The organism is Pseudomonas sp. GW821-FHT01E10, from assembly GCF_059422365.1.
In genome coordinates, this window is the sequence record NZ_JBWKWT010000005.1 from 339,104 (window position 1) to 396,362 (window position 57,259).

The window sequence follows — 57,259 nt, forward strand, 5'->3', positions numbered from 1 at the left end:
GCCGATGCTTTCGACGGCATCGAGCACGAGGTCTGGGGTGAGGGTTTCAAACGGGTGGGCCATGCTGACTCCTGCGCGCGGCAGGCTGCCGCGTCCGGCCAAGCATGGTAGCGCAGACGGGGCCTCTTTAGGGGGTGGGCTTGAGGTAAGTGTGGTTTGGGCTGACGCTTTCGCGGGCAAGCCTTGCTCCTGCAGTAGGCGCGAGACTTGCCGCGAAGAGGCCCTGTCAGGCGCCGACGATTCCGCCATCCTCGCGGGTAATCGCCATCACCGAAGACCGCGGCTTGCCATTGGGCAGGTGTTCAGGGAATGTCGACCCGCCGTTTTCCCCCGGATGCTGAATCCCGACAAACAAGGTCTTCTGATCCGGCGAGAAGCTGATCCCCGTCACCTCACAGCCCACCGGCCCGACCATGAAACGGCGGATCTCACCGGTTGCCGGGTCGGCGCACAGCATCTGGTTATTGCCCATGCCCGCGAAGTCGCCCGCATTGCTCGTGTCGCCGTCGGTCAGAATCCACAAGCGTCCGGCCTTGTCGAAGCCCAGGCCGTCCGGGCTGTTGAACATGTTCTGCGGGGTGATGTTTGACGAGCCGGCCTTCGGCGTGCCGGCGTGGACGCCCGGGTTGCCGGCGACCACAAACAGGTCCCAGGCAAAGCTATTCGAACCGTGATCGTCGCGGTCGGTGCGCCAGCGCAGGATCTGCCCGTAGACGTTCTTCTCGCGTGGGTTCGGGCCGCCCACCGGTTGGCCTTCTTCGCCGCGCTTGGCGTTGTTGGTCAGGGTGCAATAGACCTGGCCGTCCTTGGGGCTGACGACGATCCATTCCGGGCGGTCCATGCGCGTGGCGGTTACCACACTGGCTGCGAGACGTGCATGAATCAGCACTTCGGCCTGATCGGCAAAGCCGCTGCTGGCGTCGATGCCGTTTTTGCCGTGGGTCAGTTCGATCCACTGGCCCTGGCCTTTCGGATGATCGGCGCTGCCGTCGCCCGCATCGAAACGCGCCACGTACAAGGTGCCGTGGTCCAGCAGATCGCGGTTGGCTTTGGGGTTTTTGTGGTTGATCTTGTCGCGGCTGACGAATTTATAGATGAACTCGCCACGTTCGTCGTCGCCCATGTACACCACGGCGCGACCGTCGTTGGTTTCGGCCAGGGCAGCGTTTTCATGTTTGAAGCGGCCCAGCGCGGTGCGTTTGACCGGCGTCGATTGCGGATCGAACGGGTCGATTTCCACCACCCAGCCGTGGCGGTTGAGTTCGTTGGGATTTTTCGCCAGGTCGAAGCGTGGATCGTGTTGATGCCAGTTGATGTCTTTGCTGGTTGCCACTGCGCCGTAGCGTTTCTGCGCGGCGTCGAATTTTTGCTCGGCATTGCTGCTGCCGAAGCAGTCGGTGAAGTTCTCTTCGCAGGTCAGATAAGTGCCCCACGGCGTTTTGCCGTTGGCGCAGTTCTGGAAGGTGCCGAGGACTTTCTTGCCGTGTTTGTCGGCACTGGTTTTCAGCAGATCGTGACCCGCTGCGGGGCCGCTCAGTTTGATGGGCGCATTACCGTGAATGCGCCGGTTGTAGCGCGAGCCCTGGACGAACTGCCACTGGCCGTTCTTGCGCTGCACTTCGATCACTGACACGCCTTCGCAGGCCAGGGCCTTGCGCACATCTTCCGCCGATTGCGGCATGCCGCCGTGGGGGTAGAGGTAGCGGTAATTGGTGTATTCGTTGTTGATCGCCATCAGCGCCCGGTCTTTGTCACCGGGGAATTCGAACAGGCTCATGCCGTCGTTGTTGTCGCCGAACTGGACTTCCTGCGCCTGGGCCGTGCCGTTACCGCTAGGATCGAATGCCGGGCCATTCTTTTGCAGCGGCTGGCCCCAGCTAATCAAAACCGAGGACTTGTAGCCCGGCGGCAGGGTGATGGTATCGGTCGTGGCGACGGCAATGCTGTCGAAGCCCAACAGTTTGCTGGAACCGGCGCTGACGCTGGCGGCCAGCACGCTGCGACTCAACAGGTTGCCACCGAGAAACATCGCCGCACCGCAGAGGGCGCCGGCGCTGATGAAACCACGACGGCTGAGGCCGACCATTTTTTCGAGGTCGGTGGGTTGGTTGTCTTCTAATAGGCTCACATCAGGCTCCCTGCGGGTTTTTGCAGCCACCTTAAGGGCGGTTGATGAAGCTTTTGTTGCAGCGCCTGCAGGCTAGAGCGGTGTACCCAGCAGGATGTTCGATGGCGCGAACTGCACCTGCACCGGTTTACCGGCGGCAAGCCCGAGGTTTTTCAGGTGCAGCGGCTCGGCCAGGGCGCAAAGTGTCTGGCCATTGGGCAGGCCGATGCGCACTTCGCTGGGGCTGTCTTCAGCGTCGAGGATTTCTTCGATCGTGCCCTTCAGGCAATTGTTGCCATGTGTTGCAGCTTGATCGATGCCAAGCAGTTCCAGCCAACCGGCCTTGATCAGTGCGACCACTTCGGTACCCGTTTCCAGCTCCAGGCGCAGGGTGCTGTCGTGAGTGATCTGCGCGTCAATGAGCAAGCCTTCGGCCAGTTCAAGGCGGATCCGGTCGTTGCGCCCCTGTGCATCGATCGCCACGACCTTGCCGTGCAATTGATTGCGCGCGCTGGTTCTGAGCATCAGCCGACCGAGCAAGTCCAGGTCGCTGGCCTCTTCGGCGGCTTCCAGAACCTGAGCCTGCAACGCTTGCAGCTTTTGATACAGGCGCAACACGCGCTCGCCTTCGCTGGACAATTTGGCGCCACCGCCGCCCTTGCCACCAACGCTGCGCTCCACCAGTGGTTTCTGCGCGAGGTTGTTCAGCTCGTCGATGGCGTCCCACGCGGCCTTGTAACTCAGGCCGGCGCTTTTTGCGGCGCGGGTGATCGAGCCCTGTTCGGCGATGTGTTGCAGCAACGCGATGCGCTGCGGACGACGGACAATGTGCTGGGACAACAACGTAGGCAAGGACATGGCAAGGCGCTTTGGGCTGTGGCGATGGATGGGACGTTGGCGACTTGGCGTGCGGGAGTCAAGTCAGGCCCCATCGCCAGGTTTGGGGGTACGGGCCAGGCAGTAGACGTCGACCCGCGTCGCACCCGCCGCCATTAACAGCCGGGCCAGGGCCTGTGCGGTGGCGCCGGTGGTCAGCACATCGTCCACCAGTGCGAAGTGGCGACCTTTGACCGAAGCCTCGGGCGCCAGGGCGAAGGCGTGGCGCAGGTTCTTTTTACGTGCATCGGCATTAAGGTCTTGTTGCGCGCTGGTGTCCTGAGTCCTCACCAACAGCGTTTCATCACAAAGAATGTCGAGGCCGGCACTGAGCCAGCGGGCGAGCATCACCGCCTGGTTGAAACCCCGCTGTCGCAGCCGCTTGGGGGCCAGCGGTACCGGTATCAGCGCGTCGGGCCGATCCAGATCTTCATCGAAGCGATGTTGCAGGAACTGAGCAAGAAGTTCGGCGAGCAGGCGGCCAAACGGCCATTTTGCGCTGTGCTTGAAGCGGGTGATCAAACTGTCGACGGGAAAGCTGTAAGTCCAGGGCGCGGCGACTCGCTCGAAGGCTGGCGGTTGTTTCAGGCATTGGCCGCACGTCAGACCGGTGGCGGGCAAGGGCAGGGCGCAGGTGTGGCATTGGTCGTCCAGCCAGGGCAGCTCGGTTTCGCAGGCCATGCAGATCGGTATGGTGTCGTCTGCGACCTCTGAGCAGAGCAAACAGGATTGTTTGTTTTTTAACCAGATGTAAACCGGTCCTTCGTATCGTGGTTGACAGTGCATGAGTCTTCCTTAAATATGCCGAACATCCGTGTCGCGTCTGTGGGCATTCCATTCCCCAGTCGCTTGCCAAGCATAACCAAGGAATCGCCCATGAGCGCCAGCACCACTGCCACCCTGCGTCACGACTGGTCTTTGGCTGAAGTCAAAGCACTCTTCGTTCAGCCATTCAATGACCTGCTGTTCCAGGCGCAGACGGTGCACCGCGCGCATTTCGACGCCAATCGCGTCCAGGTTTCCACCCTGCTGTCGATCAAGACCGGCGCGTGCCCTGAAGATTGCAAATATTGTCCGCAGTCGGGTCACTACAACACTGGCCTGGAAAAAGAAAAGCTGATGGAAGTGCAGAAGGTCCTCGAAGAGGCTGCTCGCGCCAAGGCGATCGGTTCGACCCGTTTCTGCATGGGCGCGGCGTGGAAACACCCGTCGGCCAAAGACATGCCTTACGTGCTGGAGATGGTCAAAGGCGTGAAAGCCATGGGCCTGGAAACCTGCATGACCCTTGGTCGTCTCGATCAGGACCAGACCGTCGCCCTGGCCGAAGCCGGCCTGGACTACTACAACCACAACCTCGACACCTCGCCGGAGTTCTACGGCAGCATCATTACCACCCGCACTTACAGCGAGCGCCTGCAAACCCTGGCCTACGTGCGTGATTCGGGGATGAAGATCTGCTCCGGCGGCATTCTCGGCATGGGCGAGTCCCTCGACGACCGCGCCAACCTGCTGATCCAGCTGGCCAACCTGCCAGAGCATCCAGAGTCGGTGCCGATCAACATGTTGGTGAAAGTCGCCGGCACGCCGCTGGAAAATGCCGACGACGTCGATCCGTTCGACTTCATCCGCATGCTCGCCGTTGCACGCATCCTGATGCCGAAATCCCACGTACGCCTGTCCGCCGGTCGCGAAGCGATGAACGAGCAGATGCAGGCTCTGGCGTTCTTTGCCGGCGCCAACTCGATTTTCTACGGCGAAAAACTGCTGACCACCGCCAACCCGCAGGCAGACAAGGACATGCAACTGTTCTCGCGTCTGGGCATCCTGCCGGAAGCCCGCGAAGAGCACGCCGACGAAGTGCATCAGGCCGCCATCGAACAGGCACTGGTGGAGCAGAAGAGCAGCGAGCAGTTCTATAACGCTGCTGTTTAACCCACGCAAAACCCTGTAGGAGCCTGCTTGCTGGCGATAGCATCACCACGGTCTGTCTGATGACCGTGGTGATGCTATCGCCAGCAAGCAGGCTCCTACACTCTGATCTTCGAGGCCTGCATGTCTTTCGATCTCGCCGCACGCCTTGCTGCCCGTCGTGCCGAAAACCTTTATCGCCAGCGCCCGCTTCTTGAAAGCCCTCAAGGCCCGGAAGTGGTGGTCGATGGTCAGCCATTGCTGGCGTTCTGTAACAACGATTACCTGGGCCTGGCCAATCACCCGCAAGTGATCGAAGCCTGGCGCGCCGGCGCGTCTCGTTGGGGCGTGGGCGGTGGTGCTTCGCATCTGGTGATTGGCCACAGCGGCCCGCATCACGCGCTGGAAGAAGCCCTTGCCGAATTCACCGGCCGCCCGCGCGCACTGCTGTTCACCACCGGCTACATGGCCAACCTCGGCGCGGTCACCGCATTGGTCGGGCAAGGCGATACGGTGCTGGAAGACCGGCTCAATCACGCGTCGTTGCTGGATGCCGGTTTGCTGTCCGGTGCGCGTTTCAATCGCTATCTGCATAACGATGCGGCCAGTCTGGCCAACCGCCTTGAGAAGGCCACCGGCAATACGCTGGTGGTCACCGACGGCGTGTTCAGCATGGACGGTGACATCGCCGATCTGCCGGCGCTGGCGCGGGAAGCCAAGGCCAAAGGTGCCTGGTTGATGGTCGATGACGCTCACGGCTTTGGTCCGCTGGGCGCCAATGGCGGTGGGGCCGTCGAGCATTTCGGCCTGAGTCAGGAGGACGTGCCGGTGTTGGTTGGCACCCTCGGCAAGGCGTTCGGTACGGCCGGTGCTTTTGTGGCTGGCAGTGAGGAGTTGATCGAGAGCCTGATCCAGTTCGCTCGCCCCTACATCTACACCACCAGCCAGCCGCCGGCACTGGCCTGCGCGACGCTTAAAAGCCTGGAATTGTTGCGCAGCGAACACTGGCGACGTGAGCATTTGCAGGCGCTGATTCGCCAGTTCCGCCAAGGCGCCGAGCAGATTGGCCTGGAGTTGATGGACAGCTTCACGCCGATCCAGCCGATCATGATTGGCGATGCCGGGCGTGCGGTCCGGCTGTCGCAGATGCTGCGTGAGCGTGGCCTGATGGTGACCGCGATCCGTCCACCGACCGTGCCCGCCGGCAGCGCCCGCTTGCGCGTTACCCTGACTGCCGCTCACAGCGAGGCGCAGGTGCAGCTATTGTTAAGTGGACTGGCCGATTGTTTTCAACAACTGGGACCGGAGCCAAGCCATGCGTGATCGTCTGATTCTGCTGCCGGGCTGGGGTCTCGGGATTTCTCCGCTGGAACCCTTGGCGGCTGCCTTGCAAGGCCTGGATGAGCATCTGCGCGTCGAAATCGAACCACTGCCGGAACTGGAATCGAGCAACCTTGAAGAATGGCTCGATGAACTGGATTCGACGCTGCCCCAGGATGCCTGGCTAGGTGGTTGGTCATTGGGCGGCATGCTGGCATCCGAATTGGCGGCGAAGCGCGGTGACCGTTGCTGCGGTTTGGTGACCCTGGCGAGTAACCCTTCTTTTGTCGCCCATGAGCAGTGGTCGAGCGGGATGCCTGGCGAGACCTTCGACGCGTTTCTGGCCGGTTGCAAAGCCGATCCGGGCATGACGTTGAAACGTTTCTCGCTGCTGTGCACCCAAGGTGCCGCAGACCCGCGCGGGCTATCGCGGCTGTTGCTCGCTGGCGCACCGCTTTCGTCTCCATCGGTGCTGATGAGCGGCCTGGAGTTGCTTGCACAGCTGGATACCCGGCAAGCGTTGCAGGCGTTTCGCGGTCCGCAATTGCACTTGTTCGGTGGTCTCGACGGATTGGTCCCGGCCGAAGCGGCGGGGGATTTGCTGGCGCTGCTGCCGGATGTCGAAATCGGTCTGATTGAACAGGCCAGCCACGCGTTTCTTCTGGAAGACCCCCACGGTGTGGCGGGGGCGATTCAGGCCTTTTTGCATGAGTCCGGTGATGACTGATTTGTCCTTTCCCAACCTGCCCGGCGGCTTGCCCGATAAACGCCAGGTAGCGGCGTCCTTTTCCCGAGCGGCGGCGAGCTACGACAGCGTGGCCGAGTTGCAGCGCGACGTTGGCAATGAATTGTTGCGTCGCTTGCCGGAGGATTTTGTCCCGGGTCGATGGCTGGACATGGGTTGTGGCACCGGGTATTTCAGCCGTGCGCTCGGTGAGCGTTTTCCTGCCGGCAACGGGCTGGCCCTTGATATCGCAGAGGGGATGCTCAATCACGCCCGTCCCTTGGGCGGCGCCAACCATTTCATCGCCGGTGATGCCGAACGCTTGCCGTTGCAGGATTCGACCTGCGACCTGGTCTTCTCCAGCCTGGCGGTGCAATGGTGCGCGGATTTCGCCTCGGTGCTCAACGAAGCGTATCGGGTGCTGAAACCGGGCGGTATTTTCGCGTTTGCTAGTCTGTGTGTAGGCACGCTGTACGAATTGCGCGACAGCTGGCGTCAGGTGGATGGCATGGTGCACGTCAACCGCTTCCGCGAGTTCGGTGTTTACCAGCAGCTTTGCGCGGGCAGTGGCTTGAAGGTCATCAGCCTTGAAACACATCCACATGTGTTGCATTACCCCGATGTCCGCAGCCTGACCCATGAGCTCAAGGCACTCGGGGCGCATAACCTGAACCCCGGTCGGCCGGGCGGTTTGACCGGCAGGGCGCGAATCCTCGGCTTGATCGAGGCTTACGAGCAGTTTCGTCAGGCACAGGGACTGCCGGCGACTTATCAAGTGGTTTACGCCGTGCTGGAGAAACCCTTATGAGCGCAGCCTATTTCATCACCGGTACTGACACCGATGTCGGCAAGACCACCGTCGCCGCAGGTTTGCTGCATGCCGCGCGATTGTCAGGCTTGAGCACAGCGGCGGGTAAGCCGGTAGCCTCCGGGTGTGAGCTGACGCCCAAGGGATTACGCAACGCCGACGCACTGGCACTGCTGGCCGAATGCTCGATACCGTTGACCTACGATCAGGTCAATCCGGTCGCGTTCGAGCCGGCGATCGCACCGCATCTGGCAGCGCGGGAGGCTGGCGTGGCGCTGACCGTGCAATCGTTGCTGGCACCAATGCGGCAGGTTCTCGATCTGCAGGCGGACTTCACCTTGATCGAAGGCGCTGGCGGCTGGCGAGTGCCGTTGGCGGATCAAGACAATCTGTCAGACCTGGCCATGGCGCTGGATCTGCCGGTAATCCTGGTGGTTGGTGTGCGCCTGGGCTGCATCAACCATGCGCTGCTGACGGCTGAGGCAATTGCTCGGGATGGTTTGCAGTTGGCGGGGTGGGTGGCGAACATCATCGATCCGAAGACCTCGCGCCTGGAAGAAAACCTGGCGACGCTGGCCGAGCGCATTCCCGCGCCGTGCCTGGGGCGGGTGCCGAAACTCAAGTCGGTGACGGCCGAAGCGGTAGCCGAGCATCTACAGCTGGATCTGCTGGACTGACGTTTCTGGCGTGGGTTTTACCTATGATAAGGCACTGTGCCATTAGTGTTTTTGTCGGGCCTTTTAGCGGCGTGTCTGGTTCAATGGCCGCTGTTGATCCTTTGTAGGACGAGTTCTCCCATGGAAATCTCAGGAAACACCGCTTTCTATGCCGGTCTGAGCACTATTCAGACAGGGCAGAGCCGCGTCGATCAGGCTTCGGGACAGATCGCCAACAACACCATCGAGCGTTCGGTCACCAGTCAGTCCTCCGAGGTCCAGGTCGATCGTTTGCGCTCGGTAGACCGCAGCCAGCAATCGGATCTGGCCAGCAATGTGGTCGAGATGTCTCAGGGCAAGTTCCAGGTGGAACTTGGCGTCAAAGTCGCCAAGGCCTCCGATGAAATGCTCGGTACGTTGATCGATACCTTCGCCTGATTCCTCATTGAATTCACTACCCCAGCGCCGCGCCTGTTCGCGGCGTTTTTCTGCGTAAGTCCTTCTCCCTCAACTAATCTCTCCTACATGACGTGTTGCTCAATCAACGACGTTGCGCCACTGCGCGCCCAAGATTTTCATAGATCGAAGACGAACGGCAAAAGATCGGCGCTTGACAAGGTTTGGGCGTAAACGTATGTTTCAAACAACTGTTTTACCGTCACAACAAATCACCACGGTCGTTCATTCCCGGTTACATCAGCAGAGGTTTATCGCTATGCCTGACTACAAGGCCCCCTTGCGTGATATTCGCTTCGTTCGTGACGAACTGCTCGGCTACGAAGCGCACTATCAGAGCCTTCCGGCTTGCCAGGACGCAACTCCGGACATGGTTGACGCCATTCTCGAAGAAGGCGCCAAGTTTTGTGAGCAGGTGCTGGCTCCGCTGAACCGCGTGGGTGACACCGAAGGCTGCACCTGGAGCGAGTCGGGCGTTAAAACCCCGACCGGTTTCAAAGAAGCCTACAAGCAATTCGTCGAAGGCGGCTGGCCTAGCCTGGCCCACGATGTAGAGCACGGCGGCCAGGGCCTGCCGGAGTCTCTGGGCCTGGCTGTCAGCGAAATGGTTGGCGAGGCCAACTGGTCGTGGGGCATGTACCCAGGCCTGTCCCATGGCGCGATGAACACTATTTCCGAGCACGGCACGCCTGAGCAGCAAGAGGCTTACCTGACCAAACTGGTTTCCGGCGAATGGACCGGCACCATGTGCCTGACCGAACCGCACTGCGGCACTGACCTGGGCATGTTGCGCACCAAGGCCGAACCTCAGGCCGACGGCTCCTACAAAGTGTCCGGCACCAAGATCTTCATCTCGGCCGGTGAGCACGATATGGCCGACAACATCGTCCACATCGTTCTGGCACGTCTGCCGGACGCACCGGCCGGCACCAAAGGCATTTCCCTGTTCATCGTGCCGAAATTCCTGCCGAACGCAGACGGCTCGATCGGTGCGCGCAACGCTGTGAGCTGCGGTTCGCTGGAACACAAGATGGGCATCCACGGCAACGCCACCTGCGTGATGAACTTCGATGCGGCCACCGGTTACCTGATCGGCCCGGCGAACAAAGGCCTGAACTGCATGTTCACCTTCATGAACACCGCACGTCTGGGTACCGCGCTGCAAGGTCTGGCACACGCCGAGATCGGTTTCCAGGGCGGCCTGAAATACGCTCGCGATCGTCTGCAAATGCGCTCCCTGACTGGCCCGAAAGCGCCGGACAAAGCCGCTGACCCGATCATCGTTCACCCTGATGTACGTCGCATGCTGTTGACCATGAAGGCGTTCGCCGAAGGCAACCGTGCGATGGTTTACTTCACCGCCAAGCAAGTTGACATCGTCAAATACGGCGTCGATGAAGAAGAGAAGAAGAAAGCCGACGCATTGCTGGCCTTCATGACGCCGATCGCCAAAGCCTTCATGACTGAAGTCGGTTTCGAATCCGCCAACCACGGCGTGCAGATCTACGGTGGCCACGGCTTCATCGCCGAGTGGGGCATGGAGCAGAACGTTCGCGACAGCCGTATTTCGATGCTGTACGAAGGCACCACCGGCATCCAGGCACTCGACCTGCTGGGCCGTAAAGTGCTGATGACTCAAGGCGAAGCGCTCAAGGGCTTCACCAAGATCGTCCACAAGTTCTGCCAGAGCAACGAAGGCAATGACGCGGTCAAAGAGTTCGTCGAGCCATTGGCTGCGCTGAACAAAGAATGGGGCGAGCTGACCATGAAGGTCGGTATGGCGGCCATGAAAGATCGCGAAGAAGTCGGCGCAGCATCCGTGGACTACCTGATGTACTCCGGTTACGCCTGCCTGGCCTACTTCTGGGCTGACATGGCGCGTCTGGCGGCCGAGAAACTGGCTGCCGGCACCACTGAAGAGGCGTTCTACACCGCCAAGCTGCAGACTGCGCGCTTCTACTTCCAGCGCATCCTGCCGCGTACCCGCACTCACGTTGCAACCATGCTGTCGGGCGCCAACAACCTGATGGACATGAAAGAAGAAGACTTCGCACTGGGTTACTAAGCCCTACGCAGTCTCTTCACAAAGCCGCTGCTTCCTCGGAAGCAGCGGCTTTTTTATGCCTGACGCAAACGATCACGTCTTTAAATATTCCTGACTAAAACGCTAAGAAGAACGACTTTGCTGCCGTTAAAGAGGCTGCGATGTGACGCCTGTCACGTTGCACGTGCTTAGCTGCGCCAAATGCAGGCACAATGCCATCTTTGTTTGCCGGGTCGGAGCTTTACCCTTGCCGCGTTCTTCCGCTGTACGTTTCAGCCATTTTTTGCCATCGCTGCTGTTGTTGCTCGCGGGGCTTGCGGCTGCCTACGTCAAGGATCTCAACGTCTTCTTCACTTCGCTGTTCAACGTGCTGCCCACTCTGGTGCTGTTGCTCGGCGGTGCGTATTGCGCGGTTTATCGACGTCAGCGTGAACTGTTTCTGATGGTCACGGTGTACATCGCCTACTTCCTGCTCGACACCCAGACCGACTATTACCGCGACAACGGCAAGGTTCGTGAAGACGCCGCGGTGGTGTTCCATCTGTGCTGTCTGTTGTTGCCATTGCTGTTTGGCTTGTTCGCTGCCTGGCAAGAGCGTACTCACCTGTTCCAGGACATGGTGGCGCGTTTCGCTGTGTTACTGGCGTTCGGCAGTGTGGCGCTGGGGCTGGAGCAAAGTTACCCACAGGCGCTGCTGATGTGGCTGTCGGAGATCCGCTGGCCGGCGTTGCATGGTGCGTGGATGAGCCTGATCCAATTGTCTTATCCCGTGTTCATCGCCTCGTTCCTGTTATTGGCCTGGCAATACTGGCGCAACCCAAGACCCTTGCACGCTGCGCAATTGGTGGGGCTGTTGGGATTGTTCTGGATGTTGCCGAAAACCTTCATCCTGCCCTTCACCCTCAACATCATGTGCAGCCAGGTGATGTTGATGATTGCCGCCGCGGTTGCCCATGAGGCCTATCAGATGGCTTTCCGCGACGAACTCACCGGCCTGCCGGGGCGCCGCGCCCTGAACGAGCGCATGCAACGGCTGGGGCGCAATTACGTGCTGGCGATGAGCGACGTCGATCACTTCAAGAAATTCAACGACACCCACGGCCACGATGTCGGCGACCAAGTGTTGCGTCTGGTCGCCAGCAAGCTGTCGAAAATCAGTGGTGGCGGTAGGGCATATCGCTACGGCGGTGAGGAATTTGCCTTGGTGTTCGCAGGCAAGACCCTCGAAGAGTGCATGCCGCATCTGGAGGTCATCCGCGAATCCATTGCCACTTACAACATCCAGCTGCGCAATCAGGACAGCCGTCCCCAGGATGACCAGCAGGGGCGCCAGCGTCGCGCGGGTTCGGGTGCCTCGAGTGTTTCGGTCACCGTCAGCATCGGCGTCGCCGAACGCCTGGAACAACGCACCCCCGAAGAAGTGCTCAAATCCGCCGACCAGGCGCTCTACAGCGCCAAGGGGGCGGGGCGAAACTGTGTGATGGCCTTCGGTCAGAACCGCCGTGGCGCAGTGCGCATGGACGCCGCTGCGGGTTGAGTGATGATGGCGCATTCAGCGTCTGGACTGTGATTGTGAGGTGTGATGCACGGCAGTAGGTTTGGGCCATCTGCTGCCGGAGAAATGAACATGCCCGAGTACAAAGCTCCCCTGCGCGACATGCGCTTTCTGATCGATCACGTGTTTGATTTTCACAGCAACTACGCCGCGCTGGGGGCCACCGATGCCAGCCCGGACATGGTCAATGCGATTCTCGAAGAAGGCGCGAAATTCTGTGAGAACGTTCTCGCACCGCTGAACCGCAGCGGCGACGAAGAAGGCTGCCATTTCGACAACGGTGTAGTCACAACGCCTACAGGTTTCAAGCAAGCATTCGCACAATACGTGGAAGGCGGCTGGCATGGTCTGGCGGCGGACCCGGCTTACGGTGGCCAGGGCTTGCCAAGTTCCTTGGGGCTGGTCATCAGCGAAATGGTCGGCTCCAGTAACACGTCCTGGGGCATGTACCCCGGCCTGACCCACGGTGCGATGTCGGCCATCCATGCCCATGGCACTGAAGAACAGAAACAGACCTACCTGAGCAAGCTCACCGCAGGCCAATGGACCGGCACCATGTGCCTGACCGAAGCCCATTGCGGCACCGATCTGGGCATCATCAAGACCCGCGCCGTGCCTCAGGCCGATAGCAGTTACGCGATCTCTGGCAGCAAGATATTCATCTCCGCCGGTGAGCACGACATGAGTGACAACATCATTCATCTGGTGCTGGCCAAACTGCCGGACGCGCCAGCGGGGACCAAAGGTATTTCGCTGTTTATCGTGCCCAAATTCCTACCCAATGCCGAGGGCGAGGCAGGCGAGCGCAACGGCGTTTCCTGCGGCTCGATCGAACACAAAATGGGCATCAAGGCCTCGGCCACCTGCGTGCTGAATTTCGACGATGCCAAGGGCTTCTTGATCGGTGAGCCGAATAAGGGCCTGAACTGCATGTTCACCATGATGAACCACGCGCGGCTCGGCACCGGCATGCAAGGTTTGTGTCTGGGGGAGGCGAGCTTCCAGGGGGCGGTCAAATACGCCAACGACCGTCTGCAAATGCGCTCGCTGACCGGCCCGAAAGCCCCGGAAAAACCTGCCGACCCGATCATCGTGCATCCCGATGTGCGCAGGATGTTGTTGACCATGAAGGCCTTCAATGAAGGCAACCGGGCGCTGACTTACTTCACCGCACAGTTGCTGGACGCTGCGCACCTGAGCCCGGATGAAACGGCGCGTCAGGACGCCGAGGATTTGCTGGCGTTCCTCACACCGATCTGCAAAGCCTTCATGACCGACACCGGGCTGGAGGTGACCAACCTCGGCATGCAGGTGTTTGGCGGCCACGGTTTCATTCGTGAGTGGGGCATGGAGCAGTTGGTTCGCGACTGCCGGATCGCGCCGATCTATGAAGGCACCAACGGCATTCAGGCGCTGGATCTGCTTGGGCGCAAAGTCCTTGGCAGTCAGGGAAAACTGCTGCGCGGCTTCACTAAAATCGTCCACAAGTTCTGTGCGGCAAACGCTGAGCACCCGCAACTCGGCGGTTATGTGGCGCAACTCAACGATCTGAATCAGCAGTGGGGTGAATTGACCACCAGGATCGGCATGGCTGCGATGAAAAATCCGGATGAGGTCGGCGCCGCCTCGGTGGATTACCTGATGTACTGCGGCTATATCATCCTCGGCTACCTGTGGCTACGCATGGCGCTGGTGGCTCAGTCGCAGTTGGAGGCGGGCAGCGGTGATGCCGATTATTGCCGAGGCAAGCTGGCGACCAGCGAGTTTTACTTCAAGCGCTTACTGCCGCGTACGGCTGCTCATCGGGCGGCCATCGAGGCGGGTAGCGACTGTTTGATGAAGTTGCCGGCGGAGTTGTTTGCACTTTAATCATTCAAATCGGCCATAAAGAAGCCCGCCTTGCTGCGGGCTTCTTTATGAAGAACAGGTCGGTGACTAAAAATAACAAATCGGTCATGGGCTGACCCTATGTGTCGTAAAAGTTGTTGAGGTACACTCGGACACAGCGAAATCACTATTCCTACGAACCACCTGTTTAGATCTTGCGAGGTTTGCCATGGCTGACTACAAAGCGCCCCTGCGCGATATGCGCTTCGTCCTCAATGAAGTTTTCGAGGTCGCCAAACTCTGGGCCGAACTGCCTGCGCTCGCCGAGACCGTCGATGCCGAAACCGTCGAAGCCATTCTGGAAGAAGCCGGCAAGGTCACCAGCAAAAGCATCGCGCCCCTGAGCCGTGCGGCTGACGAAGAAGGTTGCCACTGGGCCGACGGTGCCGTCACCACCCCGGCCGGTTTCCCACAGGCGTATCAGACCTACGCTGAAGGCGGTTGGGTCGGTGTCGGTGGCGATCCAACCTACGGCGGCATGGGCATGCCCAAGGCGGTTTCGGCGCAGGTCGAAGAAATGGTCAACTCCGCCAGCCTGTCGTTCGGTCTGTATCCGATGCTGACCGCCGGCGCCTGCCTGTCGATCAACGCCCACGCCAGCGAAGAGCTGAAAGCCGCGTACCTGCCGAACATGTACGCCGGTGTCTGGGCCGGTTCCATGTGCCTGACCGAGCCGCACGCCGGTACTGATCTGGGGATTATCCGCACCAAGGCCGAACCTCAGGCTGACGGTTCCTACAAGGTCAGCGGCACCAAGATCTTCATCACCGGCGGCGAACACGACCTGACCGAGAACATCATCCACTTGGTCTTGGCCAAGCTGCCGGACGCGCCAGCAGGGCCGAAAGGTATTTCGCTGTTCCTGGTGCCGAAGTTCATGGTCAATGCCGATGGCAGCCTCGGTGCGCGCAACCCGGCGACCTGTGGTTCGATCGAACACAAGATGGGTATCCAGGCATCCGCAACCTGCGTGATGAACTTCGACGAAGCCGTGGGTTACCTGGTCGGCGAGCCGAACAAAGGCCTGGCGGCGATGTTCACCATGATGAACTACGAGCGTCTGGGTGTCGGCATCCAGGGCCTGGCCTCGGGTGAACGTTCCTACCAGAACGCCATTGAATACGCTCGCGACCGCCTGCAGAGCCGTTCGCCGACCGGCGCGCAGAACAAGGACAAAGTGGCTGACCCGATCATCGTCCACCCTGACGTGCGTCGCATGCTGCTGACCATGAAAGCCTCGAACGAAGGCGGCCGTGCATTTTCCACTTACGTGGCGATGCAACTGGACACCGCCAAGTTCAGCGAAGACGCCACCACCCGCAAGCGCGCAGAAGACCTGGTCGCACTGTTGACGCCTGTTGCCAAGGCATTCCTGACCGATTTGGGGCTTGAAACCACAGTTCATGGCCAGCAGATTTTTGGCGGCCACGGCTACATCCGTGAGTGGGGCCAGGAGCAACTGGTTCGTGACGTGCGTATCACGCAGATCTACGAAGGCACCAATGGTATTCAGGCGCTGGACCTTGTCGGGCGCAAGATCGTCGGCAGCGGCGGGGCGTTCTACAAACTGTTCGCTGACGAGATTCGTCATTTCACCGCGACGGCCAGTGCTGATTTGGCGGAGTTCACCAAACCGCTGAACGATGCAGTGGGCACCCTCGACGATCTGACCGCATGGCTGCTGGACCGGGCGAAAAACAACCCGAACGAAATCGGCGCTGCTTCGGTCGAGTATCTACAAGCATTCGGTTACACCGCCTATGCCTACATGTGGGCACTGATGGCCAAGGCAGCCTTCGGCAAAGAAGCGCAGGACGATTTCTACGCGAGCAAACTGGGTACGGCGCGGTTCTATTTCGCTCGTCTGCTGCCACGTATTCACTCGTTGAGCGCGTCGGTAAAGGCGGGAAGCGAATCGTTGTTCCTGTTGGACGCAGGACAGTTCTGACTCTGTAACGTCATGTAAGCATTCTCTTACATGACGTGCTGCTGTTTTCCCATATGCGCAGATTGGATCCAGAGCTAATCTACTTCACATGGACGTCGCGCAGGAAGCGCAAAGCAACAACACGGACACGTAGGATTCTGCCAGGACGGCGGAGTGAAATGGATGTCAGGGAAACAGTCTGCAAAGCCCCGCTTCGGCGGGGTTTTCTTTTGCCTGCAAAAAAGTTCAGCTCAACCCATCCAGGGCCGTCGGGCTACGCAAGTGTTCATCCATCACCTCTTCCAGCAATGTCCGCAACAACGCCAGCGAAGCCTGTTGCCGCTGCACATCCCGACACACCAACCCCACTTTCAGCGGCACCCGCGGCTCACTCAGTGGTTTCCACAGCAACTCTTGGTCGCCATGGGTCTTTTGCGAGCGTCCGGGCAGCACAGTCGCCAGCCGCGTGTGCGGCAGGCTGTCGAGAATCCCCGCCATGTTGTTCAGCTCGGCCTGCACCTGCGGCCGGCGCCCAAGACTGGCCAGTTGTGCCTGCCAGATCTGCCGCACCTGGAACTCTTCACCCAACAGCAACATGGGCAACTCGGCCGCCTGGCTCATGGAGACCTTCTTGAATTCGCGCAACGGATGGTCCGCCGGGATGACAAGGGTCAGCTCATCTTCGTACAACGGCACGCCGTGCAAACCCGGCTGACGGGGCGGCAGGTAACTGATCCCGATGTCCAGCGAACCATTGAGTAGTCGCCGCTCGATTTCCAGGCCGGTCAGTTCATAGATCTGCACCACCAGATGCGGCTGTGCCTTGCGCACGCGTTCGAGCATTTGCGGCACCAGGCTGGAGTGGACGGTCTGCAGTACGCCAATGGCCAAGGTTCGCAGCGCCTTGCCCTTGAAATTGCCCAAGGCTTCGCGCGCGCGTTGCAAGCCATCGAGCAAGGGCAGGGCATGGTTGTACAACGTGTGGGCCGCCAGGGTTGGCAGCAGACGTTTGCTGCTGCGTTCGAACAGGCTTACATCGAGGTTCTGTTCGAGTTGGCGGATCTGCTGGGACAACGCAGGCTGGGAGATAGAAAGCCGCTCGGCGGCCCGACCGACGTGGCCCTCTTCGTAGACCGCGACGAAATAACGCAGTTGCTTGAAATCCATAAGTAATACTTATCGAAAATGCTGAGAAATCGAAATGGCTCAGTGCCTTGCCTACGCCTAGTCTAACCGCATTCACAAGGCTTACAGGGCCATAAAGCACGATGAATACCGTTTACAGCGATGGTGTTTACATAGGCAAGGCAAAAAACCTCGGACGAGGTTTTATCCGATGAATCTGTTCAACCTGCGACGCAAGCCACCGAGCCTTGATGACCTGGCGATGGACACTTCCCTGCCGGCCAGAAGCGACAACTTTTCCAGCGAGTGCCTGATGCCCAGTGTCGAACGACCGAAACAGATTTTCGTGCGTGGCCAAGGCTCCTGGTTGTGGGACAGCGATAACCGCGCTTACCTGGATTTCTCACAGGGTGGCGGCGCCAATAGCCTCGGACATAGCCCTTCAGCACTGGTCAAAGCGATTTCGGAGCAGGCTCAGTCGCTGATCAATCCGGGTTTCGGTCTGCACAACCGCGGCATGCTCAACCTCGCCGACCGGCTCTGCGCCGGTACCGGCAGTGACCAGGCGTACCTGCTCAACAGTGGCAGCGAAGCCTGTGAAGCGGCGATCAAACTGGCGCGCAAATGGGGCCAGCAACATCGTGGCGGCGCTTCGCGGATCATTGTGGCCAGCAAAGGCTGTCATGGCCGTAGCCTGGGGACGATTTCTGCGTCGGACAGTTCGAATCTGATCAACCGATTCGAGCCACAGTTGCCGGGCTTCAGCCATGTCCCGTTCAATGACCTGCCCGCCTTGCATGCGGCCGTGGATGCCCAGACGGTCGCGATCATGCTCGAACCGATCCAGAGCGAGGCCGGGGTGATTCCCGCTACCGAGCACTACCTCAAGGGCGTCGAGCGCTTGTGTCGTGAGCTTGGCATTCTGCTGATATTTGACGAAGTGCAAACCGGCGTCGGGCGCTGCGGCACATTGCTTGCCGAACACTCCTACGGCGTGCGGGCAGATATCGTGGTGCTCGGCAAAGGGCTCGGTGGTGGCGTGCCATTGGCGGCATTGTTGGCGCGAGGCAAGGCCTGTTGTTTCGAAATCGGCGAAATGAGCGGCACTCATCATGGCAATGCGTTGATGAGTGCCGTCGGGCTTGTCGTGCTCGACAGCGTGCAGGACAAGGGCTTTATCGATCATATGCGGGAAACCGCTCAGCATCTGGGCGAAGGCCTGAGTCGTCTGGCCCATCGCTATGGTCACGGCGAATTGCGTGGGCAAGGGCTGCTCTGGGGGCTCGATCTGTCCGACGATTCGGCCGACGCCGTAGTCAAGGCTGCATTGTACGAAGGCTTGCTGCTCAATGCGCCGCAAGCCGATTGCCTGCGCTTTACTCCGGCCCTTACGGTCAGCAAGGCCAATATCGACGAAATGCTCCTGCGTCTGGCCCGCGCCTTCTCCCGCGTGCGCACCGCGCAACTGCAGTGCCGCAAAGGTATTGCGGTCTGATCAGACCCGCCCTACACGAATTTCCGAACCGTCTCGCGGTATAACGCAGCGCCCCACGTTTGATTCTTTTCGCGTGGGGCGTTTTTTTGTCTCTGCGTTTTGCCGAAGACATTTCAGTGCTTGAGTGATAGCAGGATCAATGGTTGCCCGCGAATGGGGCGCTACGATTTCAGTCCGCCAACTCCATCACCCGCCGATAAAACATCCATTCCTGCTCCAGCACATGGGCCTGGTTGCCGGCCTTGCGAAAGCCATGGCGTTCGTCGGCATAGTAATGCGCTTCGACCAGAATGCCGTTGTCCTGTAATGCCTTGACCATGTCGCGGGTCTGTTGCGGCACCACCACGGCGTCCAGTTCACCCTGAAAGAAGATCATTGGAACGCTAATGTTGTTCGCATGCAGCAGCGGCGTGCGCGCGGCGTAGCGTTCAGCGTCCTCTACCGGGTCGCCGATCAACCAGTCCAGATAATCGCTTTCGAACTTGTGCGTGACGCGGCCCAGCGCAACGGGATCGCTGACGCCATACAGGCTGGCGCCCGCACGAAAGACCTTGTGAAAGGCCAATGCGCACAATGCGGTGTACCCGCCGGCGCTGCCACCACGGATAAACGCTTTATCGCCGTCGATCAGTCCGCGCCCGGCCAGGTAGCCGACCACTGCGCAGGCATCTTTCACGTCCACCTTGCCCCAGCTCAAATGCAGCGCCTGGCGATAAGCACGGCCGTAGCCGCTGCTGCCTCGGTAGTTGAGATCGGCCACGGCGAAGCCGCGTTGTGCCCAATACTGGATTCGCGGGTCGAACATCGGGTAGCAGGCCGAAGTCGGGCCGCCGTGAATGAACACCACCAAGGGCGGTTTCGTATCGTCGTTCATTGCCGGGTAGAAGAACCCGTGGGCCTCGCCCGAACCGCTCGGATAACGCAGGGTTTGCGGGCGGCTGATCTGATCGGCCGGCAGGGGGACAACACCACCGGCGAGGGGCTTCACCTGCCGGGTCTTGCGGTCAATGGCAATCACCGACGCCGAACTGACTGGTGAAGCGGCGATGCAGTAGATGAACTGGTCATCCTGTGCGAGATGGCGGAAGCGGCTGTAGTCGCCCGTGAAATCCTCACGGGAGCCATCGCCATGACAAAGCCCCAGTCGCCCAAAACCCTCTTCGGTCCAACTCGCCAGATAAGTGTCTTCGCTCAACGGTAACCAGGTGCAACCACCCAATTGCCAGGGCGCCGGTCCATGGTCGGCAGCAGCGCTCGGGAGTGGGCTCAGACCGTCGGCCGACTCCACCCACGGCTGCCAGAAACCGCCGCGATCGGTCAGACAATACAGACGGCCGCTGTCATCGAATCTCGGTTGTTGCAGTGACTCCTGAGCACCGTCACCTGCCACGCAACGCGGTTGCGCAAAGGTGTGATCGCGCTGGCGCTCGGCAACCATCAGGCGTGTTGCGGTCCAGGGCTGATCCGGGCGATTCCACTCGATCCAGGCCAGACGCCGACCATCAGGACTCAAGGTCGGTGCCGCGTAGAAATCAGCGCCTTCGGCCAGCAGATGGCGTCGGCCATCGGCCAGATCGATCGCCACCAGGCGATGCCGATCGCGGTTTTCTTCCACCGCCAGCACTTGCCCGTTGGCGAAGTGCAGATCGCCGTACCGGCATTCACTTGAAGTCAGCACCTCAGGCGTCTCATCGCTCAGCGATTGCCGATACAGCTGCTGATCGGCCTCGTTGACGAACACCAGCCCGTCATCGGTCAGACAAAACGCGCCACCGCCATATTCGTACACCCGGCTGCGCACACTGAAGGTGGGTGGCGTCAGGCAGTGGGCCTGACCGTCGCGCCACTGCCAGACTCGGCAGGCAGCATCTTCGGGGCGGTACTCGTTCCAGAACAGGCCATGTGGCCCGACCTGCAACTCGGCGAAGTCGATGCCGGCCGCGACGGCCCTGGCGGCGCTCAAGGGTTCAGCTTTTGGCGATGAGGCGTGAGTTTCGTTCATTGCGAAAGGCCAGTTGTTCGATGGTCTGGGTCGCGTGCTCGGCTTCTTCGCGGGCCTTGAGGATCACGCCGTGATGTTCCGACTTGCTGCACACCGGGTCGGCATTGCTCGCGTCACCCGTGAGCATGAACGCCTGGCAACGGCAGCCGCCGAAGTCCTTTTCTTTCTCGTCGCAGGAGCGGCACGGCTCGGGCATCCAGTCGTAACCGCGAAAGCGGTTGAAGCCGAACGAGTCGTACCAGATGTGCTGCATGCTGTGGTCGCGCACGTTGGGAAACTGCACCGGCAGCTGTCGGGCGCCATGACAGGGCAGGGCGGTTCCGTCTGGTGTGACCGTCAGAAAAATACTGCCCCAGCCATTCATGCAGGCTTTCGGACGCTCTTCGTAATAGTCCGGCGTCACGAAAATCAGCTTGCACGGATGCCCTTCGGCTTCCAGTTTCGCGCGGTATTCGTTGGTGATGCGTTCGGCGCGAACCAATTGTTCCTTGGTCGGTAACAGGCCGACCCGATTGAGCTGAGCCCAACCATAGAACTGGCACGTCGCGAGTTCGACGAAGTCTGCCTCAAGGGCAATGCACAGCTCGATGATCCGGTCGATTTTGTCGATGTTGTGCCGATGGGTGACGAAGTTCAGCACCATCGGATAGCCGTGCGCCTTCACCGCACGGGCCATTTCGAGTTTTTGCGCGAAGGCCTTTTTCGAGCCGGCCAGCAGGTTGTTCACCTGCTCGTCGCTGGCCTGGAAGCTGATCTGGATGTGGTCCAGGCCGGCCTTTTTGAAGTCGCTGATTTTCTGCTCGGTGAGGCCGATGCCGGAGGTGATCAGGTTGGTGTAGAACCCCAGTTTGCGCGCCTCAGCGATCAACTCGGCGAGGTCCTGGCGTACCAGCGGTTCACCACCGGAAAACCCCAACTGCGCCGCGCCCATTTCCCGGGCTTCGCGAAAGACCTTGATCCACTGCTCGGTGGTCAACTCCTGGCCTTGCTCGGCGAAATCCAGCGGATTGGAGCAGTACGGGCATTGCAACGGGCAGCGATAGGTCAGCTCCGCCAGCAGCCAAAGGGGCAGGCCGATTTCGGGCTTGGGCGGTAACTTGTCTGACACGGAATCAGGCAAGTTCGATCCAGTGCTGAGCACGGGCGACCTCCATGAATTGCTCGATGTCGTCACCGAGCTCGGGCACGCCGGGGAACTGTTTGTCGAGCTCGGCGATGATGGCCGCGACATCTCGCTGGCCATCGATCAAGCCGCCGATCAGCGCGGCGCTCTCATTGAGTTTGATCATGCCTTCGGGGTAGAGCAATACATGGCCCTTTTGCGCCGGTTCGTACTGGAAACGGTAGCCGGGACGCCAGGTCGGGGTTTTGCTGCGATCAAAACTCATAAGGTGATTCCTTTATGCCAGACCCGCTGTTCGGTCACGCTGTGGTACGGCGGGCGGTTCAGTTCGTAGGCCATGCTCATGGCATCGAGCATGCTCCAAAGAATGTCCAGTTTGAACTGGAGAATTTCCAGCATGCGCTCCTGGCCTTCCCGCGTAGTGTAATGCTGCAACGTGATTGCCAGACCGTGCTCCACATCCCGGCGAGCCTGGCCCAGGCGCGTACGGAAATATTCGTAACCGGCCGGGTCGATCCACGGGTAATGTTGCGGCCAACTGTCGAGGCGCGATTGGTGGATTTGCGGCGCGAACAGCTCGGTCAATGAGCTGCTGGCGGCTTCCTGCCAACGGGCCCGGCGGGCGAAGTTGACGTAGGCATCCACGGCGAAACGCACGCCGGGCAGCACCAGCTCCTGGGAGCGCAACTGATCCGGGGCGAGGCCGACCGCTTGCCCAAGACGCAACCAGGCTTCGATACCGCCGTCTTCGCCGGGGGCGCCGTCATGGTCCAGCAGGCGCTGAATCCACTCGCGACGAATCTCGCGGTCCGGGCAGTTGGCCAGGATCGCGGCGTCCTTGAGCGGGATGTTCACCTGATAGTAAAAGCGGTTGGCGACCCAGCCCTGGATCTGCTCGCGGGTCGCCCGGCCTTCATACATCGCCACGTGATACGGATGATAGATGTGGTAGTAGGCGCCCTTGGCGCGCAGGGCCGCTTCGAATTCGGCGGGGGACATTGGGGTATCAGTCATTGCGGTTCTCCGGGAACAACCGGTGGATTCTTTGGTGTCTGGTCTGACGCCTTCGCGGGCAGGCCTGCTCCCACAGAGATAGCGCTATCCCTGTGGGAGCGTGGCTGGCCCGCGAAGAGGCTATCCGCTACAGCACAATACTCATGCCGTCATAAGCCACTTCAACTTCACGACGGGCCAGCTCCGCACGCTCTGGCGAATCCTCATCGAGAATCGGGTTGGTGTTGTTGATGTGGATAAGCACTTTGCGCTGCTTGGGCAGTTGTTCCAGCACTTCGAGCATGCCGCCGGGGCCGTTCTGCGCCAGATGGCCCATTTCCCGACCCGTGCGCGTGCCGACACCACGGCGCCGCATTTCGTCGTCGTCCCACATCGTACCGTCCACCAGCAGGCAATCGCTGCTGGCCATGATCTTCAGCAGTGGTGCATCGACCTTGCCCAGGCCCGGTGCGTAGAACAGTTTACCGCCGGTGCTCAGGTCTTCGACGATCAGGCCGATGTTGTCGCCCGGATGCGGGTCGAAGCGGTGCGGCGAGTAGGGTGGGGCGGCGCTGCGCAGGGGCAGTGGGGTGAAACGCAGATTCGGGCAGGCCGGGACGGTGAAGCTCTGATCGAGTTCGATACGGTTCCAGTTCAACCCGCCGTTCCAGTGGGTCAGCATGGTGAACAACGGGAACCCGGTGCTCAGGTCTTCATGGACCATGTCGGTGCACCAGACCTGATGCGGGCAGCCTTCGCGCAAGCTGAGCAGGCCGGTGGTGTGGTCGATCTGGCTGTCCATCAGGATGATTGCGCTGATGCCGGTATCACGCAGCGCGCGGCCCGGCTGCATCGGCGCGAAACTCTGGAGCTGGGCGCGGATGTCCGGCGAAGCATTGCACAGCACCCAGTTCACGCCATCATCGGAAATCGCGATGGACGACTGGGTACGCGCTTCGGCCCGCAGGCTGCCGTCGCGAAAACCTGCGCAGTTCGCGCAGTTGCAGTTCCACTGGGGGAAACCGCCGCCGGCGGCGGAACCTAGAATCTGGACAAACATGGCCGCTCCATCATTGAAAACTGAAAATAAAAACGCCCCGGCAAGCCGAGGCGTAGCACTGCATTCTCTACCAAACGGCAGAGCTTAGCGGCTTGCGAAGTACATGGTGACTTCGAAGCCGATACGCAGGTCGGTGTAAGCAGGTTTGGACCAGGACATAGAAGCGCTCCTTCAGGTGGATGGGACAGTTGAGACCTACACATATAGTCCACCTCCAGCCGGAGATGTTCAGATAGTTAGGTGGCTATGTTACTCAAAATTACAGAGTGATTGGCTGCGAATCTTTGAGAAAGCTAATTGCAGCGCCGGTAATGATCATTTTGCCACTTGCCAGCGCGTAGTCGGGCAAGCTCCGCTGGCCAGACAGCGCCAGCCACCTTCGGCCCTATTCAGTCGCTGTGCCGCGGCCAGCAAGGCTTTGCGGTCGATCTTCAGAATCGCTTGAGGTAAAAGGCCCAGATAATCCGACGAGTGGCCGGCCAGTTTGCCTTGCCAGAGCAGTTCGGCGGCCTGGGTGTTGGGCAGGGCGGTGCTGTCGAATTGATCGGCCAGGGCTTGGCGTTGGGCGATGAAGGTCAGCTCATCGATGCTTTCGATCGTCCTTTCGAGCTCGCCGAGGAATTGTTCGATGTGCTGCAACAAGTCCAGAGGCGCGACGCTCGGCGATTGCACGCCGAACAACAGCCCGGTCTGACCGTTGATCTGGCGCAGGCCACTGAACACCGCGTAACCGAGTTGCAGCTCCACCCGCAAGCGTTGATAGAACGGTGTCTGGCACACGTGTGCGAGCAAGCGCCAGGCAGCTTCGTCGGCGATGTCATGGGTTGCTGTCGGACAAAAGAGTAACAGCGCGTGTTCGCTGGAGCCGGTATCGATGGCGCTCCAGAGATGCTGTGAGCCGATCGATAGAGGTGACGTCGATTGATGGTCTGGCGTTCCCGGCACACGACTCAACGCCAACCCCATCGCCGCTTGCGTCTGGGCCGACAGTCCGGTCGCCAGGCCATCCCAGCGCGCACTCGACCAGAGTTGCTGCAAGTCATCCGAGGCTGCGGTGTGCTCAGTGCATAGATCGGGCAACGCCTTGAGCAGCTGTCGAATCGGCATCAATGGGGTGGCCGTCGGTGCTTCCTGTAAGAAACGGGCATCAGGTTTTGTCAGCGCTTTCAGCACATGTTCGAGGACTGTTGGCATCGGCTCCTGCAGGCCCGTCAGTTTCAGCAGCCACTCATTGCCCGATGCGCTGAAGGAAACGTCGACACCGGCCTGACGTGCATCCTCGCGCAACGGCCCCAGGTTGTTTTCCAGATTGGTCTGAAGACGGCCGTGAGGCGCGGACTCCAGGCGCCAGCGCAGATAAACCGCGCCTTCATCCGTGTTATCCGGCAACGCCTGACTGAACTGCATCGGCGAACGTTCGCGGCGACTGCGCGAGCGATCCTGGGCAAAGGTCCGCAGGCCACGGTGGGCGCTGGTCTGGCCGCGAATCAAGCCGGCATTCGGGGCTGGAGTCTCGGTACGCAAAAACGGGTTGGGGGGCGGTAGTTGCCACTGGCCGGTGAAGTTATCCACAGCGCCGATTTGTTGCAGGATTGCCTTGAGGGCGACAACGCCCTGTTCGGACAACCCCGGTGCAAGTTGCTCGCTGTCCCGTTGGGCCAGTTGCAAGGCGCTGCTGACTTGTTGTTGGCGCTGCTGCAGGGCTGCGTATTCTTCGCGCAATTGGGCCCAATCCTGACGGGAGGCAAAAAAGCCCAGCCAATCCAGAAGCCGTTCGCGGATCACGTTGCCCGATTGCGTGGCGTTTGCGGGCAGCGTGAATTCGATGTGCAGCAAGGCTTGCCCGGCATAGCAGTAGAGCGGCGCAGCTTTCAGGTTGTCTGCCAGCCCGCTGTCTCGCAGCTGCGCCAACAGGCCGCCGGGCTTTGCGGCGGTCAGCCAATGGCACAGGAACGCCAGCGCTTCGGGCGATGAGTCGGGCAGCCCTTCGAAGGTGAACAGCAGATCCAGTCGACGTTCTCCAGCCTGTTGATAACTATTGGCCGATGAATCCATCAACAGGCTGGGCTTTGCCTGGGGGACTTTTTTACCTGCGGGAATGGCAAGGGCAAACGCCTGCGCCATCCCTTTCAATGCTTCGAGACTCTGCGGGCCGGCCAGGCTCAACGTCATTTGCCCGGTCTGATAAAACTGCTGATGGAAGTCCTTCAACGCTTGCTGAAACTCGGGCTGCGGAATCGGCAGGCTGTAACGGTTGCCAGCATGAAACGCCCGTAACGGGTGAGCCGCCGAGAGCCCGTCGAACAGCGCGAATTGCTGTTGGGCTGTGGCATCCCGCGACCAGGCGACAAATTCGGCGTGCAGCACTTCCCGTTCCCGCCGCTGATCGTCCGGATTCATACGCGGATGGGCGAGCATGTCTGACAGATGCTCCAGCCCAGCGCTGAACGCCTGGGGCGGCAGTTCGAAAAAGAAGTCCGTCGTCCGTTCGCTGGTGCGCGCATTCACCTGCCCGCCATGACCTTGCACATAGGCCATCAGCCCTTGTCCTGCGGGAAAGCGCTCTGTACCCAGGAACAGCAAATGCTCGAGAAAGTGCGCCAGCCCCGGCCAGGCCGATGGCACGTCGTGACTGCCGGCAGCGACCCGCAACGCAGCGGCGCCGCGCTTCAAACCGGGAGCATGACGCAGCGTCACCCGCAGACCGTTGGCCAGGGTTTCAGTGTGAAGGTGGGGGTGATTCAGCGCAGGCATGAGCACTTCCAGAACAGAGAAGCGCTAATGCTAGCGGATTAGGGGGCGTTCTCAATGAGTTTCCACACTGCGCCGGGGAAACATATTGAGAACGCCCCCTAAGTGGATCAGCGCTTGTTCAGCGCGTCGTAAAGCTCGGGACGGCGATCGAGGAAGTAGCGATTGGCTGCGCGGGAATCGATCATCAGCTGGCGATCCAGCTCACCGACAATCAGTGCTTCATCAAGGCCGGCCTGGGCGATACGGCTGCCATCCGGCGCGGCGATGCTGCTCTGGCCGCAATACTGGATCTCGCCCTCGCTCCCACAGTAGTTGGCGTAAGCCACATAACACTGGTTTTCGAAGGCCCGGGCGCGGACGGTGACGTCGGCGATGAAATCGTAGGGAATCATGTTCGCCGTCGGCACCAGGATCAGCTCGGCACCGGCCAACGCCAGACGCCGGGCGTTCTCCGGGAACTCCAGGTCGTAGCAGATCAAAAAGCCAAGCTTCCAGCCATTGAGTTCAACCAACGGAAACTCATCCGACCCGGGGCTGAACATCGAGTGATCGAGGTCACCGAACAGATGAGTCTTGCGGTAGTTGCACAGCCGCTCGCCATGGGCGTCGATCAACTGCACGGCGTTGTAGATCTGCCCATCCTCGGTACGCTCGGGGTAGCCATACAGAATGGCGATCCCGGCTGCCTTGGCAATGCGCGCGATTTGCTGCGCCGATTCACCGTTGTGCACCTCCGCCAGCACGCTGACGGCGTCTATGCCGATGTTGTAGCCGGTCAGGAACATCTCCGGCACCACCAGCAAATCCGCGCCCTTGGCCTCCAGCGCCAGTTGATGCAGGCGTTGCAGGTTGCCTGCGACATCCAGGGGCAGCGGTGGACATTGGTAAAGGGCTACGCGCATTTCGGATTCCTCTTACTCGGGCAGGGCGATCGGACCGATCTCGTTGAACACATCTCCTGGACCCGGGTTTTCAGCGTGAGTTTCACCGCCGAAGTGTTTCATGATGCCCCACACCGCGTTGAGCGAGGTCTGCACCGCGCCTTCAACCCACGCCGGCGTCCATGAAACGTCATCGCCGGCGATGAAAATCCCGCGTTGCTCGGGCGGCATGTCGTCCTGCATGAAGTGCGCGTACATGCGCTGGTTGTAGCGGTAGTGACCGGGCAGGGCGCCCTTGAAGGCCCCGAGGAAATGCGGGTCGGCTTCCCACGACACGGTGATCGGATCGCCGATGATCCGCGCGGCGATGTCGACTTTCGGGTAGATCTTCTTCAACGCATCCAGCGCCAGCTTCACGCGCTTTTCCACTGGCTGTGGAAGCATTTTCAGGGCGTCGCTCATCCATGAGTACGACAGGCAAATCACCCCAGGCTTGTCGTCGCCGTTATCGAACAAGTACGTGCCACGGGTCAGGCGATCAGTGAGGGTCATGCTCATCAGGTCGCGGCCGGTTTCCGGGTCTTTGTCCTTCCAGAACGGGCGGTCGACCATCACGAAAGTTTTCGACGACTGCATGTAGCGGGTACGGTCCAGGGCCATCCACATCTTTTGCGAGAACAGGCTCTCGTCGCATTCGATCTGGGTGGTCAGCAGCCAGCTCTGGCAAGTGGTCAGCACCGCTGCGTATTCGCGGGTGTCGCCCCAGTTGTCGGTGACCGCAAAACGGCCGCCTGCCGCGTGGGCAATTTTCTTCACGCCGGTACGCGGCGCGCCGTTGTGCAACGAGCTGAGGCTGGTGCCTTCAGGCCAGTGCACGCAACGCTCCGGCACATGGCGCCAGATGCCTTGCGGCACTTGTTCCACGCCGCCGACCACCAGGTGCTGGTGATCGTCGCAGTTGGTCATCACCACGCGGAAGATTTCCAGCATCGAGTTGGGGAAGTCCGAGTCCCAGCCACCGGTGCCGAAACCGACCTGGCCGAACACTTCGCGGTGATGGAAGGAGAGCTTGGCGAAGGCTTTGGAGGTGGCGACGAAATCGTAGAACGTGCGGTCGTCCCACAACGGCACCAAGGTGTTCCACAATTCCTTGAGGCGCGGCACGTCGCGATCGCGGATCGCCTGCTGGATCTCGCCGAAGCGAGAACCGTCTTCCAGGGCATCGGCCCAAGCGTCAGCCACTTCCTGGAACAGTGCAGGAAGATCCGCCAGTTTCTGTGCGTAATGGGTTTTGCCTTCCAGATCGATCACCGTGCTGCCAGACGCGGGGGTCAGCGGGTTTGGGAAGGGCTTGGTCTCGAGGCCGAGTTTGTCGACGTAGTGATAAAACGCAGTGGACGACACCGGGAAGCGCATGCCGCCGAGCTCGGCAATGATGCCTTCGGCACCGTTGAACGCCTGGGAGCGCAGACGACCGCCCATTTTCGAGGCTTCGTAGACGACAGGTTTCAGGCCCAGTTTCATCAGTTCATAGGCGGCCACCAGACCGGCAATGCCAGCCCCGACGATCGCCACTTCGGCGCCGTGATTGTGCGCTGGAATGCTGCCCAGCCCGGCCGGGTGCTCGATCCAGTCGTCGAAGGCGAAAGGAAAGTCCGGGCCGAAAATAGTGACTGGTTTTTTACCGTCTGCAGGATGGCGATTGTTCTTGTTCATGGCTGACCTTGCTGGCGACCCGACGCAGGATGCGCGTCTGAGTATAGGAAAAGATGGCAGCCATTCTAGAGAGCGTAGAACACGTTAATAAGACGCAATGTGTCGTCGTTTTGCTAATTGTTTTATCAATATGACGATGTGTCACTACATATTGTAGGTGTGAGCAGTGCAGCGATCCGACTTGCCCGCGAAGAGTCCCGACCAGACACCGAAGGCCTCAAACCGGCTGCCCCCGATCAATCTTGCTGCTCAGGATGATCGAAGTCGTCGTCTTCTCCACCCCATCCACACTGCCGATCTGATCCAGCAACTGATCCAGCTGCTCCGGCGAATCGGTGCGCAACCACGCCACATAATCAAACTCGCCACTCACCGCACACAGCTGCTGCACCTGAGCCATGGCGCTAAGTCGTCGCAGCACTTCCTTGCCAGACCTCGGTTGCACCGTAATCCCGACGTAAGCCTGCAATCCGCCATCCACCACACGCTGACCCAGTCGCACACCGTAACCGGTGATCACCTTGGCCTTTTCCAACCGGGCCAGGCGCGAAGTAACGGTGGTCCGGGCGATGCCCAGTTGTCGGGCAAGCATGGCCACACTTTCACGGGCATTGATCTGCAAGGCGGCGATCAATTGGCGGTCGATTTCGTCGAGAACGGGCGGGCGAGTGTCAGGCAAAGGGGCATCTCCAGCGGTACAGAGCAATGGGCTGGCATATTACAGGCAGTCCATGCCCTCAACGGGTTAATTGGATGGACACAAATTGTCACTCGTAGTCGAATGCGCAACCAGGGGCTGTGAAGCGAGGGGATCGAAATGAAGGGTATGCCTGCGGCTCTGCGCGACTATGCACTGCAGATTGCCAATCACGAAATGGGGCATTACGTCGTAGCCCGAGCCCTGGGTTTTGAAACGGGTGATGTGACCCTGAAAGTGACCATGGGCCTGACGCATCATGGTGGGGCCTCCATTACCTTGACGCGGTCCATTTCGTCGCTCGAAGCCATGAAGGAACATTTGGAAGCCCGGATAATGGTCCTCTTCGCTGGCGCCATGGCGCAGACCTTGCCTGCAAAGCACTCGCCCGAGAAACGCGTCCATAAGTCGAAAGCGGCAGCCATCCTGAACGGAGAGTTTGGAGCGGAACAGGATCACGCAAAAATAAGAGAATTGCGGTACTTGCTTCGAAATATCGCCTATCCCGATACGGATCCAGCGTTGTCTGATCGCATCATTGCTGAGCTGACAGACATTAATGATCGCTTGTGGTTGCGCACCCAAGAAATCGTCGAGGTGTTGGCCGATACGATTACTGGATTGGCGGGGCTTTTGGTGGAGCGCATGGTCATTGTGGAGCAGTGGGGGCGGCCGGCGGATACGTATGAGGTTGTGTTGACCGCTGAAGTGCTTGAGCGGCTGGGCCCCGTGCAGGCCATTCCAGCGTTAAGTGTTTGGGCTTAAGCATCCGAACTCCCGATCACGATCTGGAAGCCCCGAAAAATCGGGGCGTGTTTCAAATAATGTGCAGGCGCTATTCCTCGGACTCTGTCGCCGTCCGGGCAGGTCGCGGTGTCAGCACTTTCACCACATCATCAATCACCGCTTTGCTCATCGCCGTCAGGTAGTGTGCGGCCCAGGCGTGGCGGTCGGTGTCTTTTGCGTAGGCTGCGTCCTCGGCAAATGACTTGGCGAGGGATAGCAGATCGGAGGTTTGAGTCAATGCGTCGAGGATGGGGACGCCAACCTGACGTGGAACAGTGGCTGATCCGAGCAATAAGTGAACGGCGTGAGGCCGATGGTTTTCAGTTCGGAAGCTGCGGGCGAATCTGTTTTGCTCATTGTGTTGCTCCTTAACTCGAGGAGCTGCCGCATTCGTTACCACACGAATGGGTGGCAGCTGTACGCAGGGTGGTAAACCGGGAGCCAAGGAACCGGCAGACCCGAAGGTCTCCCACGCACAGCCGCCATAACACTGGATTGCAGGCGTAAAAAACGCCTGAAGTCGTGATGGGGGCGCTGTTGCGCTTAGCCTCGCCGGGTTACCACACCCGATCGCTGCATTGGCAGCGACGTCTGGAGAGTATCCCGTCGAAGAAAAGCCCAACAAGGCGGCAAAGTGCCCAAATGCGCCCATTACGCAATTCTCGGAGTTTGCCTACAACGTTAGCGGACGTCATCCGATAACCCACCATCCGCGCAAAATATAACCTAGACGGCAGACAGGAAAAATGACGCACGACCCGCCTCGGAGCAGCGCACATGGTGCGACCCGAGCTCCGACAGGATGACTGATGCTACAGAATGACCGCGATAATCTGGAACTCGATAAACTCCAAGTCGAAATCCGGAAATTCATGGCCGAGACCCGCAAGTTTATGGCCGAAGAAAGCAAGCTTAGACAGGAAGCTTTTTGGTATCCGTTTGCGGTGGGCGCCGGTCTGGTCACCGCCTTCGTCGCCGCTGTCGGGCTGTGGTCCAAGCTCTAATACCGAGCCCGTCAGAGCGCAGCCAATCATCGGCGGCACTTGAGTTTTGCCACGGAGCAGCTCACCGTATCCAACTAGGGTAAGCGCATTAGGCAGAGCCCGTGATCCACACAGGAAGAAGCAGTATGTCCACACCCCCCACGACTCAAGCCAGCATTGAGCAGTTGCACCGAGACGTGGCCGCCTTGGCTGAAGACATGCGTAGCCCGGCCCCCACCGCGACCCGAGCGATACTACTGCCGTTCGGGCTCGGCGCCGCTCTGGCCCTGGTGACCTTTGCTGTCGTCGCCTTGGTGGCTCGGCTGGTCTGAACCCTAAAATCAAACCTCAATCTCAGAAAGCCAAAAGCCGCGCATTAGCGCGGCTTTCTTGTTTGGTGGGCCCACACGGACTTGAACCGTGGACCAAAGGATTATGAGTTGCCGGGCGAGCAGATAAGCCTAGAGAAAACGTTCGTAGGTGAACGTAGGTTGGCATAGCTGGAGGCCCCGTAATACGTGGTGTTAAGCGTAATTTTGAGAAGGTTGCTCAAGCTGAATACTGTACCGTGGTTGTACTGATTTTGCAGCCTTTGAGTTTCGCAATTCGCCCCGCAGTGAATTCTTCGCCCACGATCTTCTGTAGTGCCCCCGGGCTAATTCTCTCGCAGCGCCAAACCACGTTCCATTCACAGATCGAGAAGCAAAACGCGGCTTGGCCTAAGGCATGCGTATAGTCTGACTTTAAAGGTTGGCGATTGCGGTGACCTTTCATGTGCGCTAGATCCGTGCTGTCTAGGATCAGAATTAGGCCGCGCCCGCAGAGTTGGCAAGGCTGGTCAATGTGGCATTACACATTTCCGACTGCACCTGGCCTGCGTTACAGCCGCCACCGATCATTTAGCAGTGATTTTGGCGGCATCTAACCAACGTTAGGAGTTACCAGTATGTTCAAAGTAACCCCCAATCCGCCGGCAAGGTCCAACGCTAAGATCATCGATCAACGCGCTGTTGATCGACTGTTGTCCCATATGATTTTGGGTCAGAGACGGCACCGAGAAATCGTGCCAGGGCTTCAGTCCCCCTCCGTGAACCGCCGCCGCGTCAGGAAAAGCACCACGCCCAGCGGCACGGCCAGCAGTGCTAGCAGTTCCAGGTCAAAGCCCAGCACCTGCTGCTCACCAACCTTGAAGATGCTGACCAAGCCCGTTGCCAGCAGCGTCAAACCCAGCCACTTGCGCAACGGGTACGGTTTCAGAAACTGAACGAGGATCGCGCCCAGCACCAGAAGGACGATAGTTTGCATGATGTAGGGCATGTGCAGTTCCTCAGACCTTGATGACCAGCGTCACGACAGAGCGCTGTGGGCCAATCCCGCCATGGACCTCTCCCTCGATGCTGACCAGCACGTCACCTGCATGCAGGTTCGGCAGGGCCCCTTTGAGGTACCAGTTGACACCTGTCGTCACGACTGCACCTGAAGCCCAGCCAATGAGCGGCCCGCCCAACGCACCTACCTTCCCTGCAACGCCACCTGAGGCCGCAGCAATTCCCTTGGCGACGTTGCCGCGCATAGTGCTGATAGCATCGGCCTGCTGCCGGGTGAGGGGATTGGAAATGCAGACTGTCAGCAGGCATGGCAGGTTTCGAGCCTGCATTCGGTCGTACATATCGACGACTATGCTGTTGACTTGGTAATGGGCGCGTTTTGCTTCGCCAAAGTGCAGCTCGCGCAGGCGACCTCGGTCGCTTTCCATGAGGGTGATTTGAGACAGATTGAAGACGATCCCTTCCTCGGACCTGTACTGCGTGGTCTTCTCGAACTTCATGCGCGTATCCATTCGTGCAAAAAGACGATGATTTTCTACAAGCGGTGACTAAGATGCAAACCGTCTTTGATGTGAGGCCCCCAGGGAATTTGACGTCTGCACGGGTCTCATCGCCAGCTACCGCACCCCCGCAAGGTCAGTTTTCGGTCAGCGGCAACAGCGACGGCTCATTCGGCGTCCGAAAGTGTGCTGTGGGACCTGAAGCAAGAGAACAATAGCTTCGACCTGGATTCGGCTTACGATCAGTATGATCGTGCTCGGGAGATGTCAGCTGCGTTGGAGCTGGGCACTATGCTGGGACGGTACTCCTTCGCGGTGCCGGATGAGGTTGCACGCGGTGAGTTGCGGCTGTTGCGCAATCCAGAGGATGACCTGTAGGCCAAGGCACCTCCTTGAAGCGCCTTGGCGGCTGGCGAACCAGCACTGTACCTGAATTGTACCCTTGGACCCTGGGACTGTATCTGTGGTGGACCAGCCAGAAACGCGAAAGCCGCGCAATGCGCGGCTTTGGAGTTGGTGGGCCCACACGGACTTGAACCGTGGACCAAAGGATTATGAGTCCTCTGCTCTAACCAACTGAGCTATAGGCCCTCAGTAGGCCGCGGATTATAGCGATGGTTTCTCGGCTGTGCTATCCGAAAAATCCGATACGGTTATACGAAGAAACGTCGCGGCGAATTCGTCGGGGGGAAGTGGCAGGCTGACGATGTAGCCCTGGATCTGTTCGCAGCCTTCGGTGGTGAGGAATTGTTGCTGGGCATGGGTTTCGACGCCTTCGGCGATGACGGTGAATTGCATGCTGCGGCCCAGGGCGATGATTGCGCGGACAATCGCCGCGTCGTGCGGGTCGTCCGGCAAGCCGCGGACGAAGGACTGGTCGATCTTGAGGATGTCCAGCGGCAGGCGTTTGAGGTAGCTCAGGGACGAATAACCGGTGCCGAAATCGTCGATCGCCAGCTGCACGCCCAGGCGTTTGAGTTGGTGCAGGACCGTCAGCGCTTCTTCGGCCTGGCTCATGATGAAGTTTTCGGTAATCTCCAGTTGCAGAAAATCAGGTTTGAGGCGGTTGTCCTTGAGCAATTGCTCGATCCGGCCGAGCAGGTTCGGCTGGCGTAATTGAGCGCCCGCCAGGTTGACCGAGAGTGGGCCGAGGCACTCATAGACCTGATTCCACTCGTACATCTGCTGGCAGGCAGTCTCCAATACCCAATCACCGATTTGCAGGATCATGCCGTTTTCTTCGGCCAGGGGAATGAAGTGCTCGGGGGGCACATCGCCAAAGGTTGGGTGATGCCAGCGAATCAGCGCTTCGGCACCGACCAGCCGATGATCCTTGAGGCTGATTTTGGGTTGGTAGTACAAAAACAGCTCATTGCGCTCGATGGCGCGTCGCAGTTCATGCTCCAGTGCCACGCGTTCGCTGGCCTGGGCGGTGAGGTCGCGGGTGTAGCTTTCAACCCGGTTACGGCCCTTGGCCTTGGAGCGATACATCGCGGCATCGGCGTTCTTGACCAGCGTGGCAACGTCGCAGCCGTCCTTGGGATACAGGCTGGTGCCGATGCTGGCGCTGATGAAAAACTCGTGCTCGCCGGCCTGGAAAGGGGCGCTGAAGCAATTGAGCAGCTTGGTGGCAATGTTGTCGGCATCGCTGGCCTGTTGCAGGCCGGGGAGCAGGATGATGAATTCGTCGCCACCCAGCCGCGCCACGGTATCGATATCGCGCAACTGCTCCTTGAGGCGTACGGCGATGCCTTTGAGCAGCAGGTCGCCGACCGGGTGACCGAGGCTGTCGTTGATGTGTTTGAAACGGTCCAGGTCCAGGAATAGCACGGCGCCTTGGCCACCGTTTTCCTGCTGGTTGTTCAGCGCGGTCAGCAGGCGGCTTTCGAACAATGTGCGATTCGGCAGGCCGGTCAGCGGATCGTGGTGCGCCTGGTAGTCGAGTTTGGCTTGCGCATGCTTGAGGCTGGAAATGTCCGCGAACACCGCGACAAAGTGGGTGATGAGTTTGTCCCGGTTGCGCACGGCGCTGATGGTCAGCCAGCTCGGGTAGAGCTCGCCGTTCTTGCGCCGGTTGGAAATCTCGCCTTGCCAATGACCTTCGGCGGTCAGTTGATGCCACATCGCAGCATAGAAGGCGCTGTCGTGCAGGCCCGAGGCGAGCAGGCGAGGGGTGTGGCCCAGTGCTTCGGTCTCGCTGTAGCCGGTGATTTCGGTGAATGCCCGATTGACCGCGCTGATGTGCTGTTGGGTGTCGGTGATCAAGACGCCCTCGGCGGTGCTTTCGAACACGGTGGCGGCCTGTTGCAGTTTTTCCTGCATCAGGTGTCGCTCGGTAATGTCCCGGGCGATGGTCAGCATGCAGTCTTCATCGCCGATGGGCAGTGGCCGGCTTGAAACTTCGCAGAGCCGGATCTGCCCGTCCTTGCGGCGGATGTGGCAACTGAAATCGCGGACGAAACCATCCCGGTGCAGCAATTCGAGCATCTGTTTGCGCTCGTTGAGATTGACCCAGATCCCCAGGTCCAGCGCCGACCGATCTACCGACATCGCACTGTTGAACCCGGTTATACGGCTGAAACCTTCGTTGACCTCCAGCAGCAAGCCGTCGCTCTGCCGGGACAGCAGCAAGCCGTCGGGGGAGGCGTGGAAGGCCTTGGCGAATTTCTCTTCGGAGGTTTGCAGCTGTTGCTGGGTTTCCTTGAGCTGACTGATGTCTCGTACGACGACCACCAGGGCCGGGGTCGTGTCGAGGTCGAAAGGCTCGGCAGAGATCAGGCCGGTAAACACCTGGCCATTGTTGCGGCGAAAGGGCATCTCCAGGTTGCGGATACTGCCGGCCTGCAATCGCTGCAGCAAACCCGGTCCCACGCCAGGAACGCCCCAGATGTTCAGGTCGGTGGCCGTCTGGCCTATGACGTCTTCGGCCTTGAGGCCGATCTGTTCCTCGAACGCTTCGTTGACTTCCAGCAGGCAGCCATCGGAAAGCCGTGCGATCACCAGAATATCCGGGCATTGCTGGAACACTGAGGCGAACTTCTGTTCCGACAGGCGCAGCGCCTCTTCGGTGCGTTTGGCTTCGCTGATATCGATCATCAGCCCGCGCAGGACCGGTTCACGGCCATGTTCGATCAGGCTGACGATATCGCGGACCCACAGGCAACGGCCATCAGCGGTGATGACCCGGTAATCGACGCTGTGATCGCGCCCGGCCGCCACTTCACGGTCGCAGAACGCCTGGGCCCGAGTGAGGTCCGCGGGGTGGATGATGTTGCGCCAGAAGCCCGGAATCAGCCAATGGGACAGGGGATAACCGAGGAGGTCCTGGGCGTGGGGCGACACGTAACTGTAGGTGTAATCGCTGATCTGCGCTTCCCAGGCGATGGCTGAAAGACTCTCCACCAGCCCGCGGTAATGGTATTCGCTGCTGCGCAGCTCCTGTTCCAGGTCGACCCTGCGGGCAATTTCCGAACTCAGTCGGCGATTGATACGGATCACCACTGCCAGCACGATCATCAGTGCCAATAGTCCTGGCAGGCCGTAAATCAGCACGTCGGACCAGAAGGTCCGATGATCCAGGACGTTACCGACCCAATGTTCCTGGATGGCGCTGATTTCACTCGGGCTCATGTCTGCCAGGACTTTGTCCAGGATACTGACCAGCAGCTTATTGTTCGGGGGGACGGCCATCGCCAATTGATAGCGGTAGGGCGTCTCACCGCTGACGTAGAGCCCTTCGAGCTTGAGCTGGCGCAGGCTCCAGACACTGGAGGCGAGATCGCCCACGACCGCGTCCACTTCGTCGGTAGCCAGCGCTTGCAATGCCGAGCTGACATTGGGCATCGCCACCAGATTCAGGTCGGGATGTTGGGTGCGCAACAGTTCATGGGGGGCGTAGTTTTCCACCACGGCGATCTTCAGTCCGTACAGATCTTTGAGTTTGCGCGGTTGGGGGCCTCCGACGTGGGCCAGAATGACAATCGGAAAATCGAGGTAGGGGCGGGTGAACGACAGATAGGTCTGGCGCTCGGGGGTCGACATGATGCCCGGCAAGATGTCTAGCTTGCCTTGTTTGGCCTGCTGCAGCACTTCGGTCCAGCTGACCGGTTCGATGGGCGTGAGTTTGATGGCCAGCCGTTGCCGGATGACGTTGATATAGTCCGCTGCCAGGCCCTGATAACGCCCATGATCGTCGCGAAACTCAAACGGCGGCCAGGACGCATCGACGCCCAGGCGCAATTCCGGGTGAGCCGCCAGCCAGCTACGTTCTTCGTCGGTCAGAGTCAGCGCGCCAGCCGTTGCGGTCCAGGTCATCAGCGACAGCAAAAAAAGCACGGTCGACCATCTGGGCATAACGGTCTCGTTATGGCTTTGGGGGAATGCTTCGAGTGTAGACGGGCTATTCGGCGGGTGGGACGTGCGGGGCATTTAATCTGCATAAAGCAAAACCCCCGGCCTGGGCCGGGGGTTCTGTGATCACTCGTCGAGGAAGGAGCGCAAATGCTCGCTTCTCGTCGGGTGGCGCAGCTTGCGCAGCGCCTTGGCTTCGATCTGACGAATCCGTTCACGGGTCACGTCGAACTGCTTACCAACCTCCTCGAGGGTGTGGTCGGTATTCATGTCGATACCGAAACGCATGCGCAAAACCTTGGCTTCACGGGCAGTGAGGCCGGACAGGACTTCGCGAGTCGCTTCTTTAAGGCTCTCAACGGTGGCGACATCGATTGGCGACTGCATGGTCGAGTCTTCGATGAAGTCACCCAGATGGGAGTCTTCGTCATCACCGATCGGGGTTTCCATGGAGATCGGCTCTTTAGCGATCTTCAATACCTTGCGGATCTTGTCCTCAGGCATTTCCATGCGTTCGCCCAGCTCTTCCGGGGTCGGTTCGCGACCCATTTCCTGCAACATCTGCCGGGAAATACGGTTGAGCTTGTTGATCGTCTCGATCATGTGCACCGGAATACGGATGGTGCGGGCCTGGTCGGCGATCGAGCGAGTGATCGCCTGACGGATCCACCAGGTGGCATAAGTCGAGAATTTGTAGCCGCGGCGGTATTCGAACTTGTCTACCGCTTTCATCAAGCCAATGTTGCCTTCCTGGATCAGATCGAGGAACTGCAGGCCACGGTTGGTGTACTTCTTGGCGATGGAGATCACCAGACGCAAGTTCGCTTCGACCATCTCTTTCTTCGCGCGGCGGGCCTTGGCCTCACCGATCGACATGCGACGGTTGATGTCCTTGATCTCGGCAATCGTCAAACCGGTTTCGGTTTCCAGCGCGGTCAGCTTCTGCTGGCAACGAATGATGTCCGGTTGCAGGCGACCAATGGCTTCAGCGTATTTGCTTTTGCCTTTGGCCAGTGCATCGCTCCAGCTTTCGTCGACTTCATTGCCCGGGAACTGGCGCAGGAAGTCGGCACGCGGCATGCGGGCATCACGAACGCACAATTGCATGATCGCGCGCTCTTGCTGACGCAGACGATCCAGGGCACTGCGAACACGCTCGACCAGGCCTTCGAATTGCTTCGGCACCAGTTTGATCGGCATGAACAGCTCAGCCAGGGCCAACAGCTCGGCAATCGCAGCCTTGTTGTAGCGACCGTGCTTTTTCAGCGCCTTGCGGGTGATTTCCATCTGATCGGCGACAGCGCCAAAACGCTGTGCGGCGATGACCGGATCCGGACCGCTTTCGGCTTCTTCTTCGTCATCGCTTGCTTCGGCGTCATCGTCGTCGGTGTCGTCGTCCGCTTTCACGGCTTTCGGGTCGACAGGCGGTGGCACTTCGGCTGCAGGCGGCGCAATGCCGTCGTCCGGGTCGATATAACCGCTCAGGACGTCGGACAGGCGGCCACCTTCGGTGGTGACGCGAGTGTACTCGGAGAGAATATGGTCAACCGTGCCAGGGAAGTGCGCGATTGCGCCCATCACTTCGCGGATGCCCTCTTCAATACGCTTGGCGATTTCGATTTCGCCTTCACGTGTGAGGAGCTCTACCGTACCCATTTCACGCATGTACATGCGCACTGGGTCGGTGGTGCGACCAATGTCGGTCTCGACCGCTGCCAACGCTGCTGCTGCCTCTTCGGCCGCGGCTTCGTCGGTATCGGCGTCGGCCAGCATAAGGGAATCCTTATCTGGCGCAACCTCGAATACGTTGATCCCCATGTCATTGATCATGCGGATGATGTCTTCCACCTGTTCCGGATCTGAAATATCCTCCGGCAGGTGGTCGTTGACCTCCGCGTAAGTCAGGTAGCCCTGCTCACGACCAAGTGTGATCAACTCTTTGATACGAGACTGCTGTTGCGCTTTTCCGGACATAACACCCTATCCACTGAAGGTCTTGGCGGGCAAAAAACAAGCCGAGGATTATACCTGAGCTATGACCTCACGCGCCAGTTGAGGTCGGGTTTGATGCGCAAACATTGCGGCTTAAAAGGTCGCGCAGTTGATTTTTCTCTTCGGCACTCAACTCACTTTGACGCGCTTTTCGAAGAAGTTGTTCCAGATTTCGCTCGCGTTGGCGGGCTGACAAGCTAGTAATGGTGTCGAAAAACTGTTGTTCAAGGTTATCTCCATCAATCAGCCATTCCTTTTCTGCCAGCGCTTTCAGCAGTCGGCCCTGTTCAGTGCCGTGCCAACGCGCAATCAGTTGAAATGAGTTTAGCTTGGGATTCTTCTGTACGGCTTCGAGCAGGGCGACCAGCAGTTGCGTGTTAGTGTGGTCTTCGGCCGCAAAGTGCCCGGCATCCTCGACTTTTTCGGCCAGTTGCGGGTGATGCAGCAACGTGCGCAAGGCGGCCAGGGTGGGTGGCTCTACAGCAGCCGGTACCCGTGGCGCGCGCGGTTGATCGCGATCGCCGCCACGTTTGCCGTTCTTGTCCCACGGCTTCTTGTCCCATTTCTTGCCGCCAGCGCCGGGTTTTTTCGGCGTCCACTCCTGCTGCGGCACATACATCTCTTGTGCCTGCGGCTGATGGTAGTCGCTGTAATCGGGCATGGCGTCGTAATCAATGCCCGGGTCGTAAGCCGGTGGTGCTTCCTGAGGTGCGCTTTGCACCAGTTGACTCACGGCTTCGCCACTGAGCCCGGTAATTTCGGTCAGGCGCTGGCGCATCAGAATGCGTAGGTTGGCGCCCGGAACCTTGTCGATCAGTGGCGCGGCGAGGGTAGCCATGTGGGCCTTGCCTTCAAGCGAGCGCGGGTCCGATTCCTCGGTCAGCTGTTGGAAAAAATAATCGGCCAATGGCTGTGCATGCTGATTGATCCGCGCGCGGAAGGCGTCAGTGCCTTCGGAGCGGACCAGCGTGTCCGGGTCTTCGCCTTCGGGCAGGAATAGAAAGCGTGCGCGCCGTCCGTCCTGCAGGCTCGGCAACGTCGCTTCCAGTGCACGCCAGGCAGCGTTGCGGCCGGCCTGGTCGCCGTCGAAGCAGAACAGTACGTTGGGTACGACGCGAAACAGTCGCTTCAAGTGCTCTTCGCTGGTGGCGGTGCCCAGGGTTGCCACAGCATTGCGCAGGCCTTGCTGGGCGAGGGCGATGACGTCCATGTAGCCTTCGACGACGATGATTTCGTCGAGGTTGCGGTTGTTCTTGCGCGCTTCGTAAAGGCCATAGAGTTCCTGGCCCTTATGGAAAACCGGGGTTTCCGGTGAGTTCAGGTATTTCGGCTTGTCGTCGCCCAGTACCCGGCCGCCGAAGGCGATGATGCGCCCGCGACTGTCGCGGATCGGGAACATCACGCGATCGCGGAAGCGGTCATAGCGCTTGCCGGTTTCGGTGTTCTCCACCAGCAGGCCGGCATCGATCATGGCCTTTTGCTGCAGGGTGTCGCTGCTCAGATGCTTGAACAGATTATCCCAGCCGGGCGGAGCGAATCCGAGGCCGAAATCCCGAGCAATTTCGCCGGTCAATCCACGACCTTTCAAGTAATCCACGGCCGCTTTGCGCGCCGGATGGCTTTTCAGGGCCTGGCGGTAAAAATCGGCGGCAGCGGTGAGCAGCGGATACAGCGGCGAATCGGTGGGCTGCCGCGGTTTGTGCGGTCGGCCGCTTTCTTCGCGGGGGATTTCCATGCCGGCGGCTTTGGCCAGTTCTTCGACTGCCTGGGGGAAGTCCAGGTTGTCGTGGTCCATGATGAAGCCGAGGGCGTTACCGCCAGCGCCGCAACCGAAGCAGTAATAGAACTGTTTGTCGGGGCTGACGCTGAAGGAGGGGGTTTTCTCTTTGTGAAACGGGCAGCAGGCAGTGTAGTTCTTGCCGGCCTTTTTCATTTGCAGGCGCGAGCTGACCACATCGACGATGTCGGTGCGGTTCAGAAGGTCGTCAATGAAGCTCTGGGGAATTAGCCCGGCCATGGCGTTCTCGTCATCTGCGCTGAAATGGACCCGAAACGAAGTGCGGCCGAACGCAGGTCGTTGTTTGAGGCGCGCAGGGTGTGCGGCTCGACCGGTGTCGTCTGCGTAATCGCTGTCGGGAAGTGTATCTGCCGAAAATCCACTGACGTTAGTACCAATCAGCATTCGACTATTCGAAAGTGTTTCGCTGAGTCCGGCGACGGCCAATCTATGGCCTCGGATAGCTCAATAAGCGGGCACGCAAGAAGGTGCCTTGGGCTGATCGTCGTGAGAGGAATCAGTGGGTGTGCTCGTCAGTAGCCTTGAAAGGCTCGTCAGAAAAGACGTGCACCGCTGGCAAAAGAGCCAGGTCTGACGCTGTGAAGCAGGTTTGTCTCGGTCGCGTCTGCGGCTTTGACGGTGAAGCATCAAGCGTTGTCCGCAAATGCCATTAGCCCGGCTGAGGGCCGGGCTTGGCAGAAGCTTGCTACGATCGTCTGTGTATTAGTACAGACGAACGGCGCGGCGCTGTTCGCGCTGTACTTTCTTGGCGTGACGCTTAACAGCGGCTGCTGCTTTGCGCTTACGCTCAGAAGTAGGCTTCTCGTAAAATTCGCGGCTACGAACTTCAGCCAGTACACCGGCTTTTTCGCAGGAGCGCTTGAAACGACGCAGAGCTACGTCGAAGGGTTCGTTCTCTTTAACTTTGACGGCTGGCATCCAGAGCTACCTTCATTCATTACCGGGGTCAACATCCTCGCGGCAAAAGAGCACTTGAAGACGTCGGTTTTTAAGGGTTGCGGATGTTAACCCCTCATCGCTCGGAATGCAAAGCCTCTGATCGAAAACCGCTGGTCGGGGCATCACGCGACGACTATTATGCGCGCCTTCGAATTCAGCCTCTACAAGGCGCAAACCCATGCTAGTACTGGGATTAGAAACCTCTTGCGACGAAACCGGTGTCGCACTTTACGACAGTGAACGCGGGTTGTTGGCCGATGCGCTGTTCAGTCAGATCGACCTGCATCGCGCTTATGGCGGCGTTGTGCCGGAGCTGGCTTCGCGCGATCACGTCAAACGCATGCTGCCCTTGATCCGTCAGGTGCTGGCGGAGGCCGACTGCGTGCCGACCGAGATCGACGCCATCGCTTATACCGCCGGCCCCGGCCTGGTCGGAGCTCTGCTGGTAGGGGCTTCCTGCGCGCAGGCGCTGGCTTTTGCCTGGGGTATCCCGGCCCTGGGCGTGCACCACATGGAAGGTCACTTGCTGGCGCCGATGCTGGAGCCGCAGCCACCGGAGTTCCCGTTCGTCGCTTTGTTGGTCTCGGGCGGTCATACGCAGCTGGTTCAGGTCGACGGGATCGGTCAGTACACGCTCTTGGGCGAGACCCTCGACGATGCCGCCGGCGAAGCGTTCGACAAAACTGCAAAAATGATGGGCCTCAATTACCCGGGCGGTCCGGAGATCGCTCGTCTGGCGGCGCAAGGCGTTGACGGACGTTTCGTCTTCCCGCGTCCGATGTGTGATCGTCCGGGCCTGGCGTTTAGCTTCAGCGGTTTGAAAACTTTCGCCTTGAACACCTGGCAGCAATGCGTCAGCGCCGGGGACGACGGCGAGCAAGCCCGTTGCGACATCTCGCTGGCGTTCCAGCAGGCCGTGGTGGAGACTTTGACCATCAAGTGCAAGCGTGCCCTGAAACAGGCTGGCATGAAGCGTCTGGTGATCGCTGGTGGCGTCAGCGCCAACAAGGCGTTGCGTACGTCACTGGAAAAAATGCTCGGCGACATGAGGGGCGATGTGTTTTATGCCCGTCCGGAGTTCTGTACCGACAACGGTGCGATGATTGCGTTTGCCGGCTGCCAGCGCTTGCGGGCCGGTCAGCACGAAAGCCTGGCAATCAGCGTGCAGGCGCGCTGGCCGATGGAGCAGTTGTCGGCTCTGTGATGAGTGGCGCTCACGTGCGGTATTTAAAAATGCCGTTCGCGCCCGGCAAACAGGTCGCGTAGATTGCCGCGATGACGCCAGACGATCAGCCCCGTGAGTGCGCTCATGGGCAGCAGTGCCGCCGGTTCTTGCCAGGCGAGCAGCGGCAGGGTCAGGGGTGTGGCAATCAGGGCGGCGAGTGAGCTGGTGCGGGTCAGGTAGAACGTCAACAGCCAGGCACAGACCGCCAGCAGCGCAGCGGGTGGATAGAGCCCCAGCAGCATGCCGGCCGCGGTGGCGACACCCTTGCCGCCGCGAAAGCGGAAGTACAGTGGAAACAGGTGACCGATGACGGCGAAGACGCCGATCCAGGCCTGTTCCTGCAGTGAAAGGCCCATTGCACCTGCGACCAGCACTGGCAGCAGGCCTTTGCAGAGGTCGCCGAGCAAGGTCAGGATGGCGAGTTTTTTGCCGGCCAGACGAAACATATTGGTGGCACCGGCATTGCCCGAGCCACTCATTCGCGGATCGGGGTTACCGGTCAGGCGGCTGAGCAAAATGGCGAAGGACAGAGAGCCGAGCAGGTAGGCGAAAATCGCCAGTGACCAAAACATGCTAACTATTCCGGGCGAGGACGCCCTGATTCTAACGGCGCATTGCGCCCTTGTCGTGCAGCGGAGAGAAGTGCTTGGACAGAGTGTTTATCGAGGGCCTGGAAGTCGACACCGTGATTGGTGCCTACGACTGGGAACGAGGCATCCGACAGTGTCTGCGACTTGATCTGAGCTTCGCCTGGGACAATCGTCCGGCCGCTGCTGGTGATGACCTGACTCTGGCGCTCGACTACGCGAGCGTTTCGTCACGCATCCAGGCTTTTGCCGAGCAGGCGCAGTTCCAGCTGGTCGAGACGTTTGCCGAGCGTCTGACAGAAGTGCTGATGAGTGAGTTCAAGATCACCTGGATGCACCTCAAGCTGACCAAGCCAGGTGCCGTTCCGGCGGCCAAGGGCGTGGGTGTGGAGATCGAGCGCGGATGTCGCTGACTCAGGTGTACCTCGGGCTCGGTAGCAACATCGAGCGCGAATCCCATTTGCAGGCTGGCCTGGACGCCCTGGCGGGTTTCCTGGTGGATATGCGCTGCTCGGCGGTGTTCGAAAGCCAGCCGGTGGGGATCAAGAGCGGGCCGTTTTTCAACTTTGTGGTCTCGGCCTATACCGATCTACCGTTGATGGAGCTGGATCGACGGCTGAAATTCATCGAAGCGGATAACGGCCGTTACGCGCCGGACCGCAAGGGCTTGCCGCTGGATATCGACGTGCTGCTGTTCGGCGATCTGGTGGGCAATTTCGATGGTTTGGTCTTGCCGCGGGCAGAGATTCTGAAAAACGCATTCGTGCTGTGGCCGTTGTCGCTGATTGCGCCGGACAGAGTGCATCCGGGCGTAGGCAAAAGCTTTGCGACCTTGTGGAGCGAGGCGCGGATCGATCAGGTGTTGGCGCCGGTGGCTTTTGAGTGGCGCGGTGAGCAGTTGACCCCTTCCGATATGCTGTAAAGCAAAAGATCGCAGCCTGCGGCAACTTCTACGCCGATCTCTGTAGGAGTTGCCGCAGGCTGCGATCTTTTGCCCTTGCTTATGCTTTTTCTTTGTAGGCCTTCAGCGCCTTGAGCCGCTCGCGCTTGATGGCCTCGCCCAATTCCGGCCCCTTGAATCCCTTCTCCAGCAACGGCTGAACCGCCACGCTTCGCGCTGTAGTCGCCGCACCGCGCAAATAATCCGCCTGTGGATAACTTCGCTGCTCCAGGCCTTTGCGCCCTCGAGCGTCCATCTCGCACGCCGCAATAAACTCCTCAAAGCGCTGAGGTCGACGATAGACGTCGAAACTCTGCAGCAACTCCAGCAAGGTCGACGGTTTCAGTTCCAGAGCCCGGTGGCCATGGGTGTGATACTCGCCCACCAGCAGTGCCAATTCCTGACAATCCTTCGGTGCCTTGAAGCGCTCGTTGACCGCTTTGATCAGCTTCAGGCCTTTTTGCTCGTGGGCGATGTGGCGGGGCCATTCCTCCTCGGGCGTCAGTCCTTTGCCCAAGTCGTGCAGCAGGCAGGCCCAGCGCACGGTCAGCGGTTGTTTGTGCTGTGCCGCTTGCTCCAGCACGCTCAGGGTATGCACGCCTGTGTCGATTTCCGGGTGATGGGCCTCGGGTTGCGGTACACCGAACAGCGCATCGACTTCCGGCATCAGCACTTTGAGCGCACCGCACTCGCGCAGCACCTGGATGAACACCTGGGGTTGGTCTTCCATCAGCGCACGGGCGATTTCTTTCCAGCTGCGTTCCGCGGTCAGTGCCTCCAGTTCACCCGATTCGCTTAGTTGCCTCATCAGCGCCAGTGTCTCGGGGGCGACGGTGAAGCCCAGTCCTGCATAACGCGCGGCGAAGCGGGCAACGCGCAGAACGCGGAGCGGATCTTCGGCGAACGCGGGGGAAACGTGACGAAGCAGGCGAGCCTCGAGATCCCGCTGGCCATGGTAGGGGTCGGTCAGGTTCTGCTGATCGTCTTCGGCCATGGCGTTGATCGTCAGGTCACGACGAATCAGGTCTTCTTCGAGCGTGACTTCGGGGCTGGCGTGAAAGGTGAAGCCGCCGTAACCGCGCCCGCTTTTGCGTTCGGTGCGGGCGAGGGCGTATTCCTCACCGCTTTTGGGGTGAAGAAATACCGGAAAATCCGCACCCACCGGGCGAAAGCCCTTGGCGAGCATTTCTTCGGTGGTGGCGCCTACCACGACCCAGTCGATATCGGTGACAGGCCTGCCCAGCAGGCGATCGCGTACCGCACCACCGACTTTATAAATCTGCATAAAAAACCTCCGTTAGCCCGACAGAATAACCTTTGCGTCGAACTTCCGGAGGCCGAAACAGGATCAAAGATGAATGACAGCCAAGTCTAGCCGGCCGTAGTCTCCCTCGCCGTGTTCGCTTCTGGGTGGAACATGGTGGGTTTTCACCACCTGATCCCCTTGCAGGGTTTCCAGGTGAATGTCGAAGCCCCAGAGCCGGTGCAGGTGCTTGAGCACTTCCTCGGTGGAATCGCCGAGCGGCTTGCGGTCGTGCTGCTGGTGACGCAGGGTCAGCGAGCGGTCCCCGCGCCGGTCGATGCTGTAGATCTGGATGTTGGGTTCGCGATTGCCCAGGTTGTATTGCGCCGCCAGGGTTTCGCGGATGGTTCGATAGCCCTCTTCGTCGTGGATCGCCGGAACCAGCAGATCATCCTTTTGGTCGTCATCGAGGATGCTGAACAGCTTCAGGTCGCGGATCACCTTGGGTGACAGGTACTGCAGGATGAAGCTCTCGTCCTTGAAGCTGCTCATGGCGAATTTGATGCTGGACAGCCAGTCTGTGCCGGCGATTTCCGGGAACCAGCGGTAGTCCTCTTCGGTAGGCTGTTCGCATATCCGCCGGATATCGCGATACATGGCAAAACCGAGGGTGTAGGGGTTGATTCCGCTGTAGTAGGGACTGTCGAAGCCCGGCTGGAACACCACGCTGGTATGGGACGTCAGGAACTCCATCATGAAGCCATCGGTGACCAGGCCTTCGTCATACAAGTCGTTCATCAAGGTGTAGTGCCAGAAGGTGGCCCAGCCTTCGTTCATCACCTGTGTCTGGCGCTGTGGATAAAAATACTGGGCGATCTTGCGCACGATCCGCACGATTTCACGTTGCCATGGCTCCAGCAGCGGGGCGTGTTTTTCGATGAAATACAGGATGTTTTCCTGAGGCTCGGCGGGGAAGCGTGCGTTGTCCTTGTCGCTGAATTTGTCCGCGCCTTTTGGAATGGTCCGCCACAAATCGTTGATCTGCTTTTGCAGATGTTCTTCCCGATCCTTCTGCCGACGGCGTTCTTCTTCGGCGGAAATCGGATAAGGGCGTTTGTAACGGTCGACCCCGTAATTCATCAGCGCATGGCAGGAATCGAGCAAGTCCTCTACCGCGTCGATACCGTGGCGTTCTTCGCACTGCATGATGTACTGCTTGGCGAACACCAGGTAATCGATGATCGAGCTGGCGTCGGTCCAGGTGCGGAACAGGTAATTACCCTTGAAGAAGCTGTTATGGCCATAGCAGGCGTGAGCCACCACCAGGGCCTGCATGCAGATGGTGTTTTCTTCCATCAGATAGGCGATGCAAGGGTCCGAGTTGATCACAATCTCGTAGGCCAGCCCCATCTGGCCGCGGCTGTAGGATTTTTCGGTACTTAGGAAGTGTTTGCCATAGGACCAATGGTGATAACCCAGGGGCATGCCCACAGAGGCGTAGGCGTCCATCATCTGTTCGGCAGTGATGACTTCGATCTGGTTGGGGTAGGTATCGAGCGCATAGCGGGCCGCGAGACGACTGATTTCGCGGTCGTAGGCCTGGATCAGCTCGAACGTCCATTCGGAGCCGGTGGAAATGGGTTGGCGCTTTTGCTCTTTGGCGGTCATGTCACTAACCTGCGCTGGAAGAGTTCACGGAAGACCGGATAGATATCCCCGGCCGAGACCAGTTGCTGCTGGGCAAAAGTGTCAGAGAAGGCTTCGGCGATGCGTTCGTACTCGAACCACAGGGCCTGGTGTTCGCGCGGGGTAATCTCTACATAAGTGTAGTACTGCACGAACGGCATGATCTGATTGATCAGAATGTCGCGGCAGATCGGCGAGTCGTCGTTCCAGTTATCGCCGTCGGACGCCTGGGCGGCATAGATATTCCACTCATTGCTCGGATAACGCTCGGCCATGATCTCCTGCATCAGTTTAAGGGCGCTGGAAACGATGGTACCGCCGGTTTCCCGGGAGTAGAAAAACTCCTCCTCATCCACTTCGCGGGCACTGGTGTGGTGGCGGATGAACACAACGTCGATTTTGTCGTAGTTCCGCTTGAGGAACAGGTACAGCAGGATGAAGAAGCGCTTGGCGATGTCCTTGGTCGCCTGGGTCATGGAGCCGGACACGTCCATCAGGCAGAACATCACTGCTTTGGAGCTCGGGTTCGGCTGTTTGATCAACAGGTTGTACTTGAGGTCAAAGGTGTCGAGAAATGGCACTCGGTGAATGCGCGCACTGAGCTTCTCGATTTCCGCTTCGAGTTCCTGGATGTCGCCGAAGTTGTCCGGCTCCTCCCGTCTAAGCCGGGCGAGCTCCTCTTTGACTTCGCGCAGTTTTGCCCGGCTGCTGCCGGACAGGGCGATTCGCCGGGCATGGGCCGAACGCAACGTACGGATAATGTTGATCCGTGACGGGTTGCCCTCGTTGCTGATGCCCGCGCGTACGGTCTTGAAGGTGTCGGTGCCGGTCAGGTGACGTTTGACCAGGTTAGGCAGTTCAAGGTCCTCGAACATGAATTCGAGGAATTCTTCCTGGGTGATCTGGAAGACGAACTCGTCCATCCCTTCACCCGAGTTACCGGCCTTACCGGGGCCTCTGCCGCCGCCACCTCCGGGCGGACGGGCAATGTGCTCGCCGCTGGTGAACTCCTTGTTGCCCGGGTGCACGATGGTCTGCTTGCCGCCCCGGCCATGGTGAAGCACCGGCTCGTCGATGTCGCGGCCGGGAATGCTGATTTGCTCGCCGTGTTCCATATCGGTAATGGAACGCCGGCCTACCGCCTCTTCGACGGCCTTTTTGATGTGATCACGGTAGCGCCGCAGAAACCGCTGACGGTTTACCGTGCTCTTGTTCTTGCCATTGAGACGTCGGTCGATCACATAGCTCATGACTGCTCCTTAGAAGCTGTCCTGAAAGGGGCGAGCGGTTATGCAGCATCGACCTGTGCCGAGGGATGTTCACGCTCCCCCAAGCGCTTCTGGATGCTGCCTGAACCTCGTTACCGACTTTCGAACACCTCCCAGAGGTCTGTGTAACAGAAAATGCGTACACAGGCCTCTGGCTAACGACAACCGGTCTGACCGGCAGCGGGTTACTGTGATTTTCTGACCCGCAAGTACCACTCGGACAGCAGTCGTACCTGTTTGTCGGTGTAGCCCCGCTCGACCATCCGTGTGACGAAGTCGTTGTGCTTCTGCTGGTCCTCTTTGCTGGCCTTGGCGTTGAAGCTGATGACCGGCAGAAGGTCCTCGGTGTTGGAGAACATTTTCTTCTCGATGACCACCCGCAGTTTTTCGTAGCTGAGCCAGGTTGGGTTCTTGCCGTTGTTGTTGGCACGGGCGCGCAGTACGAAGTTGACGATTTCGTTGCGGAAATCCTTCGGATTGCTGATGCCGGCCGGTTTCTCGATTTTCTCCAGTTCCTCGTTCAGGGCTACGCGGTTGAGGATCTCGCCGGTTTCCGGATCGCGGTATTCCTGATCCTGAATCCAGAAGTCGGCGTACAGCACATAGCGATCGAAGATGTTCTGGCCGTACTCGCTGTAAGACTCGAGATAGGCAGTCTGGATCTCCTTGCCGATGAACTCGATGTAACGCGGCGCCAGGTACTCTTTCAGGAAGCGCAGATAGCGTTCGCGGGTCTCGGCCTGGAATTGTTCCTGTTCGATCTGCTGTTCCAGCACGTAGAGCAGATGCACCGGGTTGGCGGCGATTTCGTGCGGATCGAAGTTGAAGACCTTCGACAGGATCTTGAAGGCGAAGCGGGTCGACAGACCGTTCATGCCTTCGTCGACACCTGCAGCATCGCGGTATTCCTGGATCGACTTGGCCTTCGGATCGGTGTCCTTGAGGTTTTCGCCGTCATACACGCGCATCTTGGAGTAGATGTTGGAGTTTTCCGGCTCTTTAAGGCGCGAGAGCACGGTGAACTGAGCGAGCATTTTCAGCGTGTCGGGTGCGCAATGGGCCTTGGCCAGAGAGCTGTTGAACAGCAGCTTGTCGTAGATCTTCACCTCGTCGCTGACGCGCAGGCAATACGGCACTTTGACGATATAGATCCGGTCGATGAAGGCTTCGTTGTTCTTGTTGTTCCGGAAAGTGTGCCATTCCGATTCGTTGGAGTGGGCCAGCAGAATCCCGGTGAACGGAATTGCCCCCAAGCCTTCGGTGCTGTTGTAGTTGCCTTCCTGAGTGGCCGTCAGCAATGGGTGCAGCACCTTGATCGGTGCCTTGAACATTTCGACGAATTCCATCAGGCCCTGGTTGGCCCGGCACAGCGCGCCCGAATAGCTGTAGGCATCGGCGTCGTTCTGCGGGAACTCTTCCAGTTTGCGAATATCGACCTTGCCCACCAGTGCCGAGATGTCCTGGTTGTTTTCATCGCCCGGCTCGGTTTTCGCAACTGCAATCTGGTTGAGGATCGACGGGTAGAGTTTCACCACGCGGAACTGGCTGATGTCGCCGCCGAATTCGGCCAGGCGCTTGGTGGCCCATGGCGACATGATGGTGTTGAGGTAGCGCCGGGGAATGCCGAAGTCTTCCTCGAGGATCGCGCCATCTTCAGTGGCGTTGAACAGACCCAGGGGCGACTCGAAAACCGGCGAGCCCTTGATTGCGTAAAAGGGCACTTTCTCGATCAGCTGTTTGAGCTTTTCGGCCAAAGATGACTTACCGCCACCGACTGGGCCAAGCAGGTAGAGGATCTGTTTCTTTTCTTCCAGACCCTGAGCGGCATGGCGGAAATACGACACGATCTGGTCGATGCATTCTTCCATCCCGTGGAAGTCTTCAAAGGCCGGATAGCGGCGGATCACCTTGTTGGAAAAGATGCGCGACAGCCTCGAGTTGGTTGAGGTGTCGAGCAGTTCCGGTTCGCCGATGGCCAGCAATAGACGCTCGGCCGCGGAAACGTAGGCGCTGCGGTCCTTTTTGCACAGTTCAAGATACTCTTGCAGCGAGAGTTCTTCCTGGCGCGTGGACTCGAAGCGTTGTTGGAAGTGGCTAAAGATACTCATGACGTCACCTCGCTCGATACGTGGAGCCGACGCCGGATCACTCAGTCGATGCTGGCAGCAACCGAACAGGCAGTTGCTGTTTACCCCCCAGAACTCTTCCGGAGCTGACTACTCCGAAAGCTACTCCCGATGACCCGTGCGCCGGTGTACCGGCTCTCCCCTGTTTTGGATGGCCTGCGCTTAAGGATAGTTGGGAATTTGGGAGGTAAAGGCAAGATACGTAATTAGTTGTGGCAGACCGTTCGTCTGTAATCGCGCGAGCCCACGGGGGCCGGGGCTTGCGCATTACAAAATAATTATTCGGAAGTGCCTTGCGCCGTTTCCGAAGGATAGGTCGTACGCCACAGCTCAAAACCGCCGTCCATGCTGTAGACGTCGGAAAAGCCCTGGCTGATCAGATAAGCAGCTGCGCCCTGGCTGGAATTTCCGTGATAGCAGACCACTACCGTTGGCGCATCCAGATCGGCGCCCTGGATGAAAGCATGCAGAGAATGGTTGTCCAGATGCTTCGAACCGGTGATGTGCAGCGCGGCAAATGTTGCCGGGTCGCGGACATCGACCACCACCGCGCCTTGTTCGCGCAGGGCCTGGGCCTGTTCTGGGGGGATACGTTTGAATTCGCTCATGGCGGGCTCCTGTGGCTCGGCTGAAAGCGCAGTCTAGCGCGGGGCGCTGGCTGACGTTTGTTCGGGAATAGAGGTGGCGACTGCCGGTCGAAGGTGGCCATGGGCGTCGCATTTGCATTGCAGGCGCTCAAAGGTGTCGACATTCATCAGGGTCATGGCACCACCCCAGACGCAACCGCTGTCGAGGGCAAAGAGCCCCGGTTCGTTGCACTGGCCTTCGAGCGCCGCCCAATGGCCGAAGATGATCTTCAGGCCTTTGGTTTTACGCTCCTTGTGCGCGAACCACGGTGCATAGCCCGGCGGTGCGGTGTCGATGCCTTCCTTGCCCTTGAGGTCGAGTTTGCCGTCGCTGGTGCAAAAACGCATCCGGGTGAAATAGTTGGTGATGACTCGCAGGCGGGCGGCGCCTTTGAGGTCGCTATTCCATTTCACCGGCTCGTTGCCGTACATGCCGTCAAGGTAAGGCGCGAAGCGGTTGTCATCGTGAAGGGCTTCTTCGACTTCGGCGGCGCACTTCAAGGCTTTGCGCAGCGACCATTGCGGCGGGATACCGGCATGGACCAGGGCGATATCGCGTTGTTCATCGTAGTGCATGAGCTTTTGCTGGCGAACCCACTCCAGCAGGTCCGCGCGATCGGGTGCTTCGAGGATCTCACGCAAGGTATCGGCTTTCTTCAGGCGCTCGATGTTTTGCCCGACGGCCAGCAAGTGCAGGTCATGGTTGCCGAGTACGCATACCAGCGACTCGCGGATGCCATAGAGGAAGCGCAGGGTTTCCAGCGACTGTGGGCCACGGTTGACGAGATCACCCACCAGCCACAGGCGATCTCGGGCAGGGTCGAAGGCCACTTGCTCGAGCAGGCATTTGAGCGGTTCAAGGCAACCTTGCACATCACCGACGGCATACGTCGCCATCAGTGCAACGCCCCGGGAACCGCCAGACGGAACGGCGCGATGATGGCGTCGAAGTGCTTACCGTCTTCGGCGAGCATCTGGTAGGTGCCCTGCATCGTGCCGACCTTGGATGTCATGACGGTGCCGCTGCTGTACGTGTGGCTCTTGCCCACCTCGATCAACGGCTGCTGGCCGACGACGCCCGCACCGCGAACCTCCTCGACATGGCCGTCACCGTCGGTGATGACCCAATGCCGTGAAAGCAGTCTGGCGGGTAGCAGGCCATTGTTTTGCACGGTGATGGTGTAGGCGAAGGCAAAGCGGTCTTGCTCGGGTTGCGATTGTTCTGCCAGATAGCGGGTGACGACGCTGACGTCGACCTGGTAACGAGGATCGGACATGCAAAAGGCCTTAGAAACGAAGCGGAACGCGGGGCGTAGCTGATAGAACTCAGTCTAGGCCAAGTATCGGGTAGTAAACCAGAGTGGCGTCCTACCCGATAGCGCTCATCGCCTGTCAGTCAGTGGCAGGCTTTTGTAGGGCTTGTTCACTGAGCTTGTCGGCCAGGCGTACGAAGGCGGCCAGGTCGAGTTGCTCGGGGCGCAAGCTGCCATCGACGCCGGCAGCTTCGATTTCGGCATTGCTCAGCAAAAGTTTCAGTGTGTTGCGCAGGGTCTTGCGGCGCTGGTTGAAGGCTTCACGCACAACGCGCTCCAGCAGGCGATGATCCTTGGCCGGGTGCGGCAGTACCGCGTGGGGCACCAGGCGCACGATCGCGGAGTCGACTTTCGGCGGAGGATTGAACGCGCCCGGGCCGACGTTGAACAGATGCTCGACCCGGCAATGGTACTGAACCATGATCGACAGGCGACCCCAGTCACCGCCACCCGGACCCGCAGCCAGACGTTCGACCACTTCCTTTTGCAGCATGAAGTGCATGTCGCGAATCAGGTTGGCGTTGTTCAGCAGATGAAAGATCAGCGGCGTCGAGATGTTGTACGGCAGGTTACCGACCACTCGCAGGCTGTTTGGCGCAGCGTTCAGGCTGTTGAAGTCGAACTTCAGCGCGTCACCCTGATGCAGGTTGAAGTTGCTCTTGCCGGCGAACTGCTGATTGAGAATCGGGATCAGGTCCTTGTCCAGCTCTACGACGTCCAGTTGAGCGCCGCTGTTGAGCAGGCCGGCGGTCAATGCACCCTGGCCCGGACCGATTTCCAGCAGGCGGTCTTCAGGTTTGGCGTGAATGGAGCGCAGGATGCGATCGATAACGCCGGCATCGTGCAGGAAGTTCTGGCCGAAGCGCTTGCGCGCCCGGTGTTGGTAATGCTCGGTCATAAACGGGTCTCGGCCATCTGGTAGGCGGTTTCCAGGGCGACTTGCAGGCTGCCGGTGTCGATGTTGCCGCTGCCGGCCAGGTCCAGGGCGGTGCCGTGGTCGACCGATGTGCGGATGATCGGCAAGCCGAGGGTCACGTTGACTGCCGCGCCGAAGCCTTTGTATTTCAGCACAGGCAAGCCCTGGTCGTGGTACATCGCCAGCACCGCGTCGCAGTGCTCCAGATATTTGGGGGTAAACAGAGTGTCGGCGGGCAGGGGGCCGCGAAGGTCCATGCCCTCGCCGCGCAGGCGCTCTAATGTAGGTTCGATGATGTCGATTTCTTCATGGCCCAGATGACCGCCTTCACCGGCGTGCGGGTTGAGCCCGCAAACCAGGATGCGTGGCTGGGCGATGCCGAATTTTTCTTTCAGATCGGTGTGCAGGATCCGCGTGACCCGCTCCAGCCGCTCCGGCGTGATCGCGTCGGCAATCTCGCGAAGAGGCAGGTGAGTGGTGACCAGCGCCACGCGCAAACCGCGGGTGGCGAGCATCATCACCACTTGCGCGGTGTGGGTCAGGTCAGCGAGAAACTCCGTGTGCCCGGAAAAGGCGATCCCGGATTCGTTGATCACGCCCTTGTGCACCGGCGCGGTGATCATGCCGGCGAAATGCCCATCCAGACAGCCCTGGCCAGCACGGGTCAGGGTTTCCAGAACGAAAGCCGCATTGGCTTTGTCCAGTTGCCCGGCGGTGACCTTGGCGTTGAGGGGCGTATCCCACACATACAGGCTGTTGGCGGGTGCAGGAGCATCCGGCCAGCTGTCCGGCGTTACCGGCAGCAGATCGACAACCACGCCCAGCTGCGCGGCCCGCTCAAGGAGCAGGTCGCGGCTGGTAATGGCAATCAGGGGATGTGGCTGGGCTTGCGAGGCGAGCAGCAGGCACAGGTCGGGACCTATGCCGGCTGGTTCGCCGGGGGTCAGCGCGAAACGCTTGGGTTTCACTGCGCTGCCTGGTCTGCACCAGGGAGTTTGATTTCTACGTACGCTTCGTCACGGATCTGACGCAGCCAGGTTTGCAGCTCTTCGTCGTATTTGCGGTTACGCAGTACGGTCATCGCTTGCTGCTCACGGGCCTGGGCGGTGCTGTCGGTGGCGCGGCGGCCAAGAACTTCCAGTACGTGCCAGCCATATTGGGTCTTGAACGGCTTGGACAGCTGACCTTGGGGGGTCTTGGCCATCACTTCGCGGAATTCAGGCACCAGCGCGTTCGGGTCGATCCAGTTCAGGTCGCCACCGTTGAGGGCGGAACCCGGATCCTCCGAGAAGCTTTTCGCCAGCTCGCCGAAATCTTCGCCCGCTGCGATACGGGTATAGAGCGACTGAGCCAGGGCCTTGGTTTTTTCTTCGTCGCGAATCGGACTCGGTTTGACCAGGATGTGCCGCACGTGGACTTCGTCACGCACCTGGGATTCGCCGCCACGCTTGTCGAGGATCTTCAGGATAATGAAGCCGCCCGGTGTGCGCATTGGTTGGGTCACGTCGCCAACGGCCATGGTGCCGAGCAAACGATCGAACGGAGGTGGCAGTTGAGCGGCTTTACGCCAGCCCATGTCGCCGCCTTCCAGCGCGGTTTCGCTGGCGGATTTGGCGATTGCCAACTGACCGAAGTCAGCGCCTTGCTTGAGTTGCTGGTAAACCGCGTCGGCTTGCTTGGCGGCATTCTGAATCGCGTCGGAGTTGGCGCTTTCCGGCGTAGGAATCAGGATGTTGGCCAGGCGGAACTCTTCGGACAGCTGCATTTTGCCCAGATCGGATGCCAGGAAGTTCTTCACTTCCTGCTCGGACACCTGGATGCGCTCCGCCACACGGCGCTGACGCACACGGCTGATGATCATTTCACGGCGGATCTGGTCACGGGCATCGTCATAAGACAGGCCGTCGCGAGCCAAAGCGGCGCGGAATTGTTCGATCGACATGTTGTTGCGCTGGGCAATGGTGCCGACAGCCTGGTTCAGCTCTTCATCGGTAATGCGGATGCCGGAACGCTCGCCGATCTGCAATTGCAGGTTTTCGACGATCAGACGCTCGAGCACCTGCTGATCCAGTACGCCGGTAGGCGGTACGGCAGCACCGCGTTTGGCGATGGTTTGCTGAACTTCGTGAACGCGCCGGTCCAGTTGGCTCTGCATGACCACGTCATTGTCGACGATGGCCACCACTTTATCGATGGACTGTACCGCGGCGTTGGCCGCGGTACCCAGGAACAGCGCGCCCAGCATCAGCGGGCGCAGACAATCAGAAAGCTTGGTCTTCACGTTCACGATAACCTTGGATGCCTTTGTCGAGGAAACTCTCTACTTTGGCGCCGGTGAGGCCGCCGAGTCCCTTCAGAACAATTTGGAGGAAGACGCCGTGGTCGCCTTTTTCGTTTTGTGGAGCTTCCTGACTGAATTCGTCATAGGAAACCCAGTAACGGTTGATCAGGCGTAGTTTCCAGCAGCAGTTGTCGTACTCGAAACCACCAAAGGCTTCCAGGGTACGGTTGCGGTTGTAGTCATACTGCCAGCGGCTGA

50 protein-coding genes, 1 tRNA gene and 1 pseudogene (2 of these 52 cut by a window edge) are annotated in these 57,259 nt (G+C 59.6%); 17 read left to right on the forward strand and 35 right to left on the reverse strand.

The genetic code is table 11. The features are described from left to right. The 4 genes from AC07V0_RS12895 to AC07V0_RS12910 all read right to left on the reverse strand — a co-directional run. Window positions 1-63, reverse strand: partial view of a serine/threonine protein kinase gene (locus tag AC07V0_RS12895; protein ID WP_018928813.1) — the start only. Its footprint begins 912 nt before the window's first position; only the first 63 of its 975 coding nucleotides appear in the window; the start codon lies at window positions 61-63; its stop codon lies beyond the left edge, outside the window. A gap of 163 nt (window positions 64-226) precedes the next feature. Then, entirely contained in the window at window positions 227-2,128 is a 1,902-nt protein-coding gene (locus tag AC07V0_RS12900) for a PhoX family protein (RefSeq protein WP_086944443.1), read from the reverse strand. Window positions 2,129-2,200: 72 nt separating this feature from the next. After that, window positions 2,201-2,965 carry a TOBE domain-containing protein gene (locus tag AC07V0_RS12905; protein WP_018928815.1) on the reverse strand — a complete coding sequence of 255 codons (765 nt, stop codon included), beginning with the start codon at window positions 2,963-2,965 and terminating at the stop codon, window positions 2,201-2,203. 63 nt (window positions 2,966-3,028) lie between these two features. Further along, window positions 3,029-3,769 (reverse strand): ComF family protein, encoded by a 741-nt coding sequence (locus AC07V0_RS12910; RefSeq protein ID WP_086944444.1) that lies wholly within the window; start codon window positions 3,767-3,769, stop codon window positions 3,029-3,031. Window positions 3,770-3,859: 90 nt separating this feature from the next. On the opposite strand from AC07V0_RS12910, the gene bioB reads away from it, so the two are divergent. The 10 genes from bioB (at window position 3,860) to AC07V0_RS12960 (ending at window position 16,289) form a co-directional block, all read left to right on the forward strand. After that, on the forward strand, window positions 3,860-4,915 hold the full coding sequence (gene bioB / locus AC07V0_RS12915; protein WP_008008198.1) for a biotin synthase BioB: 1,056 nt from the start codon (window positions 3,860-3,862) through the stop codon (window positions 4,913-4,915). 120 nt (window positions 4,916-5,035) lie between these two features. Next, a complete protein-coding gene (bioF, locus tag AC07V0_RS12920) occupies window positions 5,036-6,214 on the forward strand; it encodes an 8-amino-7-oxononanoate synthase (RefSeq protein ID WP_086944445.1) in 1,179 nt (392 codons plus the stop codon). Then, the gene (locus AC07V0_RS12925; RefSeq protein ID WP_018928818.1) at window positions 6,207-6,938 is read left to right on the forward strand and encodes an alpha/beta fold hydrolase; all 732 of its coding nucleotides are present in this window, start codon (window positions 6,207-6,209) and stop codon (window positions 6,936-6,938) included. Before bioF ends, AC07V0_RS12925 begins: the two co-directional genes overlap by 8 nt. Further along, complete coding sequence (bioC, locus tag AC07V0_RS12930) at window positions 6,931-7,743, forward strand: malonyl-ACP O-methyltransferase BioC (protein WP_018928819.1); 813 nt, start codon at window positions 6,931-6,933, stop codon at window positions 7,741-7,743. Before AC07V0_RS12925 ends, bioC begins: the two co-directional genes overlap by 8 nt. Further along, window positions 7,740-8,420, forward strand: coding sequence for a dethiobiotin synthase (bioD, locus tag AC07V0_RS12935; protein ID WP_018928820.1), 681 nt, complete (start codon window positions 7,740-7,742; stop codon window positions 8,418-8,420). Before bioC ends, bioD begins: the two co-directional genes overlap by 4 nt. A gap of 120 nt (window positions 8,421-8,540) precedes the next feature. Further along, entirely contained in the window at window positions 8,541-8,837 is a 297-nt protein-coding gene (locus AC07V0_RS12940; protein WP_018928821.1) for a hypothetical protein, read from the forward strand. Between the two features lie 277 nt (window positions 8,838-9,114). Next, entirely contained in the window at window positions 9,115-10,920 is a 1,806-nt protein-coding gene (locus AC07V0_RS12945; RefSeq protein WP_007936490.1) for a phenylacyl-CoA dehydrogenase, read from the forward strand. 226 nt (window positions 10,921-11,146) lie between these two features. Beyond that, a complete protein-coding gene (locus AC07V0_RS12950; RefSeq protein WP_018928822.1) occupies window positions 11,147-12,436 on the forward strand; it encodes a GGDEF domain-containing protein in 1,290 nt (429 codons plus the stop codon). A 90-nt stretch (window positions 12,437-12,526) separates the two neighbouring features. Continuing rightward, entirely contained in the window at window positions 12,527-14,323 is a 1,797-nt protein-coding gene (locus AC07V0_RS12955) for an acyl-CoA dehydrogenase C-terminal domain-containing protein (protein WP_495019602.1), read from the forward strand. Window positions 14,324-14,510: 187 nt separating this feature from the next. After that, window positions 14,511-16,289, forward strand: coding sequence for an acyl-CoA dehydrogenase C-terminal domain-containing protein (locus AC07V0_RS12960; RefSeq protein ID WP_018928824.1), 1,779 nt, complete (start codon window positions 14,511-14,513; stop codon window positions 16,287-16,289). Window positions 16,290-16,514: 225 nt separating this feature from the next. Here the strand turns inward: AC07V0_RS12960 and AC07V0_RS12965 are convergent, their stop codons facing one another. After that, entirely contained in the window at window positions 16,515-17,435 is a 921-nt protein-coding gene (locus tag AC07V0_RS12965; RefSeq protein WP_028940266.1) for a LysR family transcriptional regulator, read from the reverse strand. 169 nt (window positions 17,436-17,604) lie between these two features. Here AC07V0_RS12965 and AC07V0_RS12970 point away from each other — a divergent pair, with 169 nt between their 5' ends. After that, on the forward strand, window positions 17,605-18,888 hold the full coding sequence (locus tag AC07V0_RS12970; protein ID WP_086944446.1) for an aspartate aminotransferase family protein: 1,284 nt from the start codon (window positions 17,605-17,607) through the stop codon (window positions 18,886-18,888). Between the two features lie 169 nt (window positions 18,889-19,057). On the opposite strand, the gene AC07V0_RS12975 is transcribed toward AC07V0_RS12970, so the two are convergent. From AC07V0_RS12975 to AC07V0_RS13020, 10 genes are all read right to left on the reverse strand, one after another. Further along, window positions 19,058-20,890 (reverse strand): S9 family peptidase, encoded by a 1,833-nt coding sequence (locus AC07V0_RS12975; RefSeq protein WP_086944447.1) that lies wholly within the window; start codon window positions 20,888-20,890, stop codon window positions 19,058-19,060. After that, window positions 20,856-21,998 carry a pyrroloquinoline quinone biosynthesis protein PqqE gene (gene pqqE, locus AC07V0_RS12980; protein ID WP_173861131.1) on the reverse strand — a complete coding sequence of 381 codons (1,143 nt, stop codon included), beginning with the start codon at window positions 21,996-21,998 and terminating at the stop codon, window positions 20,856-20,858. Before pqqE ends, AC07V0_RS12975 begins: the two co-directional genes overlap by 35 nt. A gap of 4 nt (window positions 21,999-22,002) precedes the next feature. Beyond that, window positions 22,003-22,278 carry a pyrroloquinoline quinone biosynthesis peptide chaperone PqqD gene (pqqD, locus tag AC07V0_RS12985; protein ID WP_018928829.1) on the reverse strand — a complete coding sequence of 92 codons (276 nt, stop codon included), beginning with the start codon at window positions 22,276-22,278 and terminating at the stop codon, window positions 22,003-22,005. Beyond that, a complete protein-coding gene (gene pqqC / locus AC07V0_RS12990; RefSeq protein WP_086944449.1) occupies window positions 22,275-23,027 on the reverse strand; it encodes a pyrroloquinoline-quinone synthase PqqC in 753 nt (250 codons plus the stop codon). The genes pqqD and pqqC overlap by 4 nt, the downstream gene beginning before the upstream one ends. Window positions 23,028-23,154: 127 nt before the next feature. Then, window positions 23,155-24,066, reverse strand: coding sequence for a pyrroloquinoline quinone biosynthesis protein PqqB (pqqB, locus tag AC07V0_RS12995; protein WP_086944450.1), 912 nt, complete (start codon window positions 24,064-24,066; stop codon window positions 23,155-23,157). Window positions 24,067-24,150: 84 nt separating this feature from the next. Then, window positions 24,151-24,225: a pyrroloquinoline quinone precursor peptide PqqA gene (gene pqqA, locus AC07V0_RS13000; RefSeq protein WP_009045898.1), complete on the reverse strand. Its 75-nt coding sequence runs from the start codon at window positions 24,223-24,225 to the stop codon at window positions 24,151-24,153. Between the two features lie 156 nt (window positions 24,226-24,381). After that, entirely contained in the window at window positions 24,382-26,820 is a 2,439-nt protein-coding gene (pqqF, locus tag AC07V0_RS13005; RefSeq protein ID WP_086944451.1) for a pyrroloquinoline quinone biosynthesis protein PqqF, read from the reverse strand. Window positions 26,821-26,927: 107 nt separating this feature from the next. Further along, complete coding sequence (locus tag AC07V0_RS13010; protein ID WP_019650322.1) at window positions 26,928-27,722, reverse strand: carbon-nitrogen hydrolase family protein; 795 nt, start codon at window positions 27,720-27,722, stop codon at window positions 26,928-26,930. Between the two features lie 12 nt (window positions 27,723-27,734). After that, window positions 27,735-29,417 carry a flavin monoamine oxidase family protein gene (locus AC07V0_RS13015; RefSeq protein ID WP_018928833.1) on the reverse strand — a complete coding sequence of 561 codons (1,683 nt, stop codon included), beginning with the start codon at window positions 29,415-29,417 and terminating at the stop codon, window positions 27,735-27,737. Window positions 29,418-29,634: 217 nt separating this feature from the next. Beyond that, entirely contained in the window at window positions 29,635-30,096 is a 462-nt protein-coding gene (locus tag AC07V0_RS13020; RefSeq protein ID WP_007980298.1) for an Lrp/AsnC family transcriptional regulator, read from the reverse strand. A gap of 138 nt (window positions 30,097-30,234) precedes the next feature. On the opposite strand from AC07V0_RS13020, the gene AC07V0_RS13025 reads away from it, so the two are divergent. Further along, complete coding sequence (locus AC07V0_RS13025) at window positions 30,235-30,879, forward strand: peptidase M41 (protein ID WP_018928834.1); 645 nt, start codon at window positions 30,235-30,237, stop codon at window positions 30,877-30,879. Window positions 30,880-30,949: 70 nt separating this feature from the next. Here the strand turns inward: AC07V0_RS13025 and AC07V0_RS13030 are convergent. Further along, window positions 30,950-31,257 (reverse strand): annotated as a pseudogene (locus tag AC07V0_RS13030) (DUF3077 domain-containing protein). A gap of 452 nt (window positions 31,258-31,709) precedes the next feature. On the opposite strand from AC07V0_RS13030, the gene AC07V0_RS13035 reads away from it, so the two are divergent. Together AC07V0_RS13035 and AC07V0_RS13040 are read left to right on the forward strand one after the other, a co-directional pair. After that, entirely contained in the window at window positions 31,710-31,904 is a 195-nt protein-coding gene (locus AC07V0_RS13035; RefSeq protein ID WP_018928835.1) for a hypothetical protein, read from the forward strand. Window positions 31,905-32,029: 125 nt separating this feature from the next. Then, window positions 32,030-32,215 carry a hypothetical protein gene (locus AC07V0_RS13040; RefSeq protein ID WP_007936539.1) on the forward strand — a complete coding sequence of 62 codons (186 nt, stop codon included), beginning with the start codon at window positions 32,030-32,032 and terminating at the stop codon, window positions 32,213-32,215. Window positions 32,216-32,957: 742 nt separating this feature from the next. Here the strand turns inward: AC07V0_RS13040 and AC07V0_RS13045 are convergent. The 7 genes from AC07V0_RS13045 to rpsU form a co-directional block, all read right to left on the reverse strand. Next, window positions 32,958-33,200 (reverse strand): hypothetical protein, encoded by a 243-nt coding sequence (locus AC07V0_RS13045; protein ID WP_018928836.1) that lies wholly within the window; start codon window positions 33,198-33,200, stop codon window positions 32,958-32,960. 10 nt (window positions 33,201-33,210) lie between these two features. Then, window positions 33,211-33,711, reverse strand: a complete 501-nt coding sequence (locus tag AC07V0_RS13050; protein WP_019580724.1) for a hypothetical protein — start codon at window positions 33,709-33,711, stop codon at window positions 33,211-33,213. A gap of 514 nt (window positions 33,712-34,225) precedes the next feature. Next, a tRNA-Ile gene (locus AC07V0_RS13055) sits at window positions 34,226-34,302 on the reverse strand. Between the two features lie 15 nt (window positions 34,303-34,317). After that, window positions 34,318-38,064: a bifunctional diguanylate cyclase/phosphodiesterase gene (locus tag AC07V0_RS13060; protein WP_086944452.1), complete on the reverse strand. Its 3,747-nt coding sequence runs from the start codon at window positions 38,062-38,064 to the stop codon at window positions 34,318-34,320. A 123-nt stretch (window positions 38,065-38,187) separates the two neighbouring features. Then, window positions 38,188-40,035, reverse strand: coding sequence for an RNA polymerase sigma factor RpoD (gene rpoD, locus AC07V0_RS13065; RefSeq protein WP_007936542.1), 1,848 nt, complete (start codon window positions 40,033-40,035; stop codon window positions 38,188-38,190). A gap of 67 nt (window positions 40,036-40,102) precedes the next feature. Next, window positions 40,103-42,070: a DNA primase gene (gene dnaG, locus AC07V0_RS13070; protein ID WP_086944473.1), complete on the reverse strand. Its 1,968-nt coding sequence runs from the start codon at window positions 42,068-42,070 to the stop codon at window positions 40,103-40,105. A gap of 483 nt (window positions 42,071-42,553) precedes the next feature. Beyond that, window positions 42,554-42,769 (reverse strand): 30S ribosomal protein S21, encoded by a 216-nt coding sequence (rpsU, locus tag AC07V0_RS13075; protein WP_002551877.1) that lies wholly within the window; start codon window positions 42,767-42,769, stop codon window positions 42,554-42,556. 199 nt (window positions 42,770-42,968) lie between these two features. Between rpsU and tsaD the strand changes: the two genes are divergently transcribed. Further along, window positions 42,969-43,994, forward strand: a complete 1,026-nt coding sequence (tsaD, locus tag AC07V0_RS13080) for a tRNA (adenosine(37)-N6)-threonylcarbamoyltransferase complex transferase subunit TsaD (protein ID WP_018928841.1) — start codon at window positions 42,969-42,971, stop codon at window positions 43,992-43,994. Window positions 43,995-44,017: 23 nt separating this feature from the next. Here tsaD and plsY read toward each other — a convergent pair whose 3' ends face one another. After that, window positions 44,018-44,587, reverse strand: a complete 570-nt coding sequence (plsY, locus tag AC07V0_RS13085) for a glycerol-3-phosphate 1-O-acyltransferase PlsY (RefSeq protein ID WP_018928842.1) — start codon at window positions 44,585-44,587, stop codon at window positions 44,018-44,020. Between the two features lie 74 nt (window positions 44,588-44,661). On the opposite strand from plsY, the gene folB reads away from it, so the two are divergent. After that, on the forward strand, window positions 44,662-45,015 hold the full coding sequence (gene folB / locus AC07V0_RS13090; RefSeq protein ID WP_018928843.1) for a dihydroneopterin aldolase: 354 nt from the start codon (window positions 44,662-44,664) through the stop codon (window positions 45,013-45,015). After that, window positions 45,006-45,524, forward strand: coding sequence for a 2-amino-4-hydroxy-6-hydroxymethyldihydropteridine diphosphokinase (folK, locus tag AC07V0_RS13095; protein WP_018928844.1), 519 nt, complete (start codon window positions 45,006-45,008; stop codon window positions 45,522-45,524). Before folB ends, folK begins: the two co-directional genes overlap by 10 nt. Window positions 45,525-45,603: 79 nt before the next feature. Here folK and AC07V0_RS13100 read toward each other — a convergent pair whose 3' ends face one another. From AC07V0_RS13100 to AC07V0_RS13150, 11 genes are all read right to left on the reverse strand, one after another. Beyond that, window positions 45,604-46,827 (reverse strand): multifunctional CCA addition/repair protein, encoded by a 1,224-nt coding sequence (locus AC07V0_RS13100; RefSeq protein WP_086944453.1) that lies wholly within the window; start codon window positions 46,825-46,827, stop codon window positions 45,604-45,606. 63 nt (window positions 46,828-46,890) lie between these two features. Then, complete coding sequence (locus AC07V0_RS13105) at window positions 46,891-48,453, reverse strand: SpoVR family protein (RefSeq protein ID WP_018928846.1); 1,563 nt, start codon at window positions 48,451-48,453, stop codon at window positions 46,891-46,893. Continuing rightward, a complete protein-coding gene (locus AC07V0_RS13110; protein ID WP_018928847.1) occupies window positions 48,450-49,721 on the reverse strand; it encodes a YeaH/YhbH family protein in 1,272 nt (423 codons plus the stop codon). Before AC07V0_RS13110 ends, AC07V0_RS13105 begins: the two co-directional genes overlap by 4 nt. 203 nt (window positions 49,722-49,924) lie before the next feature. Further along, on the reverse strand, window positions 49,925-51,847 hold the full coding sequence (locus AC07V0_RS13115; RefSeq protein WP_007904259.1) for a PrkA family serine protein kinase: 1,923 nt from the start codon (window positions 51,845-51,847) through the stop codon (window positions 49,925-49,927). Between the two features lie 296 nt (window positions 51,848-52,143). Continuing rightward, window positions 52,144-52,473: a thiosulfate sulfurtransferase GlpE gene (glpE, locus tag AC07V0_RS13120; protein ID WP_018928848.1), complete on the reverse strand. Its 330-nt coding sequence runs from the start codon at window positions 52,471-52,473 to the stop codon at window positions 52,144-52,146. A 33-nt stretch (window positions 52,474-52,506) separates the two neighbouring features. Beyond that, window positions 52,507-53,388, reverse strand: a complete 882-nt coding sequence (locus AC07V0_RS13125; RefSeq protein WP_019580733.1) for a symmetrical bis(5'-nucleosyl)-tetraphosphatase — start codon at window positions 53,386-53,388, stop codon at window positions 52,507-52,509. Next, window positions 53,388-53,768, reverse strand: coding sequence for a Co2+/Mg2+ efflux facilitator ApaG/CorD (gene apaG / locus AC07V0_RS13130; RefSeq protein WP_018928850.1), 381 nt, complete (start codon window positions 53,766-53,768; stop codon window positions 53,388-53,390). The genes AC07V0_RS13125 and apaG overlap by 1 nt, the downstream gene beginning before the upstream one ends. Before the next feature lie 115 nt (window positions 53,769-53,883). Further along, complete coding sequence (gene rsmA / locus AC07V0_RS13135; RefSeq protein ID WP_018928851.1) at window positions 53,884-54,702, reverse strand: 16S rRNA (adenine(1518)-N(6)/adenine(1519)-N(6))-dimethyltransferase RsmA; 819 nt, start codon at window positions 54,700-54,702, stop codon at window positions 53,884-53,886. Next, window positions 54,699-55,688 (reverse strand): 4-hydroxythreonine-4-phosphate dehydrogenase PdxA, encoded by a 990-nt coding sequence (gene pdxA, locus AC07V0_RS13140; protein ID WP_019580736.1) that lies wholly within the window; start codon window positions 55,686-55,688, stop codon window positions 54,699-54,701. The genes rsmA and pdxA overlap by 4 nt, the downstream gene beginning before the upstream one ends. Beyond that, a complete protein-coding gene (gene surA / locus AC07V0_RS13145) occupies window positions 55,685-57,001 on the reverse strand; it encodes a peptidylprolyl isomerase SurA (RefSeq protein WP_138866396.1) in 1,317 nt (438 codons plus the stop codon). Before surA ends, pdxA begins: the two co-directional genes overlap by 4 nt. Beyond that, window positions 56,982-57,259 carry the end of an LPS-assembly protein LptD gene (locus AC07V0_RS13150; RefSeq protein ID WP_086944454.1) on the reverse strand. It continues 2,524 nt past the right edge of the window, so the window shows 278 of its 2,802 coding nt (coding positions 2,525-2,802); its start codon lies off the right edge, out of view; the stop codon is at window positions 56,982-56,984. Before AC07V0_RS13150 ends, surA begins: the two co-directional genes overlap by 20 nt.

What these genes read in the sequence shown, in the direction of transcription:
- AC07V0_RS12905 (WP_018928815.1), bottom strand. Translation starts at nt 2,965, where the DNA reads ATGTCCTTGCCTACGTTGTTGTCCCAGCACATTGTCCGTCGTCCGCAG.
- AC07V0_RS12910 (WP_086944444.1), bottom strand. Translation starts at nt 3,769, where the DNA reads ATGCACTGTCAACCACGATACGAAGGACCGGTTTACATCTGGTTAAAA.
- bioB (WP_008008198.1), top strand. Translation starts at nt 3,860, where the DNA reads ATGAGCGCCAGCACCACTGCCACCCTGCGTCACGACTGGTCTTTGGCT.
- bioF (WP_086944445.1), top strand. Translation starts at nt 5,036, where the DNA reads ATGTCTTTCGATCTCGCCGCACGCCTTGCTGCCCGTCGTGCCGAAAAC.
- AC07V0_RS12925 (WP_018928818.1), top strand. Translation starts at nt 6,207, where the DNA reads ATGCGTGATCGTCTGATTCTGCTGCCGGGCTGGGGTCTCGGGATTTCT.
- bioC (WP_018928819.1), top strand. Translation starts at nt 6,931, where the DNA reads ATGACTGATTTGTCCTTTCCCAACCTGCCCGGCGGCTTGCCCGATAAA.
- bioD (WP_018928820.1), top strand. Translation starts at nt 7,740, where the DNA reads ATGAGCGCAGCCTATTTCATCACCGGTACTGACACCGATGTCGGCAAG.
- AC07V0_RS12940 (WP_018928821.1), top strand. Translation starts at nt 8,541, where the DNA reads ATGGAAATCTCAGGAAACACCGCTTTCTATGCCGGTCTGAGCACTATT.
- AC07V0_RS12945 (WP_007936490.1), top strand. Translation starts at nt 9,115, where the DNA reads ATGCCTGACTACAAGGCCCCCTTGCGTGATATTCGCTTCGTTCGTGAC.
- AC07V0_RS12955 (WP_495019602.1), top strand. Translation starts at nt 12,527, where the DNA reads ATGCCCGAGTACAAAGCTCCCCTGCGCGACATGCGCTTTCTGATCGAT.
- AC07V0_RS12960 (WP_018928824.1), top strand. Translation starts at nt 14,511, where the DNA reads ATGGCTGACTACAAAGCGCCCCTGCGCGATATGCGCTTCGTCCTCAAT.
- AC07V0_RS12965 (WP_028940266.1), bottom strand. Translation starts at nt 17,435, where the DNA reads ATGGATTTCAAGCAACTGCGTTATTTCGTCGCGGTCTACGAAGAGGGC.
- AC07V0_RS12970 (WP_086944446.1), top strand. Translation starts at nt 17,605, where the DNA reads ATGAATCTGTTCAACCTGCGACGCAAGCCACCGAGCCTTGATGACCTG.
- AC07V0_RS12975 (WP_086944447.1), bottom strand. Translation starts at nt 20,890, where the DNA reads ATGAACGAAACTCACGCCTCATCGCCAAAAGCTGAACCCTTGAGCGCC.
- pqqD (WP_018928829.1), bottom strand. Translation starts at nt 22,278, where the DNA reads ATGAGTTTTGATCGCAGCAAAACCCCGACCTGGCGTCCCGGCTACCGT.
- pqqC (WP_086944449.1), bottom strand. Translation starts at nt 23,027, where the DNA reads ATGACTGATACCCCAATGTCCCCCGCCGAATTCGAAGCGGCCCTGCGC.
- pqqB (WP_086944450.1), bottom strand. Translation starts at nt 24,066, where the DNA reads ATGTTTGTCCAGATTCTAGGTTCCGCCGCCGGCGGCGGTTTCCCCCAG.
- pqqF (WP_086944451.1), bottom strand. Translation starts at nt 26,820, where the DNA reads ATGCCTGCGCTGAATCACCCCCACCTTCACACTGAAACCCTGGCCAAC.
- AC07V0_RS13010 (WP_019650322.1), bottom strand. Translation starts at nt 27,722, where the DNA reads ATGCGCGTAGCCCTTTACCAATGTCCACCGCTGCCCCTGGATGTCGCA.
- AC07V0_RS13015 (WP_018928833.1), bottom strand. Translation starts at nt 29,417, where the DNA reads ATGAACAAGAACAATCGCCATCCTGCAGACGGTAAAAAACCAGTCACT.
- AC07V0_RS13025 (WP_018928834.1), top strand. Translation starts at nt 30,235, where the DNA reads ATGAAGGGTATGCCTGCGGCTCTGCGCGACTATGCACTGCAGATTGCC.
- AC07V0_RS13035 (WP_018928835.1), top strand. Translation starts at nt 31,710, where the DNA reads ATGCTACAGAATGACCGCGATAATCTGGAACTCGATAAACTCCAAGTC.
- AC07V0_RS13040 (WP_007936539.1), top strand. Translation starts at nt 32,030, where the DNA reads ATGTCCACACCCCCCACGACTCAAGCCAGCATTGAGCAGTTGCACCGA.
- AC07V0_RS13045 (WP_018928836.1), bottom strand. Translation starts at nt 33,200, where the DNA reads ATGCCCTACATCATGCAAACTATCGTCCTTCTGGTGCTGGGCGCGATC.
- AC07V0_RS13050 (WP_019580724.1), bottom strand. Translation starts at nt 33,711, where the DNA reads ATGAAGTTCGAGAAGACCACGCAGTACAGGTCCGAGGAAGGGATCGTC.
- AC07V0_RS13060 (WP_086944452.1), bottom strand. Translation starts at nt 38,064, where the DNA reads ATGCCCAGATGGTCGACCGTGCTTTTTTTGCTGTCGCTGATGACCTGG.
- rpoD (WP_007936542.1), bottom strand. Translation starts at nt 40,035, where the DNA reads ATGTCCGGAAAAGCGCAACAGCAGTCTCGTATCAAAGAGTTGATCACA.
- dnaG (WP_086944473.1), bottom strand. Translation starts at nt 42,070, where the DNA reads ATGGCCGGGCTAATTCCCCAGAGCTTCATTGACGACCTTCTGAACCGC.
- rpsU (WP_002551877.1), bottom strand. Translation starts at nt 42,769, where the DNA reads ATGCCAGCCGTCAAAGTTAAAGAGAACGAACCCTTCGACGTAGCTCTG.
- tsaD (WP_018928841.1), top strand. Translation starts at nt 42,969, where the DNA reads ATGCTAGTACTGGGATTAGAAACCTCTTGCGACGAAACCGGTGTCGCA.
- plsY (WP_018928842.1), bottom strand. Translation starts at nt 44,587, where the DNA reads ATGTTTTGGTCACTGGCGATTTTCGCCTACCTGCTCGGCTCTCTGTCC.
- folK (WP_018928844.1), top strand. Translation starts at nt 45,006, where the DNA reads ATGTCGCTGACTCAGGTGTACCTCGGGCTCGGTAGCAACATCGAGCGC.
- AC07V0_RS13100 (WP_086944453.1), bottom strand. Translation starts at nt 46,827, where the DNA reads ATGCAGATTTATAAAGTCGGTGGTGCGGTACGCGATCGCCTGCTGGGC.
- AC07V0_RS13105 (WP_018928846.1), bottom strand. Translation starts at nt 48,453, where the DNA reads ATGACCGCCAAAGAGCAAAAGCGCCAACCCATTTCCACCGGCTCCGAA.
- AC07V0_RS13110 (WP_018928847.1), bottom strand. Translation starts at nt 49,721, where the DNA reads ATGAGCTATGTGATCGACCGACGTCTCAATGGCAAGAACAAGAGCACG.
- AC07V0_RS13115 (WP_007904259.1), bottom strand. Translation starts at nt 51,847, where the DNA reads ATGAGTATCTTTAGCCACTTCCAACAACGCTTCGAGTCCACGCGCCAG.
- glpE (WP_018928848.1), bottom strand. Translation starts at nt 52,473, where the DNA reads ATGAGCGAATTCAAACGTATCCCCCCAGAACAGGCCCAGGCCCTGCGC.
- AC07V0_RS13125 (WP_019580733.1), bottom strand. Translation starts at nt 53,388, where the DNA reads ATGGCGACGTATGCCGTCGGTGATGTGCAAGGTTGCCTTGAACCGCTC.
- apaG (WP_018928850.1), bottom strand. Translation starts at nt 53,768, where the DNA reads ATGTCCGATCCTCGTTACCAGGTCGACGTCAGCGTCGTCACCCGCTAT.
- rsmA (WP_018928851.1), bottom strand. Translation starts at nt 54,702, where the DNA reads ATGACCGAGCATTACCAACACCGGGCGCGCAAGCGCTTCGGCCAGAAC.